This window comes from Modestobacter sp. URMC 112, assembly GCF_053502575.1.
Genome location: NZ_CP199957.1, coordinates 4,248,602 through 4,303,390, shown reverse-complemented (window position 1 = coordinate 4,303,390; position 54,789 = coordinate 4,248,602). Strand labels below are relative to the sequence as shown.

The following is a 54,789-nucleotide window of genomic DNA, read 5'->3' as shown; positions in this document are numbered from 1 at the left end:
CGACGGCGAACGTGTCGGTCCACGCCCGGGCCAGGCCGCGGTCCACCCAGTCCGTGACGACGGCACCGAACGGCGAGCCGTCGGGCACGGTGAAGTAGGAGGCGCCGAGGTCGACCGGCCGCCCGTGCAGGGTGCGACCGGCCATCCGGCCGCCCGGCCGCCGGCCCCGGTCGACCACCCGGACGGCCAGCCCCGCGTCGGCCAGCGCCCGGGCGCAGGCGATGCCGGAGATGCCGCTGCCGATGACCGTCGTCCCGGGGGTGTCCACGGCCCGATCCTGCGTCCCGGCCGGTCCCGGCGCTGCCTGAGCCCTCCCGCCCTCGCACACCTCGGACCAGCCGGCCTGATCCCGGGCCGGCGTGGCGGGCATGATCGCGGGCGTGTCCGCGGAGCCACAGGTGATCACCGATCCGGCGGACGAGCGGGTGGCCGACTTCCGCGACCTGGTCGCCGGCGACCGCCGCCCGGGCACCGAGCGCGGCACCGGTCCGGTGATCGTGGAGGGGGTCCCCGCCGTCGAGCGGCTGCTGGCCTCGCCCTACCGCGTGCGCGCCGTCCTCGGGGTGCCCGGCCGCGTCGCCGCCCTGCGGCTGCCCGCGGACGTGCCCGCCTACGAGGCGGACAAGTGGGTGCTGTCGGACGTGATCGGCTTCCGGCTGACCCGTGGGGTGCTCGCGGCGGCGGACCGGCGCCCGCCCGCCGACCTGGACGAGCTGCTGGCCGGGCCGGACCCGGCCGCGCCGCGCCGGCTGGCCGTGTTGGAGGGGCTCAACGACCACGAGAACCTGGGCTCGATCGCCCGGTCGGCGGTCGCGCTGGGCGTGGACGGGCTGCTGCTGGACCCGACCTGCGCGGACCCGCTGTACCGCCGGGCGGTGCGGGTGTCGATGGGGCACGTGCTGTCACTGCCGTTCGCGGTGCTGGGCAGCTGGCCCGCCGACCTCGCCCGGCTGCACGACGCCGGCTACCGCACGGTCGCACTCACCCCCGCGGACGACGCGGTGGACCTGGCCGACGTCGACCCCCGGGCGCACCCGCGCACCGCCGTCCTGCTGGGGGCGGAGGGCCCGGGGCTGACCCCGGCGGCGCAGGCGGCCGCGTCGCTGCGGGCCCGGATCCCGATGCGCACCGGCGTGGACTCCCTCGGCGTGGCCGCCGCCGCCGCGATCGCGTTCGCCGGCCTCCGCTGAGGAAGGACCCCGTCCTCCCCACCCTTCGCGAGCTCAGGGCGGTGCCCTGGACGGGGCCGGTGGGGCGCCGGCCCAGCGGGGCAGCGCGGCAGCCGCCGCGGCGGACGCCGCCCCGCCGACGGCGGCCAGCAGGAAGACGCCGGCGCTGGACCCGCCGGCGACCAGGAACGCGAGCAGGCTGCTGCCGGTGATGCTCCCCAGGTAGCGGCAGGTCGACCAGACCCCGGACGCCAGGCCGGCGCGCTCGGGGGGCAGCGCCTCGAGCCCCGCGGTCTGGACGGCGGCCGCGGCCAGGCCCTGGCCGACCCCGCACGCAGCCAGCAGTGCCCCGGCGAGCAGGGGGTCTGCCGCCAGGTCGGTCACCACCAGCGCGAGGGAGGCGGCCCCGACCACCAGGCTGCCGAGCACCGCCGGCCGGCGGCGGCCCCAGCGGTCGCTGAGCCTCCCACCGACCAGCGACGCCACGCTCGTGCCGACCAGCAGGGCCAGCAGCAGGGGCACCGCGCGGGTGCTCCCCACCAGCAGCGGCACGGCCAGCAGGGCCGTGTAGAGGGCCGCGTTGCCGCTGGCCACCGCTGCGCCGGCCGCGACCACACCGCGCACCCGGAACACCCGGACGTCCAGCACCGGGGACCGCTGGGTCAGCTCGTGCCGGACGAACCAGGTCCCCGCCGCGAGCACCAGCGCGCCGGCCGCGACGGTGCCCGCGACGGGGAGGCCGGGTGCCTCGCTGAGCAGCGTCGCGCCGCCGCCCAGGACGAGGAGCAGCAGCAGGGCCCCGGACCGGTCGAACCGCGCCGGTGCCCCCGCGGCCACCTGGTCGGCCGGCATGCCCCGGACCACGGCGGCCGCCGCGACGCCCACCAGGGGCAACCCGACGAGGAAGGCACCGCGCCACCCGACGAGGTGGACCGCGGCCCCGCCGAGGACGGGCCCGGCGGCAGCGGCCGCCGTCGCGGACGCCCCGACAGCGCCGAACGCCGCGCCGCGGCCGGACGCCGGCACTGTGGTGCGCACCAGCGCGCCCGCGTTGACCAGGGCCAGCGCACCACAGGCGGCCTGAGCGCACCGCAGCGCGACGAGGACCGGCAGCCCGGGGGCGAGGGCGGTGAGCGCGCACGCCGCGCCGAACCCCCAGGTGCCGACCAGGCAGCTGCGCCTGCGCCCCCACCGGTCGCCCAGGGCGCCGGCCACCGGCTGGCAGGCCGCCGTGACCACGAGGTAGGCCGTGACCAGCGCGAGGACGCTCGCCACGTCCGCGCCGAAGGCCTGGCCCACCCGCGGCAGGGCGACCGCGACCGACGTCGACCCCAGTGGCACCAGCGTCGTCACCAGGCACGCGGCGACGACCACCCGCCGAGTGGCCGCGTCCCCGGCCCGCCGTCCCGTCAGCACGGTGGACGCCTCGACCCCATGGGCCCGGTCAGCCGCCCACGGCGGTGATCGGACGACGTTGCAGCAGCGCGACGTCGTCCTCGGTCACCGCCCACTCGAGGTCCGACGGTCCGGCGAAGACCTCGTCGCAGCGGCGCGCCAGATCGGCGAGGGTCGCCAGCTGGCGCGGGGCGAGACACGGCCGGTGTGCCCGCGGGGCGTCGACCTGGACGGTCGTCGTCCCGCCACCGGGTCGCGGGACGACGGCCCGGTCCTTGGTCCCGACCACCTGCTCGAGCAGGTGCCCGTCCCGGTCCAGGCGGAAGAGGTCGGGGATGACCAGCCCCTCGACCACGGCCTCGCCCAGCGCCCAGCTGGCCTCGATCACGAGCTCGTCCTCCCCGCTCACCGGGTTCTTCGAGAAGAGCACCCCCGCCGCGACCGCGGGCACCAGTCGCTGGAGGACGACGCCGCACCGGGGCCCCGAGCGGTCGCCCCGGGCGTGGCGGTAGGCCAGCGCCGACGGAGCGCTCGCCGAGCCGCCGACCCGGACGACGGCGTCGACGACCGCGTCGGGGTCCTCCAGGTTCAGCACGGTGAGGTGCTGGCCGGCGAAGCTGGAGGCCGCACCGTCCTCGCCCACGGCCGACGACCGCGCCGCCATCGGCCCACCGAGCTGCCGGGCCGCCGCACGGACGGTGTCCCGTGCGGCCGGGTCGTCGGCGGCGGCCGCGACCAGGTCGGCGGGGAGGGCGATGCCCGGGGGGACCGGCAGTCCCCGGCGCAGGGCCACCCCGAGCGCCAGGGCCTTCCCGCCGTAGGCGTCCGCGTCCTGCACCGCGGCGAGCGGCAGCGCCGGGAGCGTCACCGGAGCGAGACGGTCCCGGTGGCACCGTCCACCAGCACCCGGGCGCCGTCCCGGACGAGGCGGGTGGCGTCCTGGCAGCCGACCACCGCGGGGATGCCGAACTCCCGCGCCACGATCGCGGCGTGGGACAGCAGCCCGCCCCGGTCGGTGACGATCGCCCCCAGGCGGGGGAGGACGAGGTTGAACGCCGGTCCGGTGGACGGCGCGACGAGCACGTCGCCGGGTTGCACGCGGCCCAGCTCGTGCGAGCCGGCCAGCACCCGCGCGGTGCCCTCGTAGCTGCCCGCGCTGACGCCGATGCCGCGGACCGACCGCGCCGTACCGCTCAGCGCGGCGTCCCGCAGCACCGAGGCGATCATGAAGCCCATGGCCTCCTGGACGCGGGCGGCGGCCGGTGGCAGCCAGGAGGCGGGTACGGGCTCGGCCGGCGGGGGCCCGAAGAGCGGCGGCATGTCCCGGTAGTCGGCGGTCCGCCGCCACCGGACCCGCTCGCCGACCTCCGCGCGGGACGGGCCCTGCCCGTCCAGGAGCAGCGTGCGCACCTCGTCGGGGTCGAGGTCGACGACGTCGGTCGGTTCGTCCAGCGCCCCCCGCTCGGCCAGCCGCCGGCCGACCTCGAGCAGCGCCGTCCGGGCGGCGCTGCCGGCCATCCGGTCGCCGTACACGGCGCGTTCGTCCCGCAGCCGGTACACCAGCAGCGCCTCGGCCAGCAGGACCTCGAACGCGGCCCGGTTCTCCGCGGGCACCGCCGCGCGGACCCGGGCGATCGCCGCCGCGCCCTGATCGGTGTCCGTCCGCCGTCCCGGCTGCAGTGCCGCCCGGAGCCGGACGAGCACCAGGCCCGGGGCCTCCAGGGACCCCGGCTCGGCGACCGAGTCCTCGCCGTCGAGCGGGAGGGCACCCAGGGCGGACAGGTAGGCGTCCGCCCGGGTGCCCACGGCGCCCGGCCGGCGGAGCAGCCGGCTCAGCACCTCGTCGGGCTCCAGCGACTGGTCCAGCACGGACTCCGCCGCGGCCGGCTCGTCCTGCAGCGCGGCCACCAGGGCCGCGAGCTCGGCCGGCGCGCCCTCGGTCGCCGGACTCGCGCCGGCCAGGCAGCCGAGGACCTCGGCAGGCGGCAGGCCGGTCCAGCGCATGGTGTGCACGGCGTAGTCGCCGACCGGGAGCATCGCCGGCATGTTGTGCCGGTGGTGCTGCAGGTGGCCCTCAGCGAGCGCCTGAGCGCAGCGGTCGACGTGGTCGCACAGGTCGGCGTCGTCGAGGGCAGCCAGGTCGACGGAGGTCAGGGCCCGGTGCATGGCCAGCAGCGAGGGCTTGACCGACTCGTCCCAGAGCCGCAGGTCCTCCCGCCACCGGCGCTCGGCGAACACCGCCTCGGCGGTGGCCACCCGTTCGCGGAGCGCGGGGACCTCCTCGAGCAGTCGCCTGAAGACCGGCTCCGGAGGAGGGCCGGCGGCGTCGGGCGGGGCGCCCACGGCGCGGATCCGGTTGTAGAGGAAACCGCCCACGAAGGCGGTGTCGAAGTGCTCGATGAGCGCTCCGTACCGGGCAAGCGTGTCGTGGAAACCGGCTTCCATGGCGGCGGGGAGGACCGCCGCGCTGAAGCGGCACAGCGGATGGGGTGCGTGACTCGCGTCCAGGAGCCAGGTCCCCGGCCCCGGAGCAGCCCACTCCCGCTGGGCCGGCGTGCTGTGCCCGACCCCGACGCGTCCGGTGTTGGTGTCCTCCACGGCAGGCCTCCCCGGTCGGTGGGCGGCCCACGCTAGTGAGCTGGATCACATCCTCTCCAGGGCCTTTGTCCTCCTGACGGCCGACGGGTCGGTCCCGTCGCGGCTAGTTGCGCAGGGAGAGGCGGGCCAACCGGGCCCGGGCGTCCTCGGCGAACTGCGGGTGGCACATCACCTCGTAGCGGCCGGCCACCACCTGGTTGACGCTGGTGAAGTCGCGCTTGCCCTGGGTCGCCGCGTAGCCGACCGCCCCGAAGACCGCGCCGAACACCAGACCGATGAAGAGGCCGGAGAGCACCGACCCGATCCAGCTGCTGCCGTCGGGCGTGAAGATGCCCAGCAGCAGGCCCACGAAGAGGCCGAACCAGGCGCCGCTGGCCGCGCCGGCGCCGATCGCCCGGCCCCAGGTCATCCGGCCGGTCACCCGCTCGACCATCCGCAGGTCGCTGCCGATGATCGTGACGTTCTCCACCGGGAACTTCTCGTCGGACAGGAAGTCCACCGCGCGCTGGGCCTGCTGGTAGTCGTCGTACGTGGCCACCTGCACACCACCGAGTGGCATGGACACCGATGCCGCCATGTTCGCCTCCATGAGCGTCCGGGCAGGCGAGCGGCGACCGGTGGGTCCGGCCGCTCCACCTCACCTGCGAGAGCACCCGTCGCTACCGGAACGGTTGTGCCGCCCACCCTGTTCCTCGGCCCTCCTGCAGGGTCCCGCCCCGAGCTCGCGAGGGGTGGGGGGCAGGAGGGTCCTCTTTCACACGAGGCTGTCGGCCCAGGCCCGGTGCAGGTCGGCGAACCGGCCGGTGCCGGCGAGCAGCTCGGCGGGGGAGCCGTCCTCGACCAGCCGGCCGCCGTCCATGACCAACACCCGGTCGGCGAACTCCACCGTGGACAGCCGGTGCGCGATGATCAGCGCGGTCCGGTCGGCGAGCAGCGTCTGCAGCGCCCGCTGGACCAGCCGCTCGCTGGGCACGTCGAGGGAGCTGGTCGCCTCGTCGAGCACCAGGACGGCGGGGTCGGCCAGGAACGCCCGCGCGAAGCTGACCAGCTGTCGCTGGCCGGCCGACAGCCGGCCGCCCCGCTTGCGGACGTCGGTGTCGTAGCCCTCGGGCAGCCCGGCGATGAAGGGGTGGGCGCCGATCGCCCGGGCGGCGGCCTCGACCTCCGCCCGACCGGCGTCGGGCCGGCCGAAGGCGATGTTGTCCGCGATCGACCCGGAGAACAGGAAGCTCTCCTGGGTCACCATGACCACCGCCCGGCGCAGGTCGGCGTCGGCCAGCCGGTCCAGCGGCACGCCGTCCAGCCGGACCTGGCCCTCCTGCGGGTCGTAGAAGCGGGCGGCCAGCCGGGCGAGCGTGGACTTCCCCGCCCCGGTCGCGCCGACCAGCGCCACGGTCTGCCCGGCCGGGACGGTGAGGTCGAGCCGGGGCAGCACGGTGGCCGCGCCGTAGCCGAAGCGCACCCGGTCGAACACCAGCTCGCCCCGGGCGGCCGGCAGGGGCAGCGGGTCGGCCGGCTCGGGCACCACCGAGGTCTCCTCGAGCACCCCCGACAGCTTCTCCAGCGCGGCGCCGGCCGACTGGTAGCTGTTGTAGAACATCGCGATGTCCTGCAGCGGGTCGAAGAAGCGGCGCACGTAGAGCAGGAAGGACACCAGGACGCCGACCGCCATGTCGCCGTCCATCACGCGGAGCGCGCCGTACCCCAGGACGGCGACGGTCACCAGGTTGCCGATCATCGTGATCGCCGGGACGAACACCGCGATCAGCCAGAACGCCTGGTGGTTGGCCTCCCGGTTGACCTCGTCCAGCTCGGCGTGCAGCTCGTCGTTGCGGGGCTCCCGGCGGAAGGCCTGCACCGCCCGGATGCCGCCGAAGGTCTCGGTGAACTGCACGATCAGCGCGGCGATCGTCTGCCGGGTGCGCCGGTAGGCGACCGTCGACCTGCGCTGGAACCAGCGGCCGAGCAGGAACAGCAGGGGGAAGCCCAGCAGCGCGACCAGCCCCAGCGGCGGGTCGAGCACGACGAGCACGATGCCGATGGCGGTCACGCTGAACAGCGCGGCCAGCAGCCCGTCCAGGCCCTCCTCGAGCAGCTCGGCGAGGGCCTCCACGTCGCTGGTCAGCCGGCTGATCGTCTTGCCGGAGGTGTAGCGCTCGTGGAAGGAGAGCGGCAGCTGCTGCACGTGCCGGAACACCCGGCGGCGCAGCGTGAGCAGCACCGCCTGGCCGACCCGCCCCGAGCCGATCAGGAAGACGTAGCGCAGCCCGGTGTCGACCAGGGCGGCCGCGACCATGGCCGCGGTGACCCAGACCAGCGGCCAGGGGTCCGGCGGCCGGCCCGGGGCGCCCAGCAGCGCGGGCACGGCGAGGTCGATGCCCACCCCGACCAGGTACGGCCCGGCCAGCCAGGCGGCGTTCTGCACGGTGATGGTGACCAGCAGCGCCCACAGCGCCCGCCGGTGCGGGCGCAGCAGCTCGCCGAGCAGCCGCCGGGAGCGGCCGCGGAGGAACGAGCTGGCCGAGGCCGACAGGTCGTCGTCGTCCTCGGTGGCGACACCCCGCCAGCCGGCGTCCTCCGGGACGGTGGCAGGCGCGGCCGGGGGACCGGACGGGACCGTGGTGCTCATCGACCCACCTCCGCGTGCCCGGCCGCGCCGGCCAGCTCCGACTCCGAGGACAGCAGCGCCCGGTAGTCCGGCACCTCGGCCAGCAGGTCGCTGTGCCGGCCGACCGCGGTGATCCGCCCGTGCTGGAGCAGGGCCACCCGGTCGGCGAGCAGCACGGTGGACGCCCGGTGGGCGACGACGAGGGCAGTGGTGCCGGCGAGCACGTCGCGCAGCGCCTGCTCGACCAGGGCCTCGGTGTGCACGTCCAGCGCGGACAGCGGGTCGTCCAGCACCAGCACCGACGGCCGTCCGAGCACCGCCCGGGCCAGCGCCAGCCGCTGGCGCTGGCCGCCGGACAGCGACAGGCCCTGCTCGCCGATCCGGGTGTCCAGGCCCCAGGGCAGCTCGTGGACGAACCCGGCCTGGGCGACCCGCAGCGCCTCGGCGACCTGCTCCTCGCCTGCGTCCGGGCGGCCCAGGGTCAGGTTCTCCCGGACGCTCATCGAGAACAGCGTGGCCTCCTCGAAGGCGACCGCGACCACGCTGCGCAGCTGGGCCAGCGGCAGGTCGCGGACGTCGTGCCCGTCCAGCGTCACCCGCCCGCCGGTCACGTCGTGCAGCCGCCCCACCAGCGAGGTGAGGGTGGTCTTGCCCGAACCGGTGGCGCCCACCAGGGCCACGGTCTCGCCCGGGGCGAGGTCGAGGTCGACGCCGTCCAGGACCGGGTCCCCGGCGCCGGGGAAGCGGAAGCGCACCGACTCGAAGCGCAGCCGGGCGGGGCGGCCGACCGGCTGCGGGGTCACCCCGGGACGGTCGGCGACCGTCATCGGGGCGTCGAGCAGCTCGCCGATCCGGTCGCAGGCGCTCGCCGTCTCCTGGGCCTGGGCGAGCAGGAACCCCAGCGACATGATCGGCCACAGCAGCACGGTGAACAGCGCGACGAACCCGACCAGCCCGCCGACGGTCAGGGCGCCGCTGCTGACCGCGAACGCCCCGCCGACCAGCACCACGGCCAGGGTGATCTGCGGGTGGAACTCGAACAGGCACCAGATCAGGGCCAGGGTGCGCACCCGGGACAGCTCCAGGTCCCGCAGCCGGACGGCCTTGCGGTCGTAGCGGGCGAACACCAGCGGGCTGCGGCCGAGGGACTTGACCACCCGGATGCCCTGGACGGCCTCCTCGACGTCGGTGGCCAGCTCGCCCTGCTCGTCCTGCACCGCCCGGGACTCGGTGTTGTAGCGGCGTTCCATCCGCAGCCCGAGGACGACGAGCGGGATGCTCGTCGCGAGCACGGCCAGCCCCAGCGGCCAGTGGATGACCACCAGCAGCACCCCGACGACGGCGCAGGTGACCAGGTTGACCACCAGGAAGACCGCGCCGAAGCCGACGAAGCGGCGGACGGTGGACACGTCGGTGGTGGCCCGGGAGAGCAGCTGACCCGAGGACCAGTTCTCGTGGAAGGACACCGGCAGGCGCTGCAGCCGCTGGTACAGGGTGTCGCGCAGGTCCCGCTCGATCCGCAGGCTGCTGTGGTTCATCGCCCAGCGGCGCAGGAAGAACATCGCCGCCTCGGCGGTGCCGAACACCAGCGCGAGGGCCAGCAGCGGGACCAGGCCCGCGCGGTCGCCCGACGCGATCGGCCCGTCCACGACCTCCGCGGCGACCAGCGGGACGACGAGCTGGGCCAGCGTGGCCAGCAGCGCCCCGACGAAGGTCAGTGCGATCAGCCCCCGGTAGGGGCGGGCGAAGGGCCACAGCCGGGCCAGCGCCGACAGCCGGCCGCGGCCGGCGTCGGGATGGGGGAGGTCCTCGGTCATGGCCTCCGCAGGCTATGCCGGGGTGCTGACACGGACTAACGATTTACGCCGGGGGTGGCAGCCCACCAAGGGCCCGCCGCACACTCGTTCGGCCTCCCTGCAGGGTCCCGCCGCGAGCTCGCGAGTGGCGGGGGGCAGGGAGGTCCTTCTGCTTCAGCGGTGCCGGCGGACCCCGAAGACGATGTCCTCCCAGGCCGGGATGCGGGCGCGGGGGTCCTCGGTCTCGGGGTCGCCGAGCCGGCCCAGCACGACGGTGTCCCGGGTGGCCAGGTCGTCCCCGTCGTCCGCGCCGTCGGAGTGCGCGCCGTCCGCGGCGCCGGTGTCCCGCCCGGCCGCGGCACGGCCGGCGTCCTGCGGCTCCGCGTCCTGCGGCACCGCGTCGGCGGGGACGGGGTCGACCCGCACGTCCTCCGCGGGCCGCTCGTCGTCCCGGTCGGCGTGCGCCGGCTCCTGGGCGGGTGCGTTGCCGGGGGAGCGGACCACGGAGATGGGGCGCCGCGGGTCGACCGGCGGCGTGCCGGCCGGCACGTCCGGGACGACGCGCACCAGCCGGGTGCCCTCGGCGAAGTCCGCGGTCGCGGCGTCCACCGGGGTCACCGTGCGGGCCGGCAGGTCGAAGCTCCACAGCGTGGTCCCGGACTTGTGGCCGGCCCGCCAGGCGGCCTGCACCTGCCAGGTGCCGTCGTCGCTGCGGTGGGCGTCCCAGCGGACGGCGTCCAGGTCCGCGCCGAGCAGCCGGAGCCGGTCGGACATGAACTGCTCCAGCGGCACCGAGGGGGTGCCCTCCGACAGCCGGACCCGGGCCTCGCGGGCCTGCTCGGCGACCCGGGTGCGCTCCTGCAGCACCGGGTGGGCGAACCGCATGATCCGCTCGACGGAGGTGCCCGAGGCGCCGGCGACCTGCTCGGGGGTCTCCCCGGCCCGGATGCGGGCCTGGATCACGCGCGGCGGCAGCGAGTCGGCCACCTCGATCTGGGTGACCCGGTTCCCGTCGCCGCGCGCCGCGGCCCGGAGCCGGTCGTCGATCGGCACCAGGAACCGGTCGGCGGGGTCGGGGGCGTCCGGCCCGTCGGGTGCCAGCACCAGGTGCTTGCCGTCGTCGGAGAGGGCCACGAGGCGCAGGGAGCGCATGAGGGCGTCCTCCAGCGGGATAGGGGAGGTCCGGGGGAGCGGACCAGTCACGCGAGGCTATCCGCGCAACACCAGCCCCACCCGTAGACACGCCCGGGTGGGGCGCCGGCCGGGGGAACTCGGACGGTGACCGTCCGGTCGCTGCCGCGTGGGGGGCGTGCCAGAGTGGGCGACCCGGTGCGGGCGCGGCCCCCGGGGTCATGTGCCCGAAACACCCGGCGGGCATGGTGGGACAGGTGCCGGGGGCGGCAGCGCTCCCCGGACAGGAGGGGGCTCGCGTGTGCGGCATCTCGGGTGAGGTCAGGTTCGACGGCGGCATCGCGGACGTCGCGGCGGTCGCCGCCATGTGCGACCAGCTGTCCCGGCGGGGACCGGACGGCTCGGGGGAGTGGCAGTCCGGGCCGGTGGCCCTCGGGCACCGGCGACTGAAGATCATCGACCTCAGCGACGCCGGCGCCCAGCCGATGGTTGACCCCGAGCTGGGGCTCACCGTCGTCTTCAACGGCATCGTCTACAACTACCGCGAGCTGCGGGCCGAGCTGCAGGCCGCCGGGTACCGGTTCTTCTCCACCTCCGACACCGAGGTGGTGCTCAAGGCCTACCACCGCTGGGGCGCCGCCTGCGTCGAGCGGTTCCTCGGCATGTTCGCCTTCGCCGTGGTCGAGCGGGCCACCGGCCGGGTGGTGCTGGGCCGGGACCGGCTGGGCATCAAGCCGCTGTACGTGACCCGCGCTCCGGGGCGGGTCCGGTTCGCCTCGTCGCTGCCGGCACTCGTCCGCGCCGGCGGCGTGGACACCGACATCGACCCGGTCGCGCTGCACCACTACATGTCCTTCCACTCCGTCGTGCCGGCCCCGCGCACGATCCTGGCCGGGGTCGGCAAGTTGCCGCCGGCGACGGTGCGCACCTACGAGCCCGACGGCTCCGAGTCCGACTGGGAGTACTGGCGGCCGGTGCACGAGCGCCGCGCCGACCTCGCCGACCTGCACCCCGTCGAGTGGCAGGAGCGGGTGCTGGAGTCGCTGCGGGTGGCGGTGCGGCGCCGGATGGTCGCCGACGTCCCGGTCGGCGTACTGCTGTCCGGCGGCCTGGACTCCAGCCTGGTGGTGGGACTGCTCGCCGAGGAGGGGCAGCGCGACCTGGCCACCTTCTCCATCGGGTTCGAGGCGGTCGGCGAGCGGTCGGGTGACGAGTTCGCCTACTCCGACGTGGTCGCCGAGACCTTCGGCACCGACCACCACCGGCTGCTGGTGCCCACCGCCGAGGTGCACGCGGGCCTGGACGGCGCCATCGGCGCGATGTCCGAGCCGATGGTCAGCCACGACGCGGTGGCCTTCTACCTGCTCGCCCAGCAGGTCAGCCAGCACGTCAAGGTGGTGCAGAGCGGGCAGGGCGCCGACGAGGTGCTGGCCGGCTACGACTGGTACCCGCCGCTGGACGGCGTCCCGGTGGAGCGCGCCGTCGACGCCTACGCGAGCGTCTTCGTCGACCGGCCGCACGACGAGCTGGCCCGGATCCTGACCGACCGGTGGACGGTCACCGAGGACGTCAGCCGGGCGTTCGTCGCCGAGCACTTCGCCCGCCCCGGCGCGGACACCACGCTGGACCGCGCCCTGCGGCTGGACTCGACGATCATGCTGGTCGACGACCCGGTCAAGCGGGTGGACAACATGACGATGGCCTGGGGACTGGAGGCCCGGGTGCCGTTCCTGGACCACGAGTTCGTCGAGCTGGTGGCCGCCGTCCCGCCGGAGCTGAAGCTGATGCACGACGGGAAGGGCGTGCTCAAGGACGCCGCCCGCAAGGTGATCCCGGCGCACGTCATCGACCGGCCCAAGGGCTACTTCCCGGTGCCGGCGATCATCGACCTGCACGGCGAGTACCTGGAGACGGTGCGCGCGGCGCTGCACGCCCCCGAGGCCCGCGAGCGGGGACTGTTCCGCACGGAGTACACCGACCGGTTGCTGGCCGACCCCAACACCGCGCGCACCACACTGGGCTCCAACCAGCTGTGGCAGGTCGGGCTGCTGGAGCTGTGGCTGCAGCGGCACGGGATCCGCTGACCCCTGCGCCGGTCAGTCCCGGCCCGGCGTCCGCCGATGGCTGACCCGACCGTCCCGCACCGGGACCCCGCCCCGAGGAGGTGAGATGACCGACGCCCTGCGCACCGGGGGCCTGCCCACCGGCGTCCGGCTCGCCATCGCCGAGATCGCCGGCGCCGCCGGCGCCTGGTGCCCGGCGCTGTCGCCGGGTGGCGACCGGATCGCCTACGTCTCCGACCGGTCCGGCCTGCCGCGGCTGGAGGTCGCCACCCTCGACCAGCAGACCCCGCCCGCGGTGCTGTCCGGGCCCGACGAGGAGGTCGTCTCGGTCGCCTGGTCCCCTGACGGCACGTGGCTGGCCTACCTGGTCAGCCCCGGCGGCTCGATCTGCGCCCAGCTGCACGCCGTCCGCCCCGACGGGACCGACCGGCACCTGGTGGCCGGAGAGGACCCGCGGGCCACTGTGTTCGCCGGCGGGTGGACGTCGGTCGCCGACCACTACGTCTGCTCCATCGCCCCCGGGGACGGGCCGGACGCCGACGTCGTCCTGGTCGACGTGGTCAGCGGCGCCCAGCGCACGCTGGCCCGCGGCGGCTTCCTCGCCGTGACGTCGGTGGCCCCTGGTGAGCAGCGGCTGCTGGCCCGGCGCGGGCCGCGCGGCCACCGGCACGTGGTGCTCGTCGACGTGGCCACCGGCATGCAGCGGCGGGTGCTGCCGCTGGGCGCCCCGGGCGGCTCGGCGTCCGAGGACGGCCGGTTCGGGCCCGGCGGGCACTCGGTCTTCCTGCGCGCGTCGCTGCCCGAGCTGCCCGGCGTCCCGGGCAGCGACCGCACCGGGCTGGTGCACGTCCCGCTCGGCGACGGCGGCGTCCCGCTGCCCGGGCGGGTGCTCGTCCGCCGTCCCGACGCCGACCTCGACGCCTACGCGGTGCGCGCCGACGGGACGGCGGTGTGCGTGTGGAACGCCGGCGGCGTCACCGAGCTGGAGGTCCGCGACCTGGCCGACGGCGCGCTGGTCCGCGCCGTCCCGCTGCCGTTGCCGGTGATGCCCGGCTGGTCGCTGTCCGGCGACGGCACGGCGCTGCTGGCCGAGCTCACCGGCCCCGCCGAGCCGCGCTCGCTGTGGCAGCTGCCGCTGGAGGGCGCCGAGCCGGCCGCGCTGCCCTCGACCCCGCACCGCCCGGACCCGCACCTGATGGTGACCCCGGTCCGCCGGTGCTACCGCGCCGACGACGGCACCGAGCTGGACGGCTGGCTGTACACCCCGCCGGGCGTCGTCGGGCCCAACCGCACCGTGGTCAGCTTCCACGGCGGCCCGGAGGGACAGGAGCGGCCGGCGTTCTCGCCGGTCGCCCAGTCCCTGGTCGCCGCCGGGCTCACCGTCTTCGCGCCGAACGTGCGCGGCTCCGGTGGGCGCGGGCGGGCCTTCCAGTCCGCCGACGACGGCGCGGACCGGGAGGCGTCCTTCGCCGACGTGCCGGCCACCGTGCGCTTCCTCGAGGAGTCCGGCGTCGCCCGGCCCGGCCGGGTCGGCGCGCACGGCTGGTCCTACGGCGGGTACCTCACCCTGGTGGCCCTCACCCGGTGGCCCGACCTGTTCGCCGCCGGGGTGTCGCTGGCGGGGATGAGCGACCTGCGCACCTTCTTCGCCGGCACCGAGCCGTGGATGGCCGCGGCCTCGGTCACCGAGTACGGCGACCCGGTCACCGACCGGGACATGCTCGCGGCGATCTCGCCCATGACGGCGCTGGACCAGGTGCGCGCGCCGGTGCTGCTGGCGCACGGCGACCGGGACACCAACGTGCCGGTGCTGGAGTCGGTGCAGGCGCACCAGGCCCTCGCCGCGCTGGGTGCGCCGGTGGAGCTGTTGCTGCTCCCCGGCGAGGGACACACTGTCGTCGGCCGGGCCAACCTGGTGCACCTCACCGAACGGGTGACCGACTGGTTCGATCGGTGGTTGTGAGCGTGGTCCGCAGTGCTGCGAGGTGGTGGCCGGTGGTTCGATCGGCGGTCGTGAGGCAGCCATGACCGACACCGCCGGGCTCTTCGCCCGATATCCGGGATCAACCGTCGACGAGGCGGTCGACCCCGACGGCCACGTCCGCCCGGGGTACGAGCCGGTCGCCCGGTGGCTGGAGGAGCTCGGCGCCGTCGGCCTGGCCGCGGTCACCGGGGACATCGCCCGGGAGCGCCGGTCCCGCGGGGTCGTGTTCGGGACCTACGTCGACGGCCGCCTCCAGGAGCGTCCCTTCCCGCTGTGCCCGGTGCCGCGGGTGGTGCCCGGCGACGAGTGGGCGCAGCTGGCCCGCGGCGTGGAGCAGCGCACCCGCGCGCTCAACGCGTTCCTCGACGACGTCTACCGGCCGGCCGGACGGCGGCGCACCGACGCCGAGCGGGACCCCGGGATCGTGCGGGCCGGGGTCATGCCCTCCTGGATCGTCTCGGCCAGTCCGGGACTGCGGTCCGGCGCGGTCGGGATGGCCTGGTCCGGCCAGGCCCGGATCACCGTGGCCGGCCTGGACCTGCTCCGCGGCCGCGACGGCTGGGTGGTGCTCGAGGACAACCTGCGGGTGCCCTCGGGGATCGGGTACGCCATCAGCAACCGGGACAGCTCCCGCACGGCGGCCCCCGAGCTGCACACCGGCCGGCACGCCGCCGGGCTGGCCGACCCGCACGAGGCCGTCGACCTGCTCCGCGCGGCCCTCGTGGAAGCCGCTCCACCGCGCTGCGACGGGCCACCCCAGGTGGGGCTGCTCAGCGACGGGCCGCACAACACCGCCTGGTTCGAGCACCGGCTGCTGGCGGAGGCGATGGGCGTCCCCGTCGTCACCCCCGACGACCTGTGGCCCGCGCCCTCGGGCGGGGTGGCCGCGCAGGTCGGCGGCGAGCGGGTGCCGGTGCACGTGCTCTACCGGCGCTTCGACGAGGCCGACCTGGCCTCGCACCTGACGCCCAGCGGCACCCCGGTCGACGTCCTGCTGGGGGAGGCGGTGCGGGCCGGGCAGCTGGCGCTGGCCAACGTCCCGGGCAACGGGGTGGCCGACGACAAGGCCACCTACCGGTACGTCCCGGAGATGATCCGGCACTACCTGGGCGAGGAACCGGTGCTGGCCACGGTCCCGACCTGGCTGCTGGCCGACGACGCCGACCTCGCCGCGGTCCGCGGGCGGCTGCACGAGCTGGTCGTCAAGCCGGTCGACGGCTACGGCGGGCAGGGCGTGGTGTTCGGCCCGCAGTGCTCGACCGCGGAGCTCGCCGAGCTGCAGGCTGAGGTCGCCGCCACCCCGCACCGCTTCGTCGCCCAGGAACCGGTCGACTTCACCACCGTGCCGACCGTCGTCGACGGGGTCATCGCCCCGCGGCACGCCGACCTGCGCGTGTTCGCGGTCGCCGGGGCCGGCAGCACCCGGGTGCTGCCGGCGCCGCTGACCCGGGTGGCCCTGGAGGAGGGGTCGCTGCTGGTCAGCTCCAGCCGCGGCGGCGGCAGCAAGGACACCTGGGTCCCGGGCGCCTGAGGAAGGACCGTCCTGCCCCCCGCCAGGAGGACCTGAGCCTCGCCACCCGCCTGGTCAGGCCGGAACTGCCATCCCGGCCGCGGACAGCACCGCCCGCGCCGCCGGCCCGGCCAGCAGCACCTCGGGCAGGTCGGCCAGCGCGGCGCGCATCGGTCCCTCCCCGCCGAACTGGAAGCCCAGCTGGGTGCGGTAGCGGGCGCAGGCGTCGGCCCGCCGGTCCGCGCGCTGGGGCAGCCGCACCGGCGCCAGACCGCTCGGCAGCGCCTCCCCGGCCACCGCGTCGGGCTGCCGCAGCACGTAGGGGGAGTCCCGCCACCACAGCACCGGCCGGTCCAGGGCGGCGACCGCACGCAGCACCTGGAGGTGGTCGACGTGCGCGCCCAGCGCCTGCGGGGCCAGCCACAGGTCCGCGGTCAGCCCGGCCAGCCGGTCGGCGACCTCGCGCCAGACGTCGTCGTCCGGGTGCACCCCGCCGAACAGGTCCGCGGCGCTGGTGTAGCCGCGGTGCGGTGCCTCGGGCAGGTCGAGGTCCACCGGGATCGCGCCCAGCTCGGCCAGCGCCGCGTCGTTCTCCGCGCGGCGCAGCGCCATGTAGTCGGCCTCGGCGGGCAGGCCCTTGTCCAGCTGGCAGGCCAGCGCGAAGCCGGTCGGGTCCGGGACGCTGCGGGTGAAGCAGGTGAGCACGGTGACCTCGTGCCCGGCGTCGGCGAGGGCGGCCAGCGTCGCCCCGGCGGAGAACGCCGCGTCGTCCAGGTGCGGGCTGACCGCGAGCACGCGCATCAGAGCAGGTGCGCCGCGGCGCGGAAGCGGCAGCCCGGGTCGACGTGGGTGGGTGGCGTCCAGTCCAGGTCCGGGGCCGTGCCGGCCAGCTCGGTGTAGACCCGGTCGATCGCGGCGGCCAGCACCGGCCAGGAGTACAGCCGGCGCACCTCCTCCAGCGCGGTCGTCGCCAGCCGGGTGCGCAGCGGCGCGTCGGACAGCACCCGGTCCAGCGCGGCCGACAGGCCGGCGACGTCGCCGGGGGCGTGCAGCAGGCCGTTCTCCTCGTGCCGCAGGCAGTCGACGACGCCGACGCTGTCGGTGCTGACCGTCGGCAGCCCGCTGGCCATCGCCTCCAGCAGCGTGTTGCTGAACCCCTCGCTGTAGGTGGGGCTGACGAAGACGTCGGCCGACCGGTAGACCTCCGGCGCCCGGTCCGGGGGCACGTACCCCAGGAAGGTCGTCCGTCCGTCGGCCCGTGCCCTAGCCTCGTCGAGGTCCGGGCCGATGCCGGAGACCACCAGCCGGACGCCGTCCGGCAGTGCCTCCAGGAGGTCGAGCACGCCCTTGCGCCGGTCGACCCGGCCGTGGAACAGCAGGACCGGCGGGTCGGCCAGGCTGCCCAGCGGCCGGCCGGCCGGCGTGAAGCGGCCGGTGTCGGTGGCGCCCGGGACGATCCGGAAGCGCGCCGGGTCGGTGCCCAGGTTGCCGACCACCTCGTCGCGGAAGCTGGCGCTGCCGATCAGCACCGCGCTGGCGCGGTCGAGCACGGTGCGCATCGCCTCGGCGTGGGTGTCGCAGCAGGTGCCCACCCAGTGCCCGTCGCCGCCCTGGATGCTGACCACGGTGGGCAGCCCGGTCTCCCGGGAGGCCAGCAGCACCGCCAGCCCCGGGGGGTAGCCGTACTGGGCGTGCAGCACGTCGAAGGGCCGCTCGCCGTGCAGGTCCACCACGGTGCGCACCAGGTCGGCGACGTCGGCCTCGAAGTCGGCCGGCACCACCGTCTCGCCGCGACTGGGCCGGGCCACCACCCGCACCCCGGCGGGCACCCGGTCGGCCGGCGGCGGGCCGCCGCCATAGACCCGGGTGCCGGCCTCGTCGTCCCGGTACTGGCTGACCAGCGTGACGTCGTGCCCCAGGGCGACCAGCTCGCGCAGCAGGTTCTCCGCGTACACGCTCATCCCGCTCACCGCCGGCCAGTACCGGCGGCTCACGAAGCAGATCCTCACCGCTCGGCCTCCCGGAGCAGCTCGAGGGAACGCGGCACCATCTGGTGCGCGCGGTGGCCGTCCCGGGACAGCTCGAGGGTGACCAGCCGGTCGTAGCCCGCGGTCCGCAGCGCCGCCAGCACCGCGGGCAGGTCGACGTCGCCCTCGTCGAGGGGCAGGTGGTCGTGCACCCCGCGGCGCATCCCCTCCACGGCGACCGTCCCCAGGTGCGGAGCGAACGCGGCCACCGCTTCCTCGGGGGAATGGCGCCCGCTGACCACGCAGTGGCCGGTGTCCAGCGCCAGGGTCAGGCCGGGCACCTCGGCGGCGAGCGCGGCCCAGTCGTCGGCGTCCTCGACGAGCATGCCCGGCTCCGGCTCGACCGCCAGCGCGTAGGGCCGCCCGCCGTGGCTGTCCACCAGCGCCCGGACGCCGTCCACCAGCCACTGCCGGGCCTGCTCGCGGTCGACCCCGGGCTGCGGCACGCCGGCCCAGAAGCTGACCGCCTCGGCCTGCAGCACGCCGGCCAGGTCGCAGGCCAGCCGCAGGTAGGCCAGCCGCCGGGCCCGGCCCTCGGGTGTGGGGTTGACCAGGGTCGGCTCGTGCTTGACCCGCGGGTCGAGCAGGAAGCGCGCCCCGGTCTCCACCACCACGCCCAGGCCGAGCTCGTCGCAGCGGGCCCGGACCCGCTGGGCCTGGTCGAAGGCGTCCGGGGCGAAGGGGTCCAGGTGGTGCACGTCGAGGGTAAGGGCCACCCCCGCGTAGCCGGTGTCGGCCAGGAAGGACAGCGCGTCGTCCAGCCGGTGGGAGGTCAGGCCGTTGGTGTTGTAGGCGTACCGCAACGCGGTCATGCCGTGCCTCCGGCCACCGCCGCCAGCGCCGCGACGTGCCGGCCGGGTTCCCGGTACAGGGCGTACAGCTCCCCGACCGCGCGGTCGGCGCCGGCCCGGTCGAACCAGGCCGGGCCGCCGAGCCGCTCCTCGGCCTCGGCGGTGAGGTGCACCCGCGCCCAGCCGCCCGGGTCCGCGCCGACGGCGACGAGCCCGGCGCCGGGGCCCTCGCCGCGGTCCAGCAGCCGCCGGACGCCGCGCTCGCCGATCCGGCCGTAGGACATCGTCTCGACCTCCAGCCCGGGCACCAGCACCTTGGCCGCGACCGCCTCGCCCTGCGAGGGCTGCAGGTCGACGAGCACGTCCAGCCCTGCGCTGCCCATGGCGGCGACGACGTCGACGTCCCCGCCGGTGGGCAGGTCGGTGAACGCGACGGTGCTGCGGTGCGACAGGACGCTGTCCCGCAGCAGGTCCACCAGCCGGTCGGTGCCCATCCGGGTCCACGCCAGCATGGCCTGCAGAGCCCGGTCCTCCTCGACCATCCGCTCCGGCGGGTGCCCGCGCAGCCACTGGTCGAGGTAGCCGGGCGGGGTCGCGGCCGCCACGGCGTCCAGCGGTCCGTGCATGAACGCCTTGCGGCTGCGGGCGGCGGCGAACTCGTGCAGCGCCTTGCGGACGGCGGCGTCCCGGTCCGGGGAGGCGGCCTCGCCGCAGGCGGTGACCATCATCGGCGTGGGCTCGGAGCCGTCCCGGGAGCAGCCGACGGCGTAGACGTCGACGACGCCGAACCCGGTGCCGGCCAGCTTCACCAGCACGTCGATCCCGGCGGCGTCGAGCCGGTCGAGCAGCGCCAGCGCGTCGGGATCGCACAGGCCGGCCAGGTCGAGCACCACGCCCTGGTCCAGCGCCCGGAAGGTGGTGGCGTTACCGTCCCGCTGGAGCACCTCCAGCAGGGCGTGGGTGACCGCCCGGTCGGCGTCGAAGGCCGCGCCCTGCCCGTTGGTGATCACCGTGGTCAGCCAGCCGCCGGGCGGCGGGTCACCGGTGAGCTCCTCCGGGGCGGACGCGACCAGCTCGGCGGGCACGAGGACCGACTCGCCGTCCCGGGTGCGGGTCATCGGCAGCCACTGCAGCACCCGGTCGTCGTCGTAGCGGCTGCCGGCCTCCAGGCACAGCGTGCGCGGGTCCTGTACCCGGTCCCGGCCGCGCTCGCGGGCCAGCGCGCGGTAGGAGCCCTGCACCCGGGGCAGGTCCTGGTGGGCGCGGACGGACAGCGCCATCTCCGCCATCTCGCCGAGCGCGCCGGTGCGGGCCTCCTCGCGGGTGGCGCCGTAGCCCAGGCCGCTGCCGCCGGGGTGCGCCGGCGAGGAGGACAGGAACGCGCTGTGCAGCGGCACGTCCAGGACGTCCAGGCCCTCGATGGCGAACTCCTCGACCCCGGCGGGGAAGGAGTCCAGGTACCGCTGGGACGGGGTGCTCACAGCTCCGCCAGCGGGACCGGTGCGGCGTCCGGCGGCCCGGACAGCAGCCGCTGCACGAGGTGGACGACGTGGTCGGTGGTCACCCCGGGCACCAGCTCGAACGGCGTGGCCACGGTGCCGAACTCCAGCTCGGCGACCACCGCCAGGTACTCGCGCAGCTCGCCGTGCGACAGCGGGATCTGGGCGTGGAAGGCCTTGTGCGCGCTCAACCCGACGGGGGCGCCGTCGGCGTCCAGGTCGACCTTCAGCGAGTCGCCGCAGAACAGCACGTCGCGGCGGCGGTCGTGCAGCACGGAGTGCCCGGGGAAGTGCCCGCCGGTGCGGTGCAGGGTCAGGCCGGGCGCCAGCTCCAGGACGTCGTCGGCCGGCCAGGTCACCCGGAAGGCCTTGGTCCACTCGAGGTCCCGCACCCCGACGCAGACCACCCGCGGCTCGAGCTCGAGCTGCAGCTGCCACAGGGCGCCGTAGCCGTGCACGTGGCTGGACGCCAGCACGTCGAGGCCGCCGGAGGCCGACGCCATCCGGCGCAGCTCGGCCAGCATCTCCGCGGTGTACCAGGGGGCGCACTCGAAGCCGACCAGCCCGGCGTCGGTCTCGATCACCCACCCGCGGCTGTCCAGCCCGAAGCGTGGCTCGGTGCCGAACTCGGTGACCCCGGGGACGGCGGTGGGCCGCCAGAAGCCGGTCACCAGCTCGTCGGCCTGCTTGGCGGTGACGAACTCGAAGCCGTGCTCGGGCAGCGCGTTGCGCACGTCCGCGCAGACCGGGCACACCTGCGGCCCGGGGGCCGGCCAGCGCTGCCAGTGCCCGCAGTTGGTGCAGGCGAAGGCGGGCAGGTCGGGCAGCAGCCCGCGGTAGGGGTTGGTGCTGGGGGAGGTCACGAGGCGACTCCGGTGCGGTCGGTGGCGGTGTCCAGGGCCTGCACGAGCAGGCGGTGCAGCGCGAGGTCCCGCTCGGCCGGGTACGGCCAGGCGGTGGCGCCGGTGACGGCGGCGCCGAAGCCGGCGAACTGCGCGGTGAAGGGGTCGGTGCCGGCGAACGGGACGTCGACCGGGTCGGGCCGGAACAGCGTCAGGGACCCGCCGGCGGTCTGCCCCATGGTGTCCACAGCCACCGCCATGCCCCGGGTGCCGACCACCTCCAGCCGGCGGCGGGGGAGTGCGTCGGGGCAGTTGTAGGCCACGTGCAGGTCGACCAGCACGCCCCCTGCGGTGCGGCCGGCCAGCAGCGCGCCGTCGTCGACCGGGTAGTCCTGCACCCGGGTCTGCAGCAGCGCGGACAGCTCGACGACGTCCTCACCCAGCAGCACGCCGGCCAGGTCGAGGCCGTGCGGCGCCAGGTCGATGGCGGCGCCGCCGCCGGCCCGGGCGCGGTCGACCCGCCAGTTGTCGTGCGGCCGGCCGTCGGGGGACCAGTCGGCCGGCAGCCAGCAGCAGTAGACGACCCGGACGGCGGTGACGGTGCCGAGCTCGGGCAGCAGCTCGCGCAGCCGCACGTGGGCCGGGTGCCAGCGCTGGTCGTACGCGGTGCCCAGCAGCACCCCGGCGCGGTCGGCGGCGGCGACCGTGGCCTCCGCGTCGGCGACGTCGGCGGCCAGCGGCTTCTCGCAGAGCACGGCGACCCCGGCGGCGGCCGCGGCCTCGACCAGCTCCCGGTGCGTGGAGTTGGGCACGGCCACGTAGACGGCGTCGAGCCCCGGGGTGGCGAGGAACGCGGCGAGGTCGGGGGTCCGCGGTGCCTCGACGGGCATCCGCGCCAGAGCGGCCGGGTCGCGGTCGTGCAGGGCGACCACCCGGGCGCCGGGCACCTGCAGCAGCCCGGGGACGGCATGGTCGCGGGCCACCCAGCCGCAGCCCGCCACCCCCCAACCGACCCCGGTCACCACTGCTCCGGCAGGTCGACGAGCAGCCGCCGGCGGGCCGCATCCGCGGGCAGCGGGTCCGGCCAGCGGGCCGGCAGGTGCCCCGAGCGCGGGCCGTACTCGGCGGCGTACCGCTCGCTGGGCCAGCGGAGCACGCCGTCGACGTAGAGCGGGTTGGGTCGCAGCGGCCCGAGCGGCCGGCCGAGGTCCACCGGCGCGGGGCCGCGGAGGTCCCCGGCCACCAGGCCGACCGCCTCGCTGCCGGTCAGCTCCGCGGCCGGCGCGGGGCGGGGAGCGCGACCCTCGAGCAGCGCCCGGGTCAGCTCCTCGTCGTCGTAGAGCACCCGGGCGTCGAGCACCGCGGCGTACTCCTCGGGGGTCGACGGCTCCCCGTGCGGGTCGGCCACGTGGGCGTGTCCGACGACGACGGTCCCGCCCGGACCGGCCAGCGCCCGCAGGGCGGCCGCCGCAGCCGGCTTGTCGCGGACGAAGTAGAAGGCGTCGTGACAGGTCACGTACGCCGGCCGGGTGACCTGCAGGTTGGGGAGCGCGGTCAGGTCGGCGCACACGTAGCGGGCGCCGGGGCAGACGAAGCGCTGGGCCAGCCACAGCTTGGCCCAGACGACGTCCAGCCCGAGGAGGTCGCGCACGCCGCGGCGGGACAGCTCGCGGAGCTGGGCGCCGGTGCCGCAGGCCACGTCGACGACCGGTCGGCCGCCGGGCCAGTGCTGCTGCAGCAGCGCCAGGGCGGCCAGGTGGGTGGGGTCGGACCACCGGTGGGTGAAGTAGTCGGCGACCCGGCCCATGCCCAGCAGGTGCATGGCCTCGCGCAGGGACGTGGCGGCGGGCACCCGGGCGAGCTGCTCGGCCGGCGGCGGCGGCTCGGTCCACCAGTCGTCGGCGTCGGCGAGCAACAGCACCCGGGCGCAGTCGGTCTCGCCGTGGGCGAGCAGGCCGGCCACCTCGGCGGCGAGCTCCTCCCGCCCGGCGCGCGCGAACGGGATGCCGTCGACCACCGGCACGGTCGCCACCGCGGTCACGGTGTCGTGGTCCGCTCCCGCGGCATGCTCCGCTCCTCGCTCGTTCCTCGCTGCGATGCCCACGTGCCTGTCAGCTCACAGCCCGGCCGCGGCGAGCACGTCGAGGTGGAACCCCTGCACCGGACCGGCGTGCACCAGTTCCAGGTCGTCCAGCGCCTGCCCGGCGGTGAACGCGGCGGCCCGGGCGTGGTGGTGGACCTGCAGCACCCGGTCCAGGACGTCGGCGGCGTGGAACGCCTGGGCGGCCGGGGCGACCGCGTCGGCCCGGAGCACGAGCACCTCCCGCAGGCGGGCGGCCAGGGGCGCGGGCAGCGCCGCGAGCTCCCGGTCCTCCAGGGTGACGAACACCTGCGCCAGGGCGTCGCCGAGGAGCACCTCCCCGGCGAACCCGGCGTCGGGGAGGACGACGTTGTGCAGGTGGTGGGCCAGGCCGACCAGGAACGGGGTCACCGGGTCCGCGCCGACGACCGGTGCGAGCAGGCACCCGTAGACGGCCACGGTGAGGCAGTGGTCGCCGTGGCTCTCCGGCGGCTCCACCATCACCCGCGCCTTGCCGGGGCTGGTCGCGCCGGCCCGGGGCTGGGCGTTGAGCGCCGCCGCCAGGGCCGGCGGCTGCCCGGCCGACCGGACCGCGGGCAGCGCCTGCCGCAGCCGGTCCGCCAGGTCCTGGTCCAGCGCCCCGGCGACCTCGACGAAGGCGCGCCCCAGCACGGCCTGTGCCGCGTCGGGGGAGAGCCCGGCCGTGGTCAGCACCTCGGCGTCGATGCCGGCCAGCCGGGCGCGGGCCACCGCCGCGGCGGTCTCGGACAGGGCCACCTGCTCGGTGTCCTCGCCGGCGACCAGGCGCGCCCAGGCCCGGCCGAACGCCTGCTCGGCCAGTGAGCCGGGGGCGGCCGCCGTCCGGACCCGCTTCGCGTCGCCGATCTCGGCGAGCAGCGGGCGCAGAGCCGCCAGGCCGGCCAGCCCGGTGGTGACCGTCACCGGCGGCCGGGGAGGGCGCCGCCCTGGGCGGGAGCCCCGTCGGTGGTGCCCTCGTCGCCCGGGTCGGGGAGGTCGGCCACCGTGTTCGGCGGAGGTGCGCTGACGGCGCCCGCGGCCAGCCAGTCCATCAGGACGGACTCCTGCCGGTGCAGGGCGTGCTCGGGCGTGCTGCCGTCGGCGGTCATCGGCGCCTTGAAGAACCAGCCGAGCTGCCGCTGCACGCCGCCCTCGCCGCGCTGCTGGGCCAGGTCGACCAGCCGGACGATCTCGAGTGCGAGCGGGGCGGCGAGGATGGAGTCCCGGCACTGGAAGTCCACCTTCAGCTGCATCCGCTGACCGAGGAAGCCGACCAGGTCGATGGCGTCCCAGGCCTCCTTCTGGTCGCCCCGCGGCCGGTAGTAGTCGATCCGGACGACGTGGTCCTCGACCGGGTAACCCAGGATCGAGTCCAGCACCTTGCCCTTGGTCTGCAGCTTGCTCTCCAGCGAGGACGGGTCGTCCAGCGCCAGCCCGTCCCGGTTGCCCAGGATGTTGGTGGAGTACCAGCCCTCGACGGTCAGCGCCCGGCTGCGGAAGGCCGGCGCCAGCACCGTCTTCATCATGGTCTGGCCGGTCTTGCCGTCCTTGCCGGCGATAGGCACGCCGTGCCGTTCGGCCAGCTGCACGAGGGCCGGCACGTCGGCGGACAGCGACGGCGTGAAGTTGGCGTACCCGACGCCCTCCCGGATGGCCGCGTAGGCGTAGACCATCGAGGGGGTGATCGCCCGGTCGTCGGCGTCCAGCCCGGCCTCGAAGGCCTCGGGCGTCTGCAGGGCGGCCGCGGCCGGGTCGGGCCAGCGCTCGGTCGAGGCCAGGTTGAGCAGGACCAGCCCGTCCAGCTGCTGCTCCTCCCGGAACCGGCGCAGGTCGGCCCGGACGGTGTCGGCCTGGGCGCGGCGGCCCTCCGCCAGCACGACGTTCCCGCCGGTGACGTTGCGGCAGAAGTCCGCGTCGCCGGCAGCCGGCCACGGGGACAGGCCCGACAGCACCGGCTCTGCCTGCTGGAGCTGGCGGGCGTCGAGCACGGCGTGCTGCTCGGCGGCCTTGTACAGGTCGGACCCGTCGAGGTCCCAGCCGCCGACCACCAGGGCGTCGTAGGGGACCAGGCCGGTGGCCTGCTCGACCGGGACGTCGCCGACGGTCAGGCCGGCGAGGGGGAGGCCGTCGGGGGCGACGGCGCCGAGCCGCAGCAGTTCGAGCCCGGCGACCGCGGTGGTCGCCACCGCACCTCCGAGCCCGACGATGGCTGCTCCGACGCGGCGTGGTGACTGGGGCACAGGGGCTCCTCGACGCTGGGGGCCCGGACGTCTCCCGGGCCGCTGCATCGACCCTCACACGGCTGGCGCCGTTGCGCGATCGGAAGGTGACGCACGATCATGACGTGCGTCGCCGAACCCCTAGAGCTCGGCCACCACGTGCTCGATGCAGGCGGTCAGGGCGCTGACGTCGTCCGGGTCGACGGCGGGGAACATGCCCACCCGGAGCTGGTTGCGGCCCAGCTTCCGGTAGGGCTCCACGTCCACCACGCCGTTCGCCCGCAGCACCGTCGCGACCGCGGCGGCGTCCACGGAGTCGTCGAAGTCGACCGTGCCCACGACCAGGGACCGCTGCGCCGGGTCGGTCACGAACGGCGAGGTCCAAGGGGTCTTCTCCGCCCAGTCGTAGAGCCGGGAGGAGGACTCCCGGCTACGGCCGACGGCCCCGGACAGCCCGCCCAGGCCCAGCATCCAGTCGACCTGGTCGGCCAGCAGGAACAGCGTGGCGACCGCCGGGGTGTTGTAGGTCTGGTCCTTCGAGGAGTTGTCCACCGCGATGGACAGGTCCAGGAACCCGGGGATCCACCGGTCCGACGCCTTGATCTCGGCCACCCGGGCCAGCGCACCCGGCGACATCAGGGCGATCCACAGGCCGCCGTCGCTGGCGAAGGACTTCTGCGGCGCGAAGTAGTAGACGTCGCTCTCCCGGACGTCGACCGGCAGCCCGCCGGCCCCGGAGGTGGCGTCGATGAGCACCAGGGCGTCGTCGTCGGCGCCCGAGGGACGGACGACGGGCGCCATGACGCCGGTCGAGGTCTCGTTGTGCGCCCAGCCGTAGACGTCCACCCCGGGCTCACCGGCCGGCAGCGCCAGCGACCCCGGGGCCGCCGTGGCGACCACCGGGCTCTCGAGGAACGGCGCCTCGGCGACCCCGCCGGCGAACTTCGCGGAGAACTCGCCGTAGCTGCCGTGCGCGCTGCGGCTGCGGATCAGCCCGATGGTCGCGGCGTCCCAGAACGCCGTCGTCCCGCCGTTGCCCAGCACCACCTCGTACCCGTCGGGGAGGTCGAAGAGCTGGGTGAGCCCCTCGCGGACCCGCCTGACCAGCCGCTTCACCGGTGCCTGGCGGTGCGAGGTGCCCATCAGCTCCGCGCCGGGGCCGGCCAGGGCGGCCAGCGCCTCGGGGCGGACCTTCGACGGGCCGCACCCGAAGCGCCCGTCCCGGGGCAGCAGGTCGGTCGGGATGGTGGTGCTCATGGCGTGTCCTTTGGCTTTGCGGCCCCGCTGCAGGGCCCCGCCGCGAGCCTGCGAGTGGTGGGGGCAGGGGGGTCCTTCGTCTAAGTGGCAGGGGCGGCGTCGGTGATCGCCTTGGTGGCGATGGTGTCCCAGCCCTCGACGTCCTCGGGCTTGCGGGGGTCGGGCCCGATGTAGCGCGCCGAGGGGCGCACCAGCCGGCCGGTCTCCTTCTGCTCCAGGATGTGCGCGCACCAGCCGGCGGTGCGGGCGCAGGTGAACATCGAGGTGAACATGTGGCTGGGCACCTCGGCGAAGTCCAGCACGATCGCGGCCCAGAACTCGACGTTGGTCTCGATCGGCCGGTCGGGACGGCGCTCGCGCAGCTCCTTCAGCGCGGCCTGCTCCAGCGCGCGGGCGGCCTCGAACCGCGGGGCGGACAGCTCCTCGGCGGCCCGGCGCAGCACCCGGGCTCGGGGGTCCTCGGCGCGGTAGACCCGGTGACCGAAGCCCATCAGTCGGTCGCCCCGGTCCAGCAGGTCCTTCACGTACCGGTCGGCGTCCCCGGTCTCCTCGACGCCGTCGAGCATGTGCAGCACGCGGGAGGGCGCGCCGCCGTGCAGCGGTCCGGACATGGCGCCGATGGCCCCGGACAGCGAGGCGGCGACGTCGGCGCCGGTGGAGGCGATCACCCGGGCGGTGAACGTGGAGGCGTTCATGCCGTGCTCCGCGGCCGACGTCCAGTAGGCGTCGACGGCGGCCACGTGGCGCGGGTCGGGGTCGCCGCGCCAGCGGACCATGAAGCGCTCGACGATCGAGGACGCCTGGTCGACCCGCTTCTGCGGGATGGCCGGGATGCCGATGCCCCGGGCGGACTGGGCCACGTAGGACAGCGCCATGACCGCGGCCCGGGCCAGCTCGTCACGGGCCTCGTCGGTGCTGATGTCCAGCAGCGGGCGGTAGCCCCAGATCGGGGTGAGCATCGCCAGCGCGGCCTGCACGTCGACCCGGACGTCGCCGGTGTGCACCGGGATGGGGAACGGCTCGGCCGGCGGGAGCCCGGAGCCGAACCGGCCGTCGACCAGCAGCGCCCACACGTCGCCGAAGGTCACCGTGCCGACCAGGTCCTCGATGTCCACGCCCCGGTAGCGCAGCGCGCCGCCGTCCTTGTCCGGTTCGGCGATGGTCGTCTCGAAGGCGACGACGCCCTCCAGGCCCGGTACGAAGTCGTCGGCCATGGGAGTCTCCTCTGTGCGCGGTCACGGTCGGCGCCACCCTGCGCACGACAGCCGCCAACTTAGGCGCACCGCTCCTGGCCGGTGCAGCCGGGCGGTGCGGGGGCGGGCGCCGCGACCGGCCGGCGTCGGCCGGGTGCTCCGGCGGTGACAGCATGGCGGCGTGCCCGACCTGACCCGCATGCGCAGGGACTACGAGGACCGGGGGCTCGCCGAGGACACGCTGGCCGGCACCTGGCTGGAGCAGTTCGACCGCTGGTTCGCCGACGCGGTCGCCGCCGAGCTCCCCGAGCCGAACGCGATGGTCGTCGCGACGGCGGACGCCGACGGGGCGCCCGACGCGCGGGTCGTGCTGATGAAGGGCTACGACGCCGGCGGCTTCGTGTTCGGCACGAGCTACGCCTCGGCGAAGGCGGCGCAGCTGGCGGTCAACCCCCGTGCCGCGCTGGTCTTCCCGTGGCACGCGCTGCAGCGGTCGGTGCGGGTGACCGGCGGGGTGGAGCGGATCGGGCCCACCGCCTCCGACGCGCTGTGGGCGCCCCGGCCGCGCGGGTCGCAGCTGGCCGCCGCGGCGTCGCTGCAGTCGACCGTCGTGGACTCCCGGGAGGAGCTGGTCGAGCGGGTCCGGCTGCTGGACGAGCTGACCCCGCCGGGACCGGTCCCCCGGCCGGAGGCATGGGGTGGGTACCGCGTGATGCCCGCGGCGGTGGAGTTCTGGCAGGGCGGCCACGACCGGCTGCACGACCGGCTGCGGTTCGTCCGCGACGACGAGGAAGGCGGGGGCTGGGTCGTGCAGCGGCTCGCCCCATGAAGGACCCCGTCGCCCCCCACGACTCGCAAGCTCGCCGTGGGCCCCTGCGACGGGGCCGTTCCAGCCCGTCACCGAGCCCGGTCGACCCCGTCGAGGGCGGCGGGCCGGTCGAGGAGCCGCAGCCGGCGGGACGCCGCCGCGGCTGGGCGATCGACACCACGCCGTTGCGCAACCGGGCCTACCGGCGGGTGTTCGGCGGGGTCGCGGTGACCATGCTGGGCCAGCAGATGACGCTGGTCGCCGTCCCGTACCAGGTCTACCAGCTGACCGGCTCCTCGCTGATGGTCGGCCTGACCTCGATCGTGGCGCTGGTCCCGCTGGTCGTGTTCGGCCTGCTCGGCGGGGCGATCGCGGACGCCATGGACCGCCGCACGCTGATGGTGGTGACGTCGGCCGGCGCGGCGGTGACCAGCGCGCTGCTGGCGGTGCAGGCGCTGCTGCCCGGCGAGGGGAACCTCGTGGTGCTGTGGGTGCTCGCGGCCGCCGTCTCGGGGTTCGCGGCGGTCAACCAGCCGGCCCGCAGCGCCGTCATCCCGGCGCTGGTGGGCACCGAGGGGGTCGCCGCGGCCAACGCGCTGGCGATGACGGTGCGGCAGGCCGGGGTGATCGTCGGCCCGCTGCTCGCCGGCCTGCTGATCGGGCTGGGCGACCTGTCCATCACCTACGTCGTCGACGCGCTCGGCTTCGTCGCGGCGGTGTTCCTCCTCCGCGGGCTGCCGCCACTGCCCCCGGGCGGCGGCGCCCAGCCGCTGCACCTGGGCCGCGCGGTCCGCGGCGTGTGGGAGGGGTTCGGCTTCCTGCGCACCCAGCCGGTGCTGCTGATGACCTTCGTCGTGGACGTCATCGCGATGCTCTTCGCCTGGCCGCAGGCGGTCTTTCCGGAACTGTCCCAGACCACCTACGCCGGGGACGCGAACAGCCTGGGCTGGCTGTTCGCGGGGATCTCGATCGGGTCGCTGCTGATGGGGCTGACGTCGGGCTGGGTGAGCCGGGTCGACCGGCAGGGGGCGGTCGTGCTGGCCGCGATCGCGGTCTGGGGCGTGGCGATCATCGGTTTCGGGCTGGCCTCGACGTTGTGGCTGGCGGTCCTCTGCCTGGCGGTGGCCGGGGCCGGGGACATGGTCAGCGCGGTGCTGCGCTCCTCGATGCTGCAGACCGCGGCACCGGACGAGATGCGCGGGCGCATGCAGGGGGTCTTCATCGTCGTCGTGGCCGGCGGGCCCCGGCTGGGCGACCTGCGCGCCGGGGTGGTGGCCAGCAGCTTCGGTGTCCCGGCGGCCATGGTCTCCGGCGGGGTGGTGATCGTTGTGGCCATGGCGGTGGTCGCCGTCGCCGTCCCGTCGTTCTGGCTCTTCCGCGCCTCGCGTGCCGAGGAGGTGGCCGAGCAGGCCCGCCGCCGGATCAGCAGCGACTGACCCGGGACGGCGGTCGCCGGGGTGTCGTTGGGGGTCCTAGCCTGCCGTCGTGCCCGAGCCCACCGACGACCTGCGGACGGAGTTCTGCGACGACTTCGACGGCCCCGGGCTGGACCCGGCCGTCTGGGTGCCGCACTACCTGCCGGCCTGGAGCTCCCGGGCGGACAGCGCGGCCACCTACGCGGTGCGCGACTCCTGCCTGCACCTGTCGATCCCGCCTGCCCAGGGGCTGTGGTGCGCCGGCGACCACGAGCCGGCGATGCGTGTCTCCGCCGTCCAGTCCGGCAACGGCTCCGGGCCGGTCGGCAGCACCATCGGGCAGCAGCGCTACCGCGACGGGCTCGTCGTCCGCGAGGAGCAGCCGCCGCACCGGGGGTGGACGCCGGTCGGCGGGTTCCTCGGGATGCGCGCCCGCGCCGTGGTGTCGCCCCGGTCGATGGTGGCCTGGTGGATGGTGGGCCTGGAGGACCGGCCCGAGCGCTCGGCCGAGATCTGCGTGTTCGAGGTGTTCGGTGACGCCGTGGTGCCCGGGGAGTCCGCCGCGGTCGGGATGGGGCTGCACCCGATCCGCGACCCGCAGGTCGCCGACGACTTCGCCGCCGTGCGGCTGCCCCTGGACGTCGCCGACTTCCACACCTACGCCGTGGACTGGACGGCCGAGCGCGCCGACTTCCTGGTGGACGGCGAGCGGGTGCGGAGCACGCCCGCGCCGCCCTGGTACCCGGTGCAGATGATGATCGCCGTCTTCGACTTCCCCGACCGCTCGACCGGGGACGACGCGGAGCTCGTGCCCGAGCTCGTCGTCGACCGGATCAGCGGCCGCCTGCACTGACCGCCCCGGGCGTGGCGGTCCGAGGGCCGGGTAGGGGGACGACATGGCGCTCCCCAAGATCCTCGTGCTCGTGCTCGCCGGTGGGAAGGGCAGCCGGCTGGAGCTGCTGACGGAGACGCGGGCCAAGCCCGCCGTCCCGTTCGCCGGGGTCTACCGGCTCATCGACTTCCCGCTGTCCAACTGCGAGCACTCGTCGATCGCCGACGTGTGGGTGTCGGTCCAGTACCAGCCCCAGTCGGTGTCCGAGCACCTGGCCAACGGCCGGCCGTGGGACCTCGACCGCACCACCGGCGGCCTGATGATGCTGCCGCCGTTCCAGTCCGGCAGCGACCGCGGCGGCTTCACCGAGGGAACCGCCGACGGGCTCTGGCGGCAGACCGAGCTCGTCCGGCAGTTCGCCCCCGACGCGCTCGTCGTGGTCAGCTCCGACGCGGTCTACAAGCTCGACTACCGCGACGTCGTCGAGGCGCACCTCGGGTCGGGTGCGGAGGTCACCATGGTGACCACCGAGGTCGAGGCGGACGACGCCGCGCGCTACGGCATCGTCCAGCTCGGAGAGGGCGGGAAGGTCGCCGACTACGCCTACAAGCCGGACGAGCCGGCGACGACGACCGCCACGAACGAGGTGTTCGTCTTCTCCCCGACCGAGACGCTCGACCGACTCGAGGCGCTGAACGACGAGGTGGGCGAGGACGGCCTGGAGGACCTCGGCACCCACCTGCTGCCGGCGCAGACGAAGGACGGGCTCGCCCGGGCCTACCCGCTGGACGGCTACTGGCGCGATGTCGGCACCGTCGAGTCCTACTGGGCGGCGCACCGCGACTACCTGTCCGCGGAGCCGCCGATCGACCTGGACGAGCGGTCCTGGCCGATCCACACCCGCGGCGGCCGGCACAGCGCCGCCCGCGTGCTGGACGACGGGCAGATCGAGAACAGCCTGCTGTCCGGCGGGACGCGGGTCTCGGGGAACGTCCGGGGGTCGGTGCTTTCGCCGGGCGTGATCGTGGAGGCCGGCGCCACGGTCCTCGACTCGGTGCTGCTGCCGGGGGTGCACGTGCGGGCGGGAGCCACGGTCACCCGGGCCGTGCTGGACGACAACGTCGAGGTGGGGGAGCGGGCGACGGTCGGCGGGGACGGCGACATCACGCTCGTCGGCCGCGAGGCGCGGGTCGAGGACGGCGCCGAGCTGGCGGCCGGCGCCCGGCTGCCGGAACCCGAGCGGAGCTGACCCGGCCGCCGTCGTGCGCCGAGCGTTGTTCCAGCGGCGGCGAGGCCGCACTCGGCGCACGGCGGCGTCAGGCCAGGGCGCGGGCGACCACCTTCAGGTCGGCGACGAGCGCGTCGTAGGCCGCGGCACGCTCCTCGTCCGGCGTCCGCAGCACGGCGGAGGGGTGCGTGGTGGCCAGGATCCAGGTCTGCGCCGGCACCTCCTCCTCCGGCTCGGGGCCGTCGGCGTCGGCCTCGGCCGCCTCGGCGGCCGGGACGCCCGGCGGGGTCCACGGCAGCAGCTGCCCGCGCTCCCGGGTGATCCGGAACTTCGGTGAGATGAGTGCCTTGGCGGCCACCGCGCCCAGGCAGACCACGATCTCCGGCGCCAGGACGGCGAACTCCGCCTCCAGCCAGGGGCGGCAGGCGGCCAGGTGCTCGGCGCCGGGGGACTGGTGGATCCGCCGCTTCGGCGTCGGGGTGAAGCGGAAGTGCTTGACCGCGTTGGTGACGTAGGCGTCCCGCCGGTCGATGTGCGCGTCGCCCAGCGCCCGGTCCAGCAGCTTCCCGGCCGGGCCGACGAACGGCTCCCCGGCGCGGTCCTCCTGGTCGCCGGGCTGCTCCCCGACGAAGACGATCCGGGCGGTCTCCGGGCCCTCGCCGAACACGGTCTGGGTGGCCGGCTCCCACAGCTCGCAGGCCCGGCAGCCGGCGGCGGCCTCGCGCAACCCGGCCAGGCCGACGCCGTCGGGGACCTGGGCGGGGTGGTTCTCGGTGGTCACGTACCGATGACACCCGATGGCCGGCCCGGCCGCAGGATGAGGCGCCCCCCGGCCTGTCACTTGACGGGTTGGAAACCGATGGGCCAGTCTTTCCGGGACGGAAAGTGGAACCACGGCGTCTCGGAGGAGCAGTGCTCGAGTTCGACGGGCTGCACAAGGCCTACGGCGACAACCACGTGCTCCAGGGGGTCGGCTTCGCCGTGGCCCCGGGGCAGATGTTCGGGTTCTGCGGCTCCAACGGCGCGGGCAAGACCACCACGATGCGGATCGCCATGGGGCTGGTCCGCGCCGACGCCGGCCAGGTGCGCTGGAACGGCGCCCCGGTCGACGAGGAGGTCCGCCGGCGGATCGGGTACATGCCCGAGGAGCGCGGCCTCTACCCGAAGATGCGGGTCGGGGAGCAGCTGGCCTACTTCGCCCGGCTGCACGGCATGGCCGGCCGCCCCGCCGCGCGGGCGGCCGCCGAGTGGGCCGACCGGCTCGGCCTGGGCGAGCGCCGCGGTGAGCGGGTCGAGAAGCTGTCGCTGGGCAACCAGCAGCGGGTGCAGCTGGCCGCCGCGCTGGTCAGCCGGCCGGACGTGCTGATCCTGGACGAGCCGTTCTCCGGACTGGACCCGGTGGGCGTGGACTCCCTGGCCGAGGCCCTGCTCGAGCAGTGCCGCCGCGGGGTGCCGGTGGTCTTCTCCAGCCACCAGCTCGACCTGGTCGAGCGGCTGTGCGACGCCGTGGGCATCCTCGCCCGCGGCCGGATCGTGGCCAGCGGCAGCGTCGCCGAGCTCAAGGCGGCCGGCCGTGGCCGGCAGCTGCGGGTGGTCGCGCCGCAGGCGCGGCCGGGCTGGGCGGCGGGGCTCCCGGGGGTCCGGGTGGTCTCCGAGCAGCGTGGCGACACCGTGCTGGAGCTCGCCCCGGGGCAGGACGACCAGCAGGTCCTCGCCGCCGCCCTGGCCACCGGCCCGGTCACCCACTTCGCCTGGCGGGAACCCACGCTGGTCGAGCTGTTCCGTGGCGCGGTCACCGCGACCCCGGCGGAGGTGGCGGCGTGAGCGCGCTGCACACCGGGTCGCCGGTCGCCGAGGCCGCTCCGCCGGCGCCCGCCCCGACCCGCCCGAACAGCTCCGCGGCTCAGGTGCGCCTGGTCGCCGAGCGGGAGATCGTCACCCGGATCCGGGACAAGGGCTTCCTGATCGGCTCGGCCGTGATGATCCTGCTGATCCTCGGCATGCTGGTCTTCCAGGTCGTCGTCAACAGCGGGGAGTCCTCGACCCGGGTCGGCGTCGTGGGCGGGGACGCCACGGTCGAGCAGGCACTGCTCGCGCAGGGCGGGGCCTTCGGCACCGACGTCGAGGTCGTCCCGTTCGACGACGAGGCGGGCGCCCGCGCCGCCGTGGAGGCCGAGGACGTCGACGCCGCGTTGCTCAGCCCGTCCGGCGTGCAGCCCGAGCTGCTCGTGCTCAGCGGGGACGCGCAGGTCGAGGGACTGGTCCAGTCGGCGGTGCAGGCCGTCTCGGTGGGCGACCAGCTGGCCGCGGCCGGCGTGCAGCTGCAGCCCCCGCCCACGGTGGACGTGGTCGCGCTGGAGGACGACGCGGAGGGCGGCGGGGAGGACCGCACCGAGGCGACGGTCGTGGCGCTGGTGGGCGTGGTCCTGCTCTACGGCCTGCTGATCCTCTTCGGCCAGTTCGTGGCCCAGGGTGTGGTCGAGGAGAAGTCCAGCCGGGTGGTCGAGCTGCTGTTGGCCACCATGCGCCCGTGGCAGCTGCTGGCGGGCAAGATCATCGGGTTGGGGCTGCTCGGCCTGGGGCAGCTCGTGGTGATCGCCGTCATCGGGGTGGTCGGTGCGCTCGCCTTCGACGTCGTCGCGCTGCCCGGTCAGCTGATCGGCACCGTGGTCACCGTCGTCGCCTGGTTCCTGCTCGGCTACGCGTTCTACGCCTCGGTGTTCGCGGCGGCGGCGTCGCTGGTGAGCCGGCAGGAGGACCTGGCCAGCGTGATCACGCCGGCCTCGATCCTGCTGATCGTCGGCTTCGTCATCGCCATCCAGGCCGGCCAGGACCCGGGCAGCACGATGGCGACGGTCACCTCCTACCTGCCCGGGCTCTCGCCGATGGTGATGCCGGTGCGGCAGGCGGCCGGGGACGCCGTCTGGTGGGAGGTCGCGCTGGCCGTCGTCCTGATGGTGCTGGCGATCGCGGCCATCGTGCGGATCGGCGGCCGGGTGTACGCCGGGGCGCTGCTGCGGACCGGCGGCAAGGTCAAGCTGCGGGAGGCGCTGCGGGCCGAGCGCGCATGAAGGCGGACGGCGGCGGGGTAGCCGCAGCGCATGACCTTGCAGCTGGGCTACACCCTGATGACCGAGCAGGCCGGGCCCAAGGACCTCGTCTCCCACGCCGTCGGCGCCGAGGCGGCCGGCTTCGACTTCGCCGTCTGCAGCGACCACTACTTCCCGTGGCTGGACGAGATGGGTCACGCCCCCAACGCCTGGGTGACCCTGGGCGCGGTCGCGCAGGCGACCTCCCGGCTGCCGCTGATGACCTACGTGACCTGCCCGACCATGCGGTACCGCCCGGCCGTGGTCGCCCAGCAGGCGGCGACGCTGCAGCTGCTCTCCGACGGCCGGTTTACCCTCGGCCTCGGGTCGGGGGAGAACCTCAACGAGCACGTGATCGGGGAGGGCTGGCCGCCGGTCGCCGTCCGGCAAGAGATGTTCGCCGAGGCGGTGGAGATCATCAAGGAGCTGCTCGCGGGGGAGGGCTACACGACCTACCACGGTGAGTACTTCGCCGTGGACGGCGGGAAGATCTGGGACCTGCCCGAGGGCGGGGTGCCGATCGGGATCGCCGTGTCGGGGGAGAAGTCGGTGCAGCTGGCCGCCGAGCACGCCGACGTGCTGATCGCCACCGAGCCGCGCCCCGAGCTGACCGAGACCTTCCAGGCCGCCGGCGGAGCGGGCAAGCCGCGGGTCGGGCAGATGCCGATCTGCTACGACACCGACCGGGCCGCCGCGGTCACCCGCGCGCACTCGCTCTTCCGCTGGTCCGGGTTCGGCTGGAAGGTCAACGCCGACCTGCCCGGGACGGCGGCGTTCGACGCGGCCGGCCAGTTCGTGCGCGAGGAGGACGTCGCGGAGTCCATCCCCTGCGGGGACGACGTCGAGGCGGTCATCGAGGCGGCCACCGCCTACGCCGAGGCCGGGTTCACCCAGTTGGCGCTGGTGCAGATCGGCGGCGACCAGCAGCAGCCCTACCTGGAGTGGGTGCGGTCGTCGCTCCTGCCCGCCTGGCGCGAGGCCTTCGGCTCATGACGGCCTCGGGCGTGCTTTCGGTACCGAAAGCACCCCCGGAGGTGCTCTTTCGGGATCGAGCACCGTGGGGTCAGGCGAGCTGGAGCCCGGTGAGGGGGCCGCGGTAGGGGAAGGCCGGTGGGCCGGTCACGCCGGGCCGGACGGTGAACAGCCGCCCGGCGTCCGGCTGGCCGTCCAGCGCGCTCTCGTCCAGCCCCTCCCGGGAGGTGCTCACCACCAGCAGGTCGCGGCCCGGGCCGGCGAAGGCGCAGCTGGAGGTCTGCGACGCGGGGACGTCGACCCGGGCCAGCAGCTCGCCCTCCGGGCTGTACCGCCGCACCTGGCCGCCGCCCCAGAGCGCGGTCCACAGGCAGCCCTCGTCGTCCACGGTCAGCCCGTCGGCGACCCCGTCGTCCCCGTGGAACTCCAGGACCGTGCGGCGCCGGCCGAACGTGCCGGAGTCCAGGTCGTAGTCGAACGCCCACACGGCGGCCTCGCCGGAGTCGGACAGGTAGACGGTGCGGTCGTCCGGTGACCAGCCCAGGCCGTTGGACACGGTGAGCCCGTCCAGCACCGTGCTGACCGACCCGTCCAGGTCCACCCGGTAGAGGGCGCCCGCACCGGGGCGCTCGTCGAAGGCCATCGTGCCGGCGAAGAACCGCCCGGCCCGGTCGCAGCCGCCGTCGTTCATCCGGGTGCCGCTGGGCCGCCCGTCGGGAGGCCCGCCCTCGCCGGGCAGGGCCAGCAGCTGCGACACGGCGCCGTCGGCGTCCACGTGCGTGAAGCCCGGGCCGGCGCCCAGCAGCCAGCCGCCGTCCGCGGCCGGGGTGGCGACCCCGACCGTGCCGCCGACCTCGTGCGGAGCCACCTCGGCCAGGTCGCCGTCCGGCGAGACGGCCGCCCGGCGCAGCCGGCCGGCGGTGATGTCGACCCACAGCAGCTCCTGGCGGTGCGCGTCCCAGACCGGCCCCTCGCCGTGCTGGGCCGGGGACGGGGCGGCGGGAGCGGCGTGCAACGTGATCACGCTGGCATCCTGCCCGCGCCGCCGCAGCGGCACACCGGGAGCCCGGCCCCCGGTCAGCCCGCGGCTGCGGCGGCCCGGGCGGCGGCCAGCAGCGCCTCGCGCTCGTGCAGCGTCGTGCGGGCCCGGCCGCGGGTGGCGCCCAGCGCGGTCTCGGCGGCGTCGATGGCCCGCCAGTTGGACAGCAGCACCGGCTCGACCCCGCGGGCCACCAGCGTGGTCACCAGGTCGTCGACGTCCCCGCCGGGTCGCAGGGTCCCGGCGGCCGCGTCGGCCAGCAGGCCGGCGACCGTCTCCCGGGCGTCGTGCTTGTTGGTGCCCACGACGCCGGTCGGGCCGCGCTTGATCCACCCGGCGGCGTACTCCCCGGGGCTGGGCTGCCCGTCTCGCAGCACCCGGCCGGCCTGGTGCGGCACGGTGCCCGACCGCTCGTCGATCGGCAGGCCGGGCAGCGGGTGACCCCGGTAGCCGACCGAGCGGACCACCAGGTCGGCCGGGACCACGTCGAGCTCCCCGGTGCCGGTGGCGCGGCCCTCGGCGTCGACCGTCGTCCGCTCGACCTCCACGCCGGTGACCCGGTCGGTGCCCAGCAGCCGGACCGGGCGGGCGTGGAACCGCAGCCGGAGGCCCACCCGGGCCGGTCCGGCGGCGTGCTCGGTCCAGCTCCGCAGCACCGCGAGGTTGCGGGCGACCAGCCGGTCCATCGCCGCCTCGGCGGCCGGGTCCAGCGCCAGGTCGGCCGGGTCGACGAGCACGGTCGCGTCGGCGAGGTGGTCCAGCTCGCGCAGCTCCTGGGTGGTGAACGTCGCCTGGGCCGGGCCGCGGCGGCCCAGCACGGTGACCCGCTCGACGGGTGCGGCCGCCAGCGTGTCCAGCACGTGCTGCGGCATGTCGGTGGACAGCAGCTCGCCGGGGGAGCGGGCCAGCACCCGGCCCACGTCCAGGGCCACGTTGCCCACGCCGATGACCACGACGTCCCGGGCCCGGCCGACGGCGTCCTCGACCAGCGTGCGGTCGGCGTCGGGGTGCCCGCAGTACCAGGCGACGACGTCGGTGGCGGCCAGGCTGCCGGGCAGGTCCTCGCCGTCGATGCCCAGCCGGCGGTCCCCGGCCGCGCCGTAGGTGTAGACGACGGCGTCCACGTGCCGGCGCAGCTCGTCCAGGCCGAGGTCCTTGCCGATCTCCACGTTGCCGACGAAGCGCACCCGCTCGTGGTCCAGCGTGTGGTGCAGCGTCTCGCGCAGCGCGCGCATCTTGGCGTGGTCCGGGGCGATGCCGTGCCGCACCAGCCCGAACGGGGTGGGCAGCCGGTCGACCAGGTCCACGGCCACCGGGACGTCGTCCTGCCCGGCGAGGGCCTCGGCGGCGTAGATGCCCGCCGGGCCGGCACCGACGACGGCGACCCTCAGTGGACGTGCGCCCCGCTCGGTGTCCGGCACACCCGCATCCTGGCCCCGCCGGACGGCCCTGCACCAGTTCCCGCCGCGCACGGCGTGCGGGTGGACCGCCTGCCGGGCGACGCGCCGGGCTCCGGGTTCCCGTCGGGCGCTCGCTGCGAGAGGCTTCGGACTGCGCTACCGACCGGAGCGCCCGGTCACCCGTGCCGGATGCCGCGACGTCGGCCAGGCTCGCGGCGAGGGTGACGCCGGCTGACCGGCAGGAGGCCTCCATGCGACGAGCGGCTGTCATCTCGGTCCTCTACTCGTGCGCGGTCCCCCTCGTCGTGGCCGGTTGTGCAGGCGCGGACGAGGCGTCTGACGAGCCGGCCACCGAGGCGTCGGCCGCTGCCGGTTCGGCCGCCGAGGACGCGGAGGACGGGGAGGAGCTGACCGCGCGTCTGGTCGACGCCGACGGCGCCGAGGTCGGGACGGTGACCCTGTCCGAGGACGAGGAGGGGACCAAGGTGTCCGTCGAGGCGACCGGACTGCCGCCGGGCTTCCACGGGTTCCACGTCCACGCCGTCGGGGTCTGCGAGCCCGACAGCGTCAGCCCGGCCGACCCGTCGATGACCGGTGACTTCCTGTCCGCCGGCGGACACCTCGGAGCTGCGGAGGCCGACCACGGCCGGCACGCCGGTGACCTGCCCGTCCTGTACGTCGGCCAGTCGGGTGCCGGCGACCTCACGGCCGTCACCGACGCGTTCACACTGGCCGACCTCACCGACGACGACGGCAGCGCCGTCATGGTGCACGCGGGCCCGGACAACTACGCGAACGTCCCGGAGCGGTACGCACCCGCGGGGCCGGACGAGATGACCCGGAACACCGGCGACGCCGGCGGTCGCATCGCCTGCGGCGTGGTCGAGGGCTGACGCCCGGCGGGCCACCCGGAGGCTCACACCGCCTGGCAGGTGGGGCACCAGAAGAGGTTGCGGCCGACCATGACCTCGGTGCGGACCTCGGTGCCGCAGATCCGGCAGGGCAGCCCGGTGCGCCGGTAGACGTAGTGGGCGTCGGTCCGGCTGGCCGCGCCCCGCCGCCGCTCGCGGTCCTCGGGGCGGGTGGTGACGATCCGCCCGGCGCGGACCCCGGCCCGCATCAGCGTGACCAGGTCCGCCCACATCGCCGTCCAGCTGTCCGCGTCGACCTCGCGGCCGGGCCGGAACGGTGACATCCGGTGCCGGTACAGCAGCTCGGCCCGGTAGACGTTGCCGACCCCGGCCAGCACGGCCTGGTCCATCAACAGTGCGCCGATCGCCGTCCGGCTGCGGGAGATGCGGGCGTACGCCCGGGCCGGGTCCGACCGCTTCCGCAGCGGGTCCGGGCCGAGCCGGTCGAGGATGAGCTTCACCTCGCCCTCGTTGACCAGCTCGCAGGCGGTGGCGCCGCGCAGGTCGGTCCACACCCCCTGGCCGTCCTCGCCGGGGCCCTCCCAGCGCATCCGCAGCGCGCCCCGGGGGGCCGGCGGCAGGCCCGTCCCGGAGGTGTAGCTGCCGTACAGGCCCAGGTGCACGTGGACGACGTCGGGCCCGAAGCTGGCGAACAGGTGCTTGCCGTAGGAGGTGACCTCGTCCAGCACCCGGCCGTCGATCAGCTCGGCCTCGCCGGCGAACCGCCCCTGCGGACTGGTCACGTGCACCTCGCGGCCGGCGAACGCGGCGTGCTGCTCGCGGGCGAGGCGGAACAGCGTGTGGCCCTCAGGCACGGGCGGCTCGCTCGGTCATGACCCCAGCTTCTCCCGCGATGCGCGGGTCCGCCACGATGGGCCCCGTGCCCGGGATGACACCGCAGCTGGCCCGCGCCGCCTGGGGCTCGCTGGAGACGCTGCACGTGGTCGGCTTCTTCGCCCCCGAGGTGCAGCAGGCCTACGACCGCTTCGGCGTCGCCGCGACCCGGGCCGGGTACTTCGCCGCCCGCGCCGCGCCGTTCGGCCCGGTGGACCCGGCGGTCGTCGTGGCGACGTTCTACGTGTTCTCCCCGGCGCTGGTGTCCCGCGCCGTCCCGGCGGTGTGGGAGGCCGCGCCGCCGGCGGAGTGGGCGGCGGCCCGGCGGGAGGGCGTGGCGGCCGCGCTGCACCGCGTGCTGGGCGAGCCCGACGTCGCCGAGGCGGTGTCCCTGGCCCGGCAGGCGTGCGCCGGCCTGACCGCCGCCGGTCGGCCCGTCTACGCCGCGTGGAGCGCCGTCCCCGAGCCCGAGGACCCGCTGCTGCAGCTGTGGCACGCCGGGCTGCTGCTGCGGGAGCACCGCGGCGGCGGGCACGTCACCGCGCTGATGTCCGCCGGCCTGGACCCGGTCGAGGCGCTGGTCACCGGCGGGCTGGCGTCCGGGAGCGTGGACTTCGTGCGCACCACCCGGGGGTGGACCGACGAGGAGTGGTCCGCCGGTGTGGAGCGCTGCCGCGCCCGCGGCCTGGTGGACGACGACGGACTGACCGCGGCCGGTGCGGAGCTGCGGCAGCAGGTGGAGACGGCGACCGACGTCCTCGCCCTGCCCGGCTGGGCACACCTGGGCGAGGACGGCTGCTCGCAGCTGATCGAGCTGCTGGCCCCGCTGCGCGAGCAGGTGTTCGCCGCCGGCCTGCTGCCGGACTGGATCCGCACCCGCGGTTAGTCAGGGGTGCTTTCGGTACCGAAAGCGCGGATGGACGGCGGCGACGCTAGTTCTCGCGGGCGGCGGCGTACCGGTCCAGGGCGACCTGGCGCTCGTGGGCGTGGTCGACGATCGGCTCCGGGTACCCCTCGGGGATGCCGTCGGGCGACGTCCACGGCTCGTGCACGTACTTGGGGTCCAGGTCGCGCAGCTCCGGGACCCAGCGCTTCACGTAGGCGCCGTCCGGGTCGAACTTCTTGCCCTGGGTGACCGGGTTGAACACCCGGTAGTACGGCGAGGCGTCGGTCCCGGTGCCGGCGACCCACTGCCAGCCGTGGTTGTTGCTGGCCAGATCCCCGTCGACGAGGTGCTGCATGAAGTACCGGGCGCCCTGCCGCCAGTCCAGGTGCAGGTCCTTGACGAGGAACGACGCGACGATCATCCGGACCCGGTTGTGCACGTAGGCCTCCGCGTGCAGCTGCCGCATCCCGGCGTCGACGATCGGGTAGCCGGTCCGCCCGGCGCCCCAGGCGGCCAGGTGCTCCTCGGCGTCCCGGCCCCGGTCGACCTGGATGCCGCCCAGCTCCGGGTTGAGGTGCTCGCGCGCGGAGTCGGGGCGGTGCCACAGCACGTCGGCGTAGAAGTCCCGCCAGGCGAGCTCGTCGGTGTAGCGCTTGACCGCCTCGCCGCCGTCGTCGTGCGCCGCCAGGTCGGCCAGCAGCGTGCGCGGGTGGATGCAGCCGTACTTGAGGTAGGCCGAGAGCCGGCTGGTGCCGTCGGTGCCCGGGGTGTTGCGCCCCTCGGCGTAGCCGAGCAGCCGCTCGTCCCGGAAGTGCTGCCAGGCGGACAGCGCGGCGGCCTCGCCGGCCGGCGGGAGCGAGACGCCGTCCAGGTCGGGGGCGGGAGGCAGCTCGCCGGCGGGGACGCCGGTCAGCCACGGGACGGGGTCCGGGCGCGGCGCCGGTCCGCGCCAGCCGTGCTCGCGCCAGGCGCGGGCGAACGGGCTGAACACCTGGAAGGGGGTGCCGTCGCGCTTGGTCACCCGCCCGGGCGCGACCAGGTACGGGGAGCCGGTGCGGACCAGCGGGACGTCGCCGAGGGCCTGCTCGACGGCGGTGTCCCGGCGGCGGCCGTAGGGGCCGGCGTCGGCGCTGACGTGCACGCCGGTCGCGTCCAGCTCGGCGGCCAGCCGGGGGAGGACGTCGGCCGGGTCGCCGCGGCGGGTCACCAGCGCGCCGTCGGTCGCGGTCCGCAGGTCGTCCAGGCAGTCCAGCAGGAACTGCCGGCGGGGCCCGCCGGAGGGACCCCACAGCCGGTCGTCGAAGACGAACACCGGCAGCACCGAGCCGCCGTCGCCGGCCGCCTCCAGGGCGGCGAGCAGCGCGGGGTGGTCACCCAGGCGCAGATCGCGACGGAACCAGAGCAGCGTGGTCGGCACCGGCCGAGCCTAGGAAGTCCGGCGGCCCGCCGCAGCGCAGAGCGGGATCAGCGGACGGGGGCGGCCAGGCCGAAGGTCGGGCGGTCCTCGGGGGCCACCAGGTCGATGTCCTCGGGGTGCTCGGCCAGGTACTTGCGGACGAAGGAGCAGTAGGGCAGCACGTGCAGCCGCCGGGAGCGGGCGGCAGCGAGGACCTCGCGGACCATCGTGGTGCCGAGGCCGCGCCCGCTCATCGACGGGTCGACCTCGGTGTGCGGCAGGGTCATCACGTCGCCGTCGACGTGGTAGCTGGCCAGGCCGACGACCCGGTCGTCGGCCCTGATCTCGAAGCGTCCCCGTTCGGGGACGTCCACCACCTTGATCTCCATCGTGCTCAGTCCACCTCCACCGTCCCGGCGCCGTTGCCGGGGCTCGCGTGTCCGGACAAGGTAACGGTTGCGCCGTTCCACCACTTCCTCCTTCCGACGCGTTGCACCCATCGGGTGTTCCCCGATCGGGCGGGTCGGACCCCGCCGGGACGCCCCGCTAGCCTCGGTGCCGCACGCCCCGGGTCGGCCCCGCCGCCGACGAGCCCCCGTAGCTCAGGGGATAGAGCATCGGTTTCCTAAACCGTGTGTCGCAGGTTCGAATCCTGCCGGGGGCACCTGACGTCGAGGTCGGCCGCAGCCGACCTCGAGGAGTCGAGCCCACCGCTCCCCGCTCTGCTCGGAGACTCGCCGGTCCCGCCTTCCTGCTGGTCTCGTTGTTCCGCGCGGCACCATCACGGCCATGCCCCGATGCCGTCGCGGACGACGTCGGCCGTCCAGTGGCCGCGGGTCGCGCCGCGGCAGGCGGGTACGGCGTGCCGTATGGGAGCACGTAACGCGGCGGTCGCGTCCGCGGACCAGTGGACCGACCCCGACGACGGCATCCGCTACCCCGCCGGTGAGGTGCACGCCTGGGAACGCGGCCGCAACGAGACGGTCTGCGGGCTGTCGCTGAGCCGGTCCCGGCTGGCCCGCTTCCCGCACGTCAGCTGGGCGGACGTCCAACCGGAGTCGGGCCGGCACGCCGAGGGCGTGCAGATCGTCTGCCGCCGGTGCGCCGCGGGCCAGGGCGCCCGCCGTGACGAGCGCGGCTGGACCCGGACGAACCCCCGTCCCTGACCGGGCCGCACTGTGGCGCCGCTCTCCCGCGGGAAGCCCTGGCGGCGGAGCCGGATTGGGAGGGGTGAGTCGCGGGCGACCACCGCCCGCGCCGTCCGCAGAGGAGCACACCCCCCATGTCGATCGTCGTCACCGGCGCCACCGGCCAGCTCGGCCGGCTGGTCGTCGAGGCCCTGCTGGAGCGCGGCGTGCCCGCCGGCGAGATCGTCGCCACCGGCCGCCGGACCGAGGTCCTCGACGACCTGGCCGCACGCGGCGTCGTCGTCCGCCGGGCCGACTTCGCCGACCCGGCCTCGCTCCGTGAGGCGTTCGCCGGGGCGGATAAGGTGCTGCTGGTCTCCGGCAGCGAGGTCGGCCGGCGGGTCGAGCAGCACGGCAACGTCATCGCCGCGGCCCGGGACGCCGGCGTCCGGCTGCTCGCCTACACCAGCATCACCCGCGCGGACACCTCTACGCTGCGGCTGGCCGCCGAGCACCGCGCCACCGAGCAGCTGCTGGCCGAGGCCGGCCTGCCCACCGTGCTGCTGCGCAACAGCTGGTACCTGGAGAACTACACCGGTCAGCTGCCCGTGTACCTGGAGCACGGCATCGCCGGCGCGGCCGGCGCCGGCCGGGTCAGCGCCGCCACCCGCGCCGACTACGCGCAGGCCGCCGCCGCCGTCCTGGCCTCCGACGGGCATGCCGGCGCGGTTTACGAGCTCGGCGGCGAGCCGTTCAGCATGGAGGAGCTGGCCCGGACGGTCACTGCCGCCACCGGGCGCACGGTCGGCTACACCGACCTGCCGGTCGAGCAGTTCCAGCAGGTCCTCGTCGGCGCCGGGCTGCCCGAGCCGCTCGCCGCCACCTACGCCGACGCCGACCGCGGCATCGCCGAGGGCGAGCTGCTCGTCGAGGGCAGCGACCTGGAGAAGCTGATCGGCCGGGCCCCCACGCCGCTGGCCGACGCGGTGGCCGCCGCCGTGGCCGGACTGCCCGGCTGACCGGACGCCCCCGCCAGGGCCCGGGACGGCGAGCCCGCCGGACGGCCGGACGGCGATCTACCGTTGACCCATGGGGGGCGTCCTCGCCGCACTGGTCCTGATCGCGATCCTCGCCGTCCTCGGGCGGTGGGCCTGGCTGGTGCTGCTCGACTCACCCGGCGCGGGCACCGTCGCGGCCGGCCCGCGGTCGCCGCTGCGGCAGGCCGCCCGCCGGGAGCGGGCCATCGCCGCGGCCCGGTGGGCACCGGCGCACGACGAGGTGGACGGCGTCACCCGGGTGCTGCTGCGCCGCAGCTGCACCGGGCCGGACGGCCGCCCGGAGGTGCTCGAGGAGCGGGTCTTCCAGACCTTCCCGGCCCAGGACCCGCTGTGGGAGGCCCGCTTCACCGAGGCCATGGCGAACGCCCGGTTCCGCTGCTCCTACCTCAACGCCGAGGAGTCCCCGCAGTGAGCCGGCCGTCGCCCGGTCACCTCCGGACGGCGGGCTCCAGCTCGTCCAGCGCGGCCAGGGTGTCCGCCGCGGAGCGGTCGGGCGGGAACACCGGGTAGAGGACCCGCTCGATCCGGCCGTCCCGCACGATCATCGTCAGCCGGCGCAGCAGGACGGCGCCGTCCACGGTGAGCGTCGGCAGGCCGAGCGCGGTGGTCAGGGACAGGTCCGCGTCGCTGAGCAGCGGGTAGGGCAGGTGCAGGCGGCCGGCCGCCTCCTGCTGGTACGCGGGCTCCTGCGTCGACAGGCCGAACAGCTCCACCCCGCGGGCGGAGAACTCGGCCGACAGGTCGCGGAAGGAGCACGCCTGCGGGGTGCAGCCACGGGCACCGGGGATCTCGTCCCAGCCGGCCGGCATCGCCACGCCCGGCTGCCCGGTCCGCGGGTAGCCGAAGACGACGAGCCGCCGGCCCTGGCTGCGCTCCAGCAGGTCGACCGTGCCACCGCCGGTGGAGGGCAGCGGGAGGGCCGGCAGCAGCCGGCCGGGCAGGTGGTCCGCGGCGCCGTCGTCCACCGGGGCCGGGAGGCCGTCGGGCAGGGCGGTGGGATCGGCAGGGGTGTCCGGCATGGCGGTCGTCTCCGGGGTGGTCGCGGCGGGTGGCTGGGTTAGGTGCCGCCCATGATGGCCCGGTCCCGTCGGGCAGGATGGGGGCATGGGCCAGGTCGTCGCCACAGCAGAGGGCGTCGTGCGCGCCCCCGCCGAGCGGGTGCGCGCAGCGCTCGCCGACTACGAGGGCACCCGCCGGCGGATGCTCACCGAGCACTTCAGCGAGTACCGGGTCAGCGACGGCGGCAGCGGCACCGTCGCCCGGGTGCACTGGAAGCTGGCGCCCACCAGCAAGCGGGTGCGCGACCAGGACGTCGTCGTCACCGCCACCCCGGACGGCGGCCTGGTGGAGAGCGACGCCAACTCCAGCATGGTGACCACCTGGACGGTGCACCCGACCGACGCCGGGGTCAGCACGGTGCGGGTGCGCAGCACCTGGAACGGCGCCGGTGGGGTGGGCGGCTTCTTCGAGCGGACCTTCGCCCCCACGGGGCTGCGCCGCATCCACGAGGCGCAGATCAGCCGGCTGGACGCCGAGCTCAGCGCCGGCTGACCGCGGCCCGCGCGGGCCTGGCCGGCGGGTCCGTCGCGGACCGGCCCAGCCACCGGTCGGTCAGCCGGACGGTGAGCCACGGCAGCAGGGCGATCGTGCCGAAGACGGCGGCGCTGCTGACCGCCACGCCGAGCCACCGGACGGCGTCGAACCCCGCGGTCGAACCGACCTCCTCCGCGGCCACGCCGACCGCCGGCAGGCAGAGGAACAACGCCCCGGCGGTCGGCAGCAGCCACCGGAGCCGGTGCGTCGTCAGTCCGGCCACGACACCGCCCGGCACCATCACGGCCGCGTAGAGCAGCAGGACGAACGCCGTCCCGCTCCAGGAGAACGAGCTGGACCCGCCGGCCGCGACGCTGACCAGTGCCATGAGCGCCCGGGCGACCGCGCCCAGCACCGCCCCGGCGACCAGGGCGGCGAGGACGCCCACTCCCGACCTGATGACCATCGCCGCTCCCTCCCTCGCGCCGGTCGCGGCGGCAGGGTAGTGCCGGCCGGCGACGCAGCGGAACGGGTTCGGACGCCGGCCGGCGGCGCGCGCGCCGATCGGCAGGGACGATGGGCGGGTGACCGCAGCGCCACCCACCGTGGAGGGGACCTCCGCCCTCGCCGACCTGCTCGCCGACGGCGGCGCGCTGGTGCTGTCCGGCGCCGGCATCTCGACCGACTCCGGCATCCCCGACTACCGGGGCGCGACCGGGTCGCTGCGCCGGCACACTCCGATGACCTACCAGACGTTCACCCGGGACCCCCGCGGCCGGCACCGGTACTGGGCGCGCAGCTTCGTCGGCTGGCGGCAGATCGCCGACGCCCGCCCCAACCCCGGCCACCGGGCGGTCGCCGACCTGCAGCGTGCCGGTGCGGTCAGCGACGTGATCACGCAGAACGTCGACGGGCTGCACCAGGCCGGCGGGGCGCGCGACGTCCTGGAGCTGCACGGCGGACTCGACCGGACCGTCTGCCTGGCCTGCGGGGACGTCGCCGACCGGGCCGGGCTCGACGTGCGGCTGCGGGAGGCCAACCCCGGCTTCCGGCCCGACGCTCCCGACGAGGTGAACCCGGACGGCGACGCGGAGCTGCCCGAGGAGGCGCTCGACGGGTTCGTGATGGTCGACTGCCTGGCCTGTGGCGGCGGGCCGCTGAAGCCCGATGTCGTCTTCTTCGGCGAGACGGTGCCCCGGGACCGGGTGGACCGCTGCTTCCAGCTGGTCGACCGGGCCGCCTCCCTGGTCGTCCTCGGCTCCTCGCTGACCGTCATGAGCGGGTACCGGTTCGTCATCCACGCCGCCAAGCGCGGCATCCCCGTCGCCATCGTCAACGCCGGCCCCACCCGCGGCGACGCCAAGGCCGACGTCCGGGTCGACGCTCCGCTGGGCGCGGTGCTCCCCGACCTCGCCCGCCGGCTGGCCGGCTGAGGTGCCGCGGGACGTCGAGCGCACCGACGACGGCCGGTTCGTCGTCGTCGACGGGCGCCGCTGGCGGACCGCCGACCCGGCCCTGCCCACCGACGTCCGGGAGCGGCTGCTGCACCACCTCGGGGTCGGCCGGTCCGGCGTCCGCGCCGGCAAGCGGGGGGACGACGACGCCGCGGTGGCCGCCGCCCGGGCCCGGGTGCAGCTGGCCAAGACCGGCCTGGGCGAGCGCGGCCCCGCCTGGTGGGACCAGGACGACGACGAGCGCCGCGCCCGCTGGGAGTCCGCGCTGCGCGACCTCGACGCCCTCGGCTAGGACCTCCCTGCCTCCGGGTCCCTGCGGGAAGGCCGGCCGCTCGGGCGGTTGACCGCCTGCCGGCCAGGGCAGGAAGCCAGGCGATGCAGACCTTCCTCCCCGTCGCCGACTTCACCGAGAGCGCCCGCCTCCTCGACAACCCGCGCCTCGGCAAGCAGCGCGTGGAGTGCCTGCAGGTGCTCCGGGCCCTCGAGCTGCCCGACTACGGCTGGGGCAACCACCCGGTGGTCACCATGTGGCGCGGCTACACGGCGGGACTGGTCGTCTACTCGCTCGCGATGGTGCGGGTCTGGCGCGAGCGCGGGTTCGCCGACACCACCGAGACCCTGATCGTCGAGTTCGCCCCCGACGCAGCAGCGATGACCCAGGCCGAGGCCGCGGCGGCCGGGCTGCTGCCCAGCTGGGTCGGCAACGAGGACCTGCACCGCTCGCACCGGTCCAACCTGCTGGCCAAGGACCCCGACTTCTACCGGCCGCTGTTCGGCGGGGAACCCGAGGACCTGCCCTACCTGTGGCCCGGCGCCGACGACGTCCTCCCCGCCGACCCTCCCGAGGGCGTGCCGGTCTGGGTGGTGCGGCCCCGCGCGCACAACGAGCTGGGCGCCGCGCTGGCCAGTGGCGTCGTCGGGCTGGGCACCCAGTCGGGCATCGACGTGGACGCCACCGGGCTGACGCCGGCCGAGCTGCGCACGCTGGCCAGGGAGCTGTCGGGGAAGCGCCCGGCCAAGGACCTGCGCCAGCTGACCTCCTTCCTCGACGAGGTCGCCCCCGGCGACCTGGTCGGCCTGCCGATCGAACGCGGCGCCGGCCTGCTGCTCGGCGAGGTGGTCGGCGACTACGCCTTCGCCGGGCGGGAACTGCTGCCGCACCGGCGGCCCGCCCGCTTCGCCCACGTGGTGGCGCGCTCGGCGGCCCGCCCCCCGGCCACGCTGCAGGACCCCCGGGCGCTGTTCCGGGTCACGCTCGACCCGGACGCCGTCCCGCCGGCCCTGCGCTGACCTCCTCCACCGCGGCCGCCAGCCGCTCCCGCGCCACCGCCAGGTCCGCGGGGACCCGGACGGCGTGCACGAACCACCACACGGCGGCGTGCAGCCGGCGCAGCTGGACGAACGGGGCCAGCGCCTCCTCGTCGACCTTGACCGGCAGCGCGGTGAGCGCGGCGCGGCCGTCCAGCCGCGACGTGGTGGCCAGGCACGCCAGGTCCCAGCCGAGCGGGCCCCGGCAGGAGTCCTCCAGGTCGGTCCACCGCCAGCCCGCGGCGGTGGCCAGCAGGTTCCCGGGATGGGTGTCCCCGTGCAGGTACCCGGCCGGCCCGGCCAACCCGGGCCGCAGCCGGTCGACCAGCTCGCCCACCCGGCCGACCAGGTCCGGCGCCGCACCCAGCGTGGGGCCGCGGTCGGCGAAGACGGCGAGGTCGTCCAGCGGGGTGTCCAGCGGGGCGCCGTCCCAGCCCGGCCGAACGTCGGCGAGGGCGGCCTGCAGCTCGCCCAGCGCGGCGCCGACGACCGTCGGGGTGGGCCGGTCGGGGAGGACCTCGACGTGCCGCCAGAAGGACAGGGTGAGCCCGGCGTGCTCGTGCGGGCCGGGCGGCAGCAGGTCCGACGGCGGGACGACCGGCGCGCCCGCCGCGGCCAGCGCCCCGGCCAGGCCGACCTCGCGGGCGAACGGCCGGCCGATCGCCGGGCGCAGCAGCGGGGTGAGGGTGGCGATCCGGGCCACCACCGGCGCCGGCCGCAGGTGGACGACGACGTTGACGCCGTCGTGCAGGACCACCGGGTCGCCGACGGCCAGCCGGTGGGCCCGGGCCACGGCCACCGCCGCGGCGACCGCTCCCGGGACCCGGCCGGTCACCCCGGGGGCAGGGGCACGTTCTGCAGCCGCACCTGGCCCCGCGCCACCGGCTTGCCGTCCTCGGCGCGGGTGAGGGTGACCAGCCACAGCTGGAGGGTCTTCCCCTGCTGGACCGGCTCGGCGACCACGTCCAGCCGGCCGGCGGTCATCGGCCGGAGGAAGTCGGTGTTGTTGTTGACCCCGACGGCGAACTGGCCGCGCTCGGTCACCGCGGTGCTGGCCCCCACGCTGGCCGCCGACTCGACCACCGCGCAGTAGACGCCGCCGTGCACGACGCCCCACGGGGTGTGGTGCTGCGGACCGAGCTCGATGGAGCCCGCCACCCGGGTTCCGGTGACCTCGGTCAGCTCCAGACCGACGGCGGCGACGAACGGACTCGCCGAGCGCAGGTCCACGGGCGGGGTCACGGGACGTCCCAGACGAGGCAGAAGGGGTGTCCCACCGGGTCGGCGTAGACGCGGAAGTCCCCGCCGCCGCCGGGCAGCCGGCGGGCGCCCAGCTCCAGCACCTGCGGCTCGGCGGCGTCCACGTCGGCGACCCGGACGTCGAGGTGGAACTGCTGCGGCCGGCCGGGGTCGGGCCAGTCCGGTGGGACGAGGTCCGGGGCCTGCTGGAAGGCCAGCCGGTAGCCGGCGCCGGAGGCCACCACCCAGTCGTCGCCGGGCTCGCCCTGCACCTCCATGCCCAGCAGGCCGGCGTAGAAGGTCGCCAGGGCGTGGGCGTCGGGGGCGTCGATCACGACGGAGTGCAGCTGGCCGATCATGGCCGCCATCCTCTCCCGAGCGTCGCCGGGACGGCGAGGGCACCTCGGGCGACCCGCCCTGCGGGCGACGTGGGGCATGCCGCACGATCGGGTCCATGGCCGAACCCCTCGCCGCTCCCCAGCTGGGCACGCTGACCTGGCTGCCCGCCGCCGACCGCCCCGACCTGCTGGGCGCGCCGGTCGCCGCCGCGCTCGCCGGGCTGTCCGGGCCGGCGTGGGTCGCCGAGATCGACGACGAGGCCGCCGACACCGCTGCCTTCACCGAGCGCTACCAGGTGCCGGCGGCCGCCTCGGCGAACTGCGTGGTGGTCGCCGCCCGCCGGTCCGGGCAGACGACGCTGGCCGCGTGCATGGTGCTGGCCACGACCCGGGCCGACGTCAACGGGCTGGTCCGCCGGCACCTCGGGGCGCGCAAGGCGTCGTTCGCGCCGCAGGACGTCGCGGTCGCCGAGAGCGGCATGGCCTACGGCGGCATCACCCCGGTCGGCCTCCCGGCCGGCTGGCCGGTGCTGGTGGACGCCCAGGTCGCCGCCGGTGAGCTGCTGGTCGTGGGGTCGGGGACCCGGGGGAGCAAGCTCGCCGTCCCGGGCTCGGTGCTGGCCGCGCTGCCCGGCGCAGAGGTGCTCGAGGGCCTGGGCCAGCCGCTGGACTGAGCGGGGCGCGGTCCTACGCTCGGTCGCGTGAGCGAACCCGACGACCGGCCGGTGCCGCCGGCCCGGTCCGAGCGTGCCCCTGACGACAGCGACGTGGGCTGGGGCGAGCGGCCGGCCGACCCGGACGACGACGACCGGCGCTACCTGGAGGACCGGCCACCGCACTGGGGCAGCGACTGAAAAGGACCCCGTCCTCCCCACCCTTCGCAGGCTCAGGGCGGGCCCCTGGACGGGGCCACCTCTGCCCCCCACGCCTCGCAGGCTCGGCGCGGGGCCCTGCAGAGGGGCCGCCGCAGGCTCAGCGGATCGTGGTGGTGCCCGGGGCTGACGGGTCGGTGCCCGGTCCGGCGCCCTGCTGGGCGCGCAGCAGGTCGCGGATCTCCACGAGCAGCTCGACCTGGGTCGGGGCCACCGGGCCCGCCTCCTCGCCGCGCCGGCGGCGCTCGGCGAGCGCCTTCATCGGGAGCACGACGACGAAGTAGACGACCGCAGCCGTCAACGCGAAGGTGATCAGCGCGTTGAGGAAGGCGCCCCAGGTGAACCGCTGCCCGTCGACGACCACGGTGCCGCCGTCGACACCACCGCCCCCGACCAGCCCGATCAGCGGTTCCAGGAACGACTCGGTGAACGAGCCGACCAGCCCGGTGAAGGCGGCGCCGATCACCACCGCCACCGCCAGCTCGACGACGTTGCCGCGCAGCAGGAAGTCCTTGAAGCCCTTGACCACCGGTGTCCTCCTGGGCTCGGGGCGCCACCGGTGGGTCCCGTGGGCGCGTCACGGTCGGCCGAGGGTAGCGGTGAGTGAGCTCGTCGTCGCTGCACCCGCGAGCACCCGGGCCGTCTCCGGCGGGACCGCCAGCACGAGCAGTCCGGCCGCCGCCGTCGGGGCGCCGGCCGGCGGCCCCGCGGCGGCGTCCGGGGTCACCCCGAGGACGAGCGCGTCGGCGGCCACGACGTCGGCGACCCCGGTCTCCGGTGCGGTCGCGAGCACGTCCACCCGGTCGCCGGGACGCAGCAGGGCGGCCACCGCCAGGTCGGCCAGCCGGACCGGTGCCGCCACCTGCCCGGCCGGCACCTGGGACCACAGGCCCGGCCCGACGACCCGGACGTCGGTCACCGGCTCGCCCCGGCGCAGCGGTGCGGCGAGCACCCTCCCGGCCAGCTCGGCGCCCTCGGCGTTGGACCCGTCCGGGGCCAGCTGCGCCGGAAGGTCGGCCAGCACGAGGTCGGACTCCCGCAGCACCGCGCCGGCGCTCAGGTCGGTCGCAGCGACCACCACCGGGACGGTCACCGGACCGGCGGGACCGGCCGGCGGTGCCGGTCGCAGGGCGAGGACGAGGGCGAGCACGACCAGCAGGCCGGCGGTCACCTGCCGCAGCAGGTGCACCGGTGAGCTGGGGCGTCGCAGGCGTCGCACACCGCGACGCTAGGGCCGGCCCGGCCGGTCGGCCCCGGTCCGCAGACGGCTGTGGACGGGGCGGGCGGCTGTGGACGGCGGCGGGCGCCCGGGCCGCCGTCCGTGCCCGGTGGGGCTAGTTGGCGGCCTTGCTGCCGCTGCCGCTGCCGCCGCCGGAGCTGCTGCCCGCCGGCGACGGGGTCGACGAGGACTCCTTCTTCGGAGCGGAGTCCTTGGTCGACGACCCGTCCTTCGACCCGGTCGCGGCGGACTCCTTCGCCGAGGAGGAGCCCGTGCCCGAGCTCTCGGGCTTGCGGCTGTCGGTCCGGTAGAAGCCCGACCCCTTGAACACCACACCGACCGAGCCGTAGACCTTGCGGACCGGTGCGCCGCACTCGGTGCAGGTGCTCACCGCCGGGTCGCTGAACGACTGCACGACCTCGAACTCGTGCTTGACCTCGGGGTTGGTGCAGACGTACTGGTAGGTGGGCACGTGCGGGAACTCCTCGTCCGGGGGTCGCCGGGCTGGCACTCGGACCCGGCGACTGCCAATCATGCGCCGTCCCGGCCGGACCGTCCACGTCTGCAGGTGTGTGTCACGCCCACCGACCGCCGGCGACCGACCTCGGACGCTCCCGATCACGCCCGGCGGGGACACCTCGGTCGGCCGGTAGCGTGCCCGCCGTGGCGGACCCCCGATGGCTCGACGAGGAGGAGCAGTACACCTGGCGGACCTGGCTGGCGGTCGCCGAGCTGCTGCCCAGGACGCTGGACGCCCAGCTGCAGCGGGACGCGGGGCTCAGCCACGCGGCCTACACCGTCCTGGCGGTGCTGTCCGAGGCCCCGGACCGCGGCCGGCGGATGAGCGACCTCGCCCGGGTCGCCAACCAGTCCCAGAGCCGGCTCTCGCACACCGTCGCCCGGTTGGAGGAGCGGGGCTGGGTGCGCCGGGTCCGGGCGACCGACGACCGCCGCGGCAACGTCGCCGTCCTCACCGAGGCCGGCCAGGACGTCGTGCGGCGGGTGGCCCCGGGACACGTCGACGCCGTCCGCGACTCGTTCTTCGCCGCGCTCACCCCCGAGCAGGCTCAGGCCCTGGGGCAGGCCCTCAGCGCCGTCCTCGAGCGGCTCGACCCCGACCACACCCAGCGGGTCGTCGCCGGCAGCTGACCCGGCGCCCCGCCCCTGGCGTCAGCCCAGGTGCCGCAGGTAGGACCGCGGGTGGTCGAGGAACTGCCGCCAGTTCGCGGTCAGCTCGAGGTCGGCCCACGTGGCGGGCCGCAGCCCCCACGGCCCCACCTCCACCAGCGTCGCCCCGGGCAGCGCGGCGACGACGGGGGAGTGGGTGGCCACGACGACCTGGGCGCCGGCCGCCACCAGGTCCAGCAGGACGGTCACCAACGGCAGGGAACCCCCGAAGGACAGCGCGGCGTCCGGCTCGTCCAGGAGGTAGGTGCCCCCTCCACCGGCCCGGCGGGTGAGCACCTCGAGGAACGCCTCACCGTGGGACAGCTCGCGGCCCCGTCCAGGGCACCGCCCTGAGCGTGCGAAGGGTGGGGAGGACGGGGTCCTTCTCCTCGTCGCGCAGGAAGTAGCCCCACCGGGCCGCGCCGGGGCTGCGCTCGACCACGAGCCCGAGGGACTCCGGCTCGGTGGGACGGGTGCGGTGCCG

General features: G+C 75.9%; 58 protein-coding genes and 1 tRNA gene (2 of these 59 only partly in view). 24 read left to right on the top strand and 35 right to left on the bottom strand.

Annotated elements, in window-relative coordinates; translation table 11 throughout:
• Window positions 1-268: the 5' portion of an NAD(P)/FAD-dependent oxidoreductase gene (locus ACWIX6_RS20490; RefSeq protein ID WP_448614281.1), read on the bottom strand. 698 nt of this gene lie to the left of the window's left edge; only the first 268 of its 966 coding nucleotides appear in the window; it begins with the start codon at window positions 266-268; the stop codon falls past the left edge of the window.
• 112 nt (window positions 269-380) lie between these two features.
• On the opposite strand from ACWIX6_RS20490, the gene ACWIX6_RS20485 reads away from it, so the two are divergent.
• Complete coding sequence (locus ACWIX6_RS20485) at window positions 381-1,190, top strand: TrmH family RNA methyltransferase (RefSeq protein ID WP_448614280.1); 810 nt, start codon at window positions 381-383, stop codon at window positions 1,188-1,190.
• 33 nt (window positions 1,191-1,223) lie between these two features.
• Here ACWIX6_RS20485 and ACWIX6_RS20480 read toward each other — a convergent pair whose 3' ends face one another.
• The 7 genes from ACWIX6_RS20480 to sepH all read right to left on the bottom strand — a co-directional run bounded on the left by ACWIX6_RS20480 (window position 1,224) and on the right by sepH (window position 10,718).
• Window positions 1,224-2,585: an MFS transporter gene (locus ACWIX6_RS20480; RefSeq protein ID WP_448614279.1), complete on the bottom strand. Its 1,362-nt coding sequence runs from the start codon at window positions 2,583-2,585 to the stop codon at window positions 1,224-1,226.
• Between the two features lie 28 nt (window positions 2,586-2,613).
• Entirely contained in the window at window positions 2,614-3,432 is an 819-nt protein-coding gene (locus ACWIX6_RS20475; protein WP_448614278.1) for a PEP/pyruvate-binding domain-containing protein, read from the bottom strand.
• Complete coding sequence (locus tag ACWIX6_RS20470) at window positions 3,429-5,162, bottom strand: PEP-utilizing enzyme (protein ID WP_448614277.1); 1,734 nt, start codon at window positions 5,160-5,162, stop codon at window positions 3,429-3,431. The genes ACWIX6_RS20475 and ACWIX6_RS20470 overlap by 4 nt, the downstream gene beginning before the upstream one ends.
• A 103-nt stretch (window positions 5,163-5,265) precedes the next feature.
• Window positions 5,266-5,739, bottom strand: a complete 474-nt coding sequence (locus tag ACWIX6_RS20465; RefSeq protein WP_448614276.1) for a general stress protein — start codon at window positions 5,737-5,739, stop codon at window positions 5,266-5,268.
• A gap of 177 nt (window positions 5,740-5,916) precedes the next feature.
• Window positions 5,917-7,791 carry an ABC transporter ATP-binding protein gene (locus ACWIX6_RS20460; RefSeq protein WP_448614275.1) on the bottom strand — a complete coding sequence of 625 codons (1,875 nt, stop codon included), beginning with the start codon at window positions 7,789-7,791 and terminating at the stop codon, window positions 5,917-5,919.
• Window positions 7,788-9,587 (bottom strand): ABC transporter ATP-binding protein, encoded by a 1,800-nt coding sequence (locus ACWIX6_RS20455; protein ID WP_448614274.1) that lies wholly within the window; start codon window positions 9,585-9,587, stop codon window positions 7,788-7,790. The genes ACWIX6_RS20460 and ACWIX6_RS20455 overlap by 4 nt, the downstream gene beginning before the upstream one ends.
• A 153-nt stretch (window positions 9,588-9,740) precedes the next feature.
• On the bottom strand, window positions 9,741-10,718 hold the full coding sequence (gene sepH / locus ACWIX6_RS20450) for a septation protein SepH (RefSeq protein ID WP_448614273.1): 978 nt from the start codon (window positions 10,716-10,718) through the stop codon (window positions 9,741-9,743).
• Window positions 10,719-10,996: 278 nt separating this feature from the next.
• Between sepH and ACWIX6_RS20445 the strand changes: the two genes are divergently transcribed.
• The 3 genes from ACWIX6_RS20445 to ACWIX6_RS20435 all read left to right on the top strand — a co-directional run bounded on the left by ACWIX6_RS20445 (window position 10,997) and on the right by ACWIX6_RS20435 (window position 16,275).
• Window positions 10,997-12,781, top strand: a complete 1,785-nt coding sequence (locus tag ACWIX6_RS20445; RefSeq protein ID WP_448614272.1) for an N-acetylglutaminylglutamine amidotransferase — start codon at window positions 10,997-10,999, stop codon at window positions 12,779-12,781.
• An 85-nt stretch (window positions 12,782-12,866) separates the two neighbouring features.
• Window positions 12,867-14,723: a S9 family peptidase gene (locus tag ACWIX6_RS20440; RefSeq protein WP_448614271.1), complete on the top strand. Its 1,857-nt coding sequence runs from the start codon at window positions 12,867-12,869 to the stop codon at window positions 14,721-14,723.
• A gap of 61 nt (window positions 14,724-14,784) precedes the next feature.
• Window positions 14,785-16,275, top strand: coding sequence for a circularly permuted type 2 ATP-grasp protein (locus tag ACWIX6_RS20435; protein ID WP_448614270.1), 1,491 nt, complete (start codon window positions 14,785-14,787; stop codon window positions 16,273-16,275).
• Window positions 16,276-16,329: 54 nt separating this feature from the next.
• Here the strand turns inward: ACWIX6_RS20435 and ACWIX6_RS20430 are convergent, their stop codons facing one another.
• The 11 genes from ACWIX6_RS20430 to ACWIX6_RS20380 form a co-directional block, all read right to left on the bottom strand.
• The gene (locus ACWIX6_RS20430; RefSeq protein ID WP_448614269.1) at window positions 16,330-17,055 is read right to left on the bottom strand and encodes a PIG-L deacetylase family protein; all 726 of its coding nucleotides are present in this window, start codon (window positions 17,053-17,055) and stop codon (window positions 16,330-16,332) included.
• Complete coding sequence (locus tag ACWIX6_RS20425) at window positions 17,055-18,248, bottom strand: glycosyltransferase family 4 protein (protein ID WP_448614268.1); 1,194 nt, start codon at window positions 18,246-18,248, stop codon at window positions 17,055-17,057. Before ACWIX6_RS20425 ends, ACWIX6_RS20430 begins: the two co-directional genes overlap by 1 nt.
• Before the next feature lie 11 nt (window positions 18,249-18,259).
• A complete protein-coding gene (locus tag ACWIX6_RS20420) occupies window positions 18,260-19,093 on the bottom strand; it encodes a sugar phosphate isomerase/epimerase family protein (RefSeq protein ID WP_448614267.1) in 834 nt (277 codons plus the stop codon).
• Complete coding sequence (locus ACWIX6_RS20415) at window positions 19,090-20,553, bottom strand: YcaO-like family protein (protein ID WP_448614266.1); 1,464 nt, start codon at window positions 20,551-20,553, stop codon at window positions 19,090-19,092. Before ACWIX6_RS20415 ends, ACWIX6_RS20420 begins: the two co-directional genes overlap by 4 nt.
• A complete protein-coding gene (locus ACWIX6_RS20410; RefSeq protein WP_448614265.1) occupies window positions 20,550-21,434 on the bottom strand; it encodes an MBL fold metallo-hydrolase in 885 nt (294 codons plus the stop codon). The genes ACWIX6_RS20415 and ACWIX6_RS20410 overlap by 4 nt, the downstream gene beginning before the upstream one ends.
• Window positions 21,431-22,435, bottom strand: coding sequence for a Gfo/Idh/MocA family protein (locus tag ACWIX6_RS20405; protein WP_448614264.1), 1,005 nt, complete (start codon window positions 22,433-22,435; stop codon window positions 21,431-21,433). Before ACWIX6_RS20405 ends, ACWIX6_RS20410 begins: the two co-directional genes overlap by 4 nt.
• Window positions 22,432-23,445, bottom strand: coding sequence for a class I SAM-dependent methyltransferase (locus ACWIX6_RS20400; protein ID WP_448614263.1), 1,014 nt, complete (start codon window positions 23,443-23,445; stop codon window positions 22,432-22,434). The genes ACWIX6_RS20405 and ACWIX6_RS20400 overlap by 4 nt, the downstream gene beginning before the upstream one ends.
• Before the next feature lie 84 nt (window positions 23,446-23,529).
• Entirely contained in the window at window positions 23,530-24,435 is a 906-nt protein-coding gene (locus tag ACWIX6_RS20395) for a hypothetical protein (protein WP_448614262.1), read from the bottom strand.
• Window positions 24,432-25,751: an inositol-3-phosphate synthase gene (locus ACWIX6_RS20390; RefSeq protein ID WP_448614261.1), complete on the bottom strand. Its 1,320-nt coding sequence runs from the start codon at window positions 25,749-25,751 to the stop codon at window positions 24,432-24,434. Before ACWIX6_RS20390 ends, ACWIX6_RS20395 begins: the two co-directional genes overlap by 4 nt.
• Window positions 25,752-25,871: 120 nt before the next feature.
• Entirely contained in the window at window positions 25,872-26,987 is a 1,116-nt protein-coding gene (gene serC, locus ACWIX6_RS20385; RefSeq protein WP_448614260.1) for a phosphoserine transaminase, read from the bottom strand.
• Between the two features lie 80 nt (window positions 26,988-27,067).
• A complete protein-coding gene (locus ACWIX6_RS20380) occupies window positions 27,068-28,201 on the bottom strand; it encodes a citrate synthase 2 (RefSeq protein ID WP_448614259.1) in 1,134 nt (377 codons plus the stop codon).
• Window positions 28,202-28,361: 160 nt separating this feature from the next.
• Between ACWIX6_RS20380 and pdxH the strand changes: the two genes are divergently transcribed.
• The 4 genes from pdxH to ACWIX6_RS20360 are packed head-to-tail and all read left to right on the top strand — an operon-like array spanning window position 28,362 to window position 32,484.
• Window positions 28,362-29,009 (top strand): pyridoxamine 5'-phosphate oxidase, encoded by a 648-nt coding sequence (gene pdxH, locus ACWIX6_RS20375; protein WP_448614258.1) that lies wholly within the window; start codon window positions 28,362-28,364, stop codon window positions 29,007-29,009.
• On the top strand, window positions 29,006-30,424 hold the full coding sequence (locus ACWIX6_RS20370; protein ID WP_448614257.1) for an MFS transporter: 1,419 nt from the start codon (window positions 29,006-29,008) through the stop codon (window positions 30,422-30,424). The genes pdxH and ACWIX6_RS20370 overlap by 4 nt, the downstream gene beginning before the upstream one ends.
• 49 nt (window positions 30,425-30,473) lie before the next feature.
• The gene (locus ACWIX6_RS20365; protein ID WP_448614256.1) at window positions 30,474-31,256 is read left to right on the top strand and encodes a glycoside hydrolase family 16 protein; all 783 of its coding nucleotides are present in this window, start codon (window positions 30,474-30,476) and stop codon (window positions 31,254-31,256) included.
• Window positions 31,257-31,299: 43 nt separating this feature from the next.
• Window positions 31,300-32,484, top strand: coding sequence for a glucose-1-phosphate adenylyltransferase family protein (locus tag ACWIX6_RS20360; RefSeq protein WP_448614255.1), 1,185 nt, complete (start codon window positions 31,300-31,302; stop codon window positions 32,482-32,484).
• Between the two features lie 67 nt (window positions 32,485-32,551).
• Here ACWIX6_RS20360 and ACWIX6_RS20355 read toward each other — a convergent pair whose 3' ends face one another.
• The gene (locus tag ACWIX6_RS20355; RefSeq protein WP_448614254.1) at window positions 32,552-33,244 is read right to left on the bottom strand and encodes a UdgX family uracil-DNA binding protein; all 693 of its coding nucleotides are present in this window, start codon (window positions 33,242-33,244) and stop codon (window positions 32,552-32,554) included.
• 131 nt (window positions 33,245-33,375) lie between these two features.
• On the opposite strand from ACWIX6_RS20355, the gene ACWIX6_RS20350 reads away from it, so the two are divergent.
• From ACWIX6_RS20350 to ACWIX6_RS20340, 3 genes are read left to right on the top strand one after another with little or no spacing between them, the layout of a single operon-like run.
• Window positions 33,376-34,287: an ABC transporter ATP-binding protein gene (locus tag ACWIX6_RS20350; protein WP_448614253.1), complete on the top strand. Its 912-nt coding sequence runs from the start codon at window positions 33,376-33,378 to the stop codon at window positions 34,285-34,287.
• On the top strand, window positions 34,284-35,534 hold the full coding sequence (locus ACWIX6_RS20345; RefSeq protein ID WP_448614252.1) for an ABC transporter permease: 1,251 nt from the start codon (window positions 34,284-34,286) through the stop codon (window positions 35,532-35,534). The genes ACWIX6_RS20350 and ACWIX6_RS20345 overlap by 4 nt, the downstream gene beginning before the upstream one ends.
• A 30-nt stretch (window positions 35,535-35,564) precedes the next feature.
• Window positions 35,565-36,545 (top strand): TIGR03557 family F420-dependent LLM class oxidoreductase, encoded by a 981-nt coding sequence (locus tag ACWIX6_RS20340; protein WP_448614251.1) that lies wholly within the window; start codon window positions 35,565-35,567, stop codon window positions 36,543-36,545.
• Between the two features lie 70 nt (window positions 36,546-36,615).
• Here ACWIX6_RS20340 and ACWIX6_RS20335 read toward each other — a convergent pair whose 3' ends face one another.
• Both ACWIX6_RS20335 and ACWIX6_RS20330 read right to left on the bottom strand, forming a co-directional pair.
• Window positions 36,616-37,548 (bottom strand): SMP-30/gluconolactonase/LRE family protein, encoded by a 933-nt coding sequence (locus ACWIX6_RS20335; protein ID WP_448614250.1) that lies wholly within the window; start codon window positions 37,546-37,548, stop codon window positions 36,616-36,618.
• Window positions 37,549-37,601: 53 nt separating this feature from the next.
• Window positions 37,602-38,984: an FAD-dependent oxidoreductase gene (locus ACWIX6_RS20330; protein ID WP_448614249.1), complete on the bottom strand. Its 1,383-nt coding sequence runs from the start codon at window positions 38,982-38,984 to the stop codon at window positions 37,602-37,604.
• Between the two features lie 230 nt (window positions 38,985-39,214).
• Here ACWIX6_RS20330 and ACWIX6_RS20325 point away from each other — a divergent pair, with 230 nt between their 5' ends.
• Entirely contained in the window at window positions 39,215-39,856 is a 642-nt protein-coding gene (locus tag ACWIX6_RS20325) for a superoxide dismutase family protein (RefSeq protein ID WP_448614248.1), read from the top strand.
• Between the two features lie 23 nt (window positions 39,857-39,879).
• Here the strand turns inward: ACWIX6_RS20325 and ACWIX6_RS20320 are convergent, their stop codons facing one another.
• Window positions 39,880-40,689 carry an Fpg/Nei family DNA glycosylase gene (locus tag ACWIX6_RS20320; RefSeq protein ID WP_448614247.1) on the bottom strand — a complete coding sequence of 270 codons (810 nt, stop codon included), beginning with the start codon at window positions 40,687-40,689 and terminating at the stop codon, window positions 39,880-39,882.
• A 74-nt stretch (window positions 40,690-40,763) separates the two neighbouring features.
• Between ACWIX6_RS20320 and ACWIX6_RS20315 the strand changes: the two genes are divergently transcribed.
• The gene (locus ACWIX6_RS20315) at window positions 40,764-41,594 is read left to right on the top strand and encodes an SCO6745 family protein (RefSeq protein ID WP_448617016.1); all 831 of its coding nucleotides are present in this window, start codon (window positions 40,764-40,766) and stop codon (window positions 41,592-41,594) included.
• A gap of 46 nt (window positions 41,595-41,640) precedes the next feature.
• Here ACWIX6_RS20315 and ACWIX6_RS20310 read toward each other — a convergent pair whose 3' ends face one another.
• On the bottom strand, window positions 41,641-43,011 hold the full coding sequence (locus ACWIX6_RS20310; RefSeq protein ID WP_448614246.1) for a cryptochrome/photolyase family protein: 1,371 nt from the start codon (window positions 43,009-43,011) through the stop codon (window positions 41,641-41,643).
• Window positions 43,012-43,058: 47 nt separating this feature from the next.
• A complete protein-coding gene (locus ACWIX6_RS20305; protein WP_448614245.1) occupies window positions 43,059-43,379 on the bottom strand; it encodes a GNAT family N-acetyltransferase in 321 nt (106 codons plus the stop codon).
• 202 nt (window positions 43,380-43,581) lie between these two features.
• Between ACWIX6_RS20305 and ACWIX6_RS20300 the strand changes: the two genes are divergently transcribed.
• From ACWIX6_RS20300 to ACWIX6_RS20285, 4 genes are all read left to right on the top strand, one after another.
• Window positions 43,582-43,654 (top strand) — tRNA-Arg (locus ACWIX6_RS20300).
• A gap of 205 nt (window positions 43,655-43,859) precedes the next feature.
• The gene (locus ACWIX6_RS20295) at window positions 43,860-44,156 is read left to right on the top strand and encodes a hypothetical protein (RefSeq protein ID WP_448614244.1); all 297 of its coding nucleotides are present in this window, start codon (window positions 43,860-43,862) and stop codon (window positions 44,154-44,156) included.
• 116 nt (window positions 44,157-44,272) lie between these two features.
• Window positions 44,273-45,136, top strand: a complete 864-nt coding sequence (locus ACWIX6_RS20290) for an NmrA family NAD(P)-binding protein (RefSeq protein ID WP_448614243.1) — start codon at window positions 44,273-44,275, stop codon at window positions 45,134-45,136.
• 70 nt (window positions 45,137-45,206) lie between these two features.
• Entirely contained in the window at window positions 45,207-45,587 is a 381-nt protein-coding gene (locus ACWIX6_RS20285) for a hypothetical protein (RefSeq protein WP_448614242.1), read from the top strand.
• 16 nt (window positions 45,588-45,603) lie between these two features.
• Here ACWIX6_RS20285 and ACWIX6_RS20280 read toward each other — a convergent pair whose 3' ends face one another.
• Window positions 45,604-46,194, bottom strand: a complete 591-nt coding sequence (locus ACWIX6_RS20280) for a peroxiredoxin (RefSeq protein WP_448614241.1) — start codon at window positions 46,192-46,194, stop codon at window positions 45,604-45,606.
• An 85-nt stretch (window positions 46,195-46,279) separates the two neighbouring features.
• Here ACWIX6_RS20280 and ACWIX6_RS20275 point away from each other — a divergent pair, with 85 nt between their 5' ends.
• A complete protein-coding gene (locus ACWIX6_RS20275; protein WP_448614240.1) occupies window positions 46,280-46,726 on the top strand; it encodes an SRPBCC family protein in 447 nt (148 codons plus the stop codon).
• Here ACWIX6_RS20275 and ACWIX6_RS20270 read toward each other — a convergent pair.
• On the bottom strand, window positions 46,713-47,174 hold the full coding sequence (locus ACWIX6_RS20270) for a hypothetical protein (RefSeq protein WP_448614239.1): 462 nt from the start codon (window positions 47,172-47,174) through the stop codon (window positions 46,713-46,715). The two genes, ACWIX6_RS20275 and ACWIX6_RS20270, sit on opposite strands and share 14 nt — an antisense overlap.
• Before the next feature lie 118 nt (window positions 47,175-47,292).
• Here ACWIX6_RS20270 and ACWIX6_RS20265 point away from each other — a divergent pair, with 118 nt between their 5' ends.
• The 3 genes from ACWIX6_RS20265 (at window position 47,293) to ACWIX6_RS20255 (ending at window position 49,452) form a co-directional block, all read left to right on the top strand.
• Complete coding sequence (locus ACWIX6_RS20265) at window positions 47,293-48,141, top strand: NAD-dependent protein deacetylase (protein ID WP_448614238.1); 849 nt, start codon at window positions 47,293-47,295, stop codon at window positions 48,139-48,141.
• Between the two features lies 1 nt (window position 48,142).
• Entirely contained in the window at window positions 48,143-48,454 is a 312-nt protein-coding gene (locus tag ACWIX6_RS20260; RefSeq protein ID WP_448614237.1) for a biopolymer transporter Tol, read from the top strand.
• A gap of 83 nt (window positions 48,455-48,537) precedes the next feature.
• Window positions 48,538-49,452 (top strand): MSMEG_6728 family protein, encoded by a 915-nt coding sequence (locus ACWIX6_RS20255; protein ID WP_448614236.1) that lies wholly within the window; start codon window positions 48,538-48,540, stop codon window positions 49,450-49,452.
• Here ACWIX6_RS20255 and ACWIX6_RS20250 read toward each other — a convergent pair.
• Genes ACWIX6_RS20250 through ACWIX6_RS20240 form a run of 3 tightly spaced genes read right to left on the bottom strand, consistent with a single transcriptional unit; the run spans window position 49,412 to window position 51,068 of the window.
• On the bottom strand, window positions 49,412-50,305 hold the full coding sequence (locus ACWIX6_RS20250; RefSeq protein ID WP_448614235.1) for a phosphotransferase family protein: 894 nt from the start codon (window positions 50,303-50,305) through the stop codon (window positions 49,412-49,414). The genes ACWIX6_RS20255 and ACWIX6_RS20250 overlap by 41 nt on opposite strands.
• Window positions 50,302-50,712: a PaaI family thioesterase gene (locus ACWIX6_RS20245; protein WP_448614234.1), complete on the bottom strand. Its 411-nt coding sequence runs from the start codon at window positions 50,710-50,712 to the stop codon at window positions 50,302-50,304. The genes ACWIX6_RS20250 and ACWIX6_RS20245 overlap by 4 nt, the downstream gene beginning before the upstream one ends.
• A complete protein-coding gene (locus ACWIX6_RS20240) occupies window positions 50,709-51,068 on the bottom strand; it encodes a VOC family protein (protein WP_448614233.1) in 360 nt (119 codons plus the stop codon). The genes ACWIX6_RS20245 and ACWIX6_RS20240 overlap by 4 nt, the downstream gene beginning before the upstream one ends.
• A 95-nt stretch (window positions 51,069-51,163) precedes the next feature.
• Here ACWIX6_RS20240 and ACWIX6_RS20235 point away from each other — a divergent pair, with 95 nt between their 5' ends.
• Both ACWIX6_RS20235 and ACWIX6_RS20230 read left to right on the top strand, forming a co-directional pair.
• Window positions 51,164-51,721 (top strand): YbaK/EbsC family protein, encoded by a 558-nt coding sequence (locus tag ACWIX6_RS20235; RefSeq protein WP_448614232.1) that lies wholly within the window; start codon window positions 51,164-51,166, stop codon window positions 51,719-51,721.
• A 27-nt stretch (window positions 51,722-51,748) separates the two neighbouring features.
• Entirely contained in the window at window positions 51,749-51,901 is a 153-nt protein-coding gene (locus ACWIX6_RS20230; RefSeq protein ID WP_448614231.1) for a hypothetical protein, read from the top strand.
• Between the two features lie 118 nt (window positions 51,902-52,019).
• On the opposite strand, the gene mscL is transcribed toward ACWIX6_RS20230, so the two are convergent.
• The 3 genes from mscL to ACWIX6_RS20215 all read right to left on the bottom strand — a co-directional run bounded on the left by mscL (window position 52,020) and on the right by ACWIX6_RS20215 (window position 53,610).
• Entirely contained in the window at window positions 52,020-52,448 is a 429-nt protein-coding gene (gene mscL / locus ACWIX6_RS20225) for a large conductance mechanosensitive channel protein MscL (RefSeq protein WP_448614230.1), read from the bottom strand.
• Window positions 52,449-52,496: 48 nt separating this feature from the next.
• Window positions 52,497-53,138 (bottom strand): Flp pilus assembly protein CpaB, encoded by a 642-nt coding sequence (gene cpaB, locus ACWIX6_RS20220; protein WP_448614229.1) that lies wholly within the window; start codon window positions 53,136-53,138, stop codon window positions 52,497-52,499.
• A 115-nt stretch (window positions 53,139-53,253) separates the two neighbouring features.
• The gene (locus tag ACWIX6_RS20215; RefSeq protein WP_448614228.1) at window positions 53,254-53,610 is read right to left on the bottom strand and encodes an FmdB family zinc ribbon protein; all 357 of its coding nucleotides are present in this window, start codon (window positions 53,608-53,610) and stop codon (window positions 53,254-53,256) included.
• 191 nt (window positions 53,611-53,801) lie between these two features.
• Between ACWIX6_RS20215 and ACWIX6_RS20210 the strand changes: the two genes are divergently transcribed.
• The gene (locus tag ACWIX6_RS20210; RefSeq protein WP_448614227.1) at window positions 53,802-54,287 is read left to right on the top strand and encodes a MarR family winged helix-turn-helix transcriptional regulator; all 486 of its coding nucleotides are present in this window, start codon (window positions 53,802-53,804) and stop codon (window positions 54,285-54,287) included.
• 21 nt (window positions 54,288-54,308) lie between these two features.
• Here the strand turns inward: ACWIX6_RS20210 and ACWIX6_RS20205 are convergent, their stop codons facing one another.
• Together ACWIX6_RS20205 and ACWIX6_RS20200 are read right to left on the bottom strand one after the other, a co-directional pair.
• Window positions 54,309-54,602, bottom strand: coding sequence for a hypothetical protein (locus tag ACWIX6_RS20205; RefSeq protein ID WP_448614226.1), 294 nt, complete (start codon window positions 54,600-54,602; stop codon window positions 54,309-54,311).
• Between the two features lie 13 nt (window positions 54,603-54,615).
• Window positions 54,616-54,789 carry the 3' portion of a hypothetical protein gene (locus ACWIX6_RS20200; RefSeq protein ID WP_448614225.1) on the bottom strand. It continues 57 nt past the right edge of the window, so 174 of the gene's 231 nt are visible here — the last part of the coding sequence; its start codon lies beyond the right edge, outside the window; the stop codon is at window positions 54,616-54,618.

Coding starts and splice junctions, on each gene's coding strand:
- ACWIX6_RS20465 (WP_448614276.1), bottom strand. CDS start 5,739: ATGGCGGCATCGGTGTCCATGCCACTCGGTGGTGTGCAGGTGGCCACG.
- ACWIX6_RS20460 (WP_448614275.1), bottom strand. CDS start 7,791: ATGAGCACCACGGTCCCGTCCGGTCCCCCGGCCGCGCCTGCCACCGTC.
- ACWIX6_RS20455 (WP_448614274.1), bottom strand. CDS start 9,587: ATGACCGAGGACCTCCCCCATCCCGACGCCGGCCGCGGCCGGCTGTCG.
- sepH (WP_448614273.1), bottom strand. CDS start 10,718: ATGCGCTCCCTGCGCCTCGTGGCCCTCTCCGACGACGGCAAGCACCTG.
- ACWIX6_RS20440 (WP_448614271.1), top strand. CDS start 12,867: ATGACCGACGCCCTGCGCACCGGGGGCCTGCCCACCGGCGTCCGGCTC.
- ACWIX6_RS20435 (WP_448614270.1), top strand. CDS start 14,785: ATGACCGACACCGCCGGGCTCTTCGCCCGATATCCGGGATCAACCGTC.
- ACWIX6_RS20430 (WP_448614269.1), bottom strand. CDS start 17,055: ATGCGCGTGCTCGCGGTCAGCCCGCACCTGGACGACGCGGCGTTCTCC.
- ACWIX6_RS20420 (WP_448614267.1), bottom strand. CDS start 19,093: ATGACCGCGTTGCGGTACGCCTACAACACCAACGGCCTGACCTCCCAC.
- serC (WP_448614260.1), bottom strand. CDS start 26,987: ATGAGCACCACCATCCCGACCGACCTGCTGCCCCGGGACGGGCGCTTC.
- ACWIX6_RS20380 (WP_448614259.1), bottom strand. CDS start 28,201: ATGGCCGACGACTTCGTACCGGGCCTGGAGGGCGTCGTCGCCTTCGAG.
- ACWIX6_RS20370 (WP_448614257.1), top strand. CDS start 29,006: ATGAAGGACCCCGTCGCCCCCCACGACTCGCAAGCTCGCCGTGGGCCC.
- ACWIX6_RS20360 (WP_448614255.1), top strand. CDS start 31,300: ATGGCGCTCCCCAAGATCCTCGTGCTCGTGCTCGCCGGTGGGAAGGGC.
- ACWIX6_RS20340 (WP_448614251.1), top strand. CDS start 35,565: ATGACCTTGCAGCTGGGCTACACCCTGATGACCGAGCAGGCCGGGCCC.
- ACWIX6_RS20325 (WP_448614248.1), top strand. CDS start 39,215: ATGCGACGAGCGGCTGTCATCTCGGTCCTCTACTCGTGCGCGGTCCCC.
- ACWIX6_RS20315 (WP_448617016.1), top strand. CDS start 40,764: ATGACACCGCAGCTGGCCCGCGCCGCCTGGGGCTCGCTGGAGACGCTG.
- ACWIX6_RS20305 (WP_448614245.1), bottom strand. CDS start 43,379: ATGGAGATCAAGGTGGTGGACGTCCCCGAACGGGGACGCTTCGAGATC.
- ACWIX6_RS20295 (WP_448614244.1), top strand. CDS start 43,860: ATGGGAGCACGTAACGCGGCGGTCGCGTCCGCGGACCAGTGGACCGAC.
- ACWIX6_RS20290 (WP_448614243.1), top strand. CDS start 44,273: ATGTCGATCGTCGTCACCGGCGCCACCGGCCAGCTCGGCCGGCTGGTC.
- ACWIX6_RS20285 (WP_448614242.1), top strand. CDS start 45,207: ATGGGGGGCGTCCTCGCCGCACTGGTCCTGATCGCGATCCTCGCCGTC.
- ACWIX6_RS20280 (WP_448614241.1), bottom strand. CDS start 46,194: ATGCCGGACACCCCTGCCGATCCCACCGCCCTGCCCGACGGCCTCCCG.
- ACWIX6_RS20275 (WP_448614240.1), top strand. CDS start 46,280: ATGGGCCAGGTCGTCGCCACAGCAGAGGGCGTCGTGCGCGCCCCCGCC.
- ACWIX6_RS20270 (WP_448614239.1), bottom strand. CDS start 47,174: ATGGTCATCAGGTCGGGAGTGGGCGTCCTCGCCGCCCTGGTCGCCGGG.
- ACWIX6_RS20255 (WP_448614236.1), top strand. CDS start 48,538: ATGCAGACCTTCCTCCCCGTCGCCGACTTCACCGAGAGCGCCCGCCTC.
- ACWIX6_RS20240 (WP_448614233.1), bottom strand. CDS start 51,068: ATGATCGGCCAGCTGCACTCCGTCGTGATCGACGCCCCCGACGCCCAC.
- ACWIX6_RS20235 (WP_448614232.1), top strand. CDS start 51,164: ATGGCCGAACCCCTCGCCGCTCCCCAGCTGGGCACGCTGACCTGGCTG.